Origin of the sequence: Parasaccharibacter sp. TMW2.1882, from assembly GCF_023337635.1 — a bacterium.
In the GTDB taxonomy this organism is placed as follows: Bacteria; Pseudomonadota; Alphaproteobacteria; order Acetobacterales; family Acetobacteraceae; genus Bombella; species Bombella apis.
The window spans coordinates 341,944-398,776 of the sequence record NZ_NWUT01000001.1; the positions used below are offsets into that span (position 1 = coordinate 341,944).

The window sequence follows — 56,833 nt, forward strand, 5'->3', positions numbered from 1 at the left end:
TAAAACCTTATACATTAAGGAGATCATCATGGCCGTAACAAAGCTTGTTCTGGTTCGTCACGGGGAAAGCCAGTGGAACCAGGAAAACCGCTTCACTGGCTGGTATGACGTCGACCTGTCAGAGAAAGGGCGCAGCGAAGCCAAAGCTGCCGGCCAGTTGCTGCACAAGGAAGGCTATTCCTTCGATTACGCTTATACCTCCGTGTTGAAGCGTGCCATCCATACACTCTGGAACATTCTGGACGGTGTGGATCAGGCATGGCTGCCCGTTGAGAAGAACTGGCGTCTGAATGAACGTCATTATGGTGCTCTCCAGGGCCTCAACAAGGCTGAAACAGCCAAGAAATATGGCGATGAGCAGGTCAAGCAGTGGCGCCGTGGTTTTGCTGTCACGCCGCCTGCTCTGGAGCGTTCCGATGAGCGTTTCCCCGGTCATGATCCGCGTTATGCCCATCTGAGTGCTGATGAGCTGCCCGTCACGGAAAGCCTGGCCCTGACCATTGAGCGTGTGATTCCCTACTGGGAGAAGACCATCCTGCCGCGCATCAAGAAGGGCGAGAAGGTCATCATCGCTGCTCACGGCAATTCCCTTCGTGCTCTGGTGAAATATCTGGACAACATGACGGAAGATGAAATCCTGAACCTGAACATTCCTACAGGTGTGCCGCTGGTTTATGAGTTCGATGAGAACTTCAAGCCGGTCAAGCACTACTATCTGGGTGATGCCGAGGAAATTGCTGCCAAGGCAGCAGCTGTCGCCAACCAGGGGAAAGCCAAGTAATCCTCTCTGGCGTATGAAAAGAAGAAGGGCGCCTCTTCATCAGGCGCCCTTTTTTTATAGCGTATCTTTTCAGGAGCTGACGTGATGAAGAATGCTCCGATGGAGCTCGGCAGGTGTTACATCTACAGGCTCAGATGATACGCGACTTCCCTCTGGCCCATTGGGCCGCAGTATGACATAGGGTGTCCCCCTCTCCAGTCCTTCAACAGCAGGCAATGCTTCCAGCGCCGGACGATGGTCCCCAAAGAATACCAGCATGATGTCCCGCCCGCTCCCTTTGATCTCTGCAAGCAGTTCCCGCAACATGGCATCACCATTCTGCACGTGCTGATGCCACGCTTCTGCACCACTCGATTGCTCCAACCGCCCTTTCTTCCAGGGACCATGATTTTCGATTGTCACACAGTAGGCCAGAAAATGATCGTTTTTCTGGAGATATGTCAGCAGCCGTGCTGTTAGCGCAGCATCACCTACATACGGGCCAACCCTGTCCTGCTCGGAAAAACATTCCCGCCCGATGACGTCATTGAACCCCCATAAGGGCAGCAGACGATTCCGACCATAAAAACGCAGATCATAGGGATGCAGGAAAAGAGCCGTTTCATAAAAATGTTTCAGACGATTCGGCAGGGCATGGGACGGAGACTGATCCGCTGTCAGGAATGGATCAAACCGGCGATATGAGAGCATCTCCTCATCATCGCCACACAGAACCCCATATTCACTACGCATCGTATAGGCACCTAATCCGCTAGGCAGGAGCCTTCCCCATTGTACCGCTTCCTGCCGACATCGGACGAGCTCTGGCAGAGGCGACCACTCATTCTTCAGCTCCGCAGGATCGGCAAATGATTCACACTGGATGACGATGACAGACTCTGGTGCGGCAGCCGTCCGCAACAAGGCAGGCCTGACGGGTAGCGGTGCCAGCTCATGGCAGCGCCAGGCATAAAGCAGCAGTGTTGGCAGCAGCCCTCCCTCACGCACATCCCGCCACACGTCCGGCCCTGTTTCATCGGAACGACTTCCCCTTGCCAAGAGCCACCAGAGGCATAGTCCCACGGCGACTGCCTCGATACAGCCCATCAGCCGTAACCCGACAGACAGTGATGAAGCCCATGCAAGCAGGTAGAGCATCCCTGCACCACCAGCTACGACAACACACCGCACAGCAGGCGGAATGCCCTGAAGATAAAAACGTGGATGCTTCATGAACGCATCGATCAGGGCAAAGTCCGTGAAAACCAAAGGTTCATTCAACAGGCGCAGCTTCAGGTTGGATGCCGTTACCAGAAGCCCCATCAGGATGGCACTCAGCAGCAGGGAAAGCCAGATGACACCTGTCAGGCAAAGAAAAATACCGGTTGCCATCATGACTGGAAAACAGCGTAAAAGGACCAGGGAGGGCTTTCTTACAATACGGACAGGGTGAACAAAAAGGTCGATACCTTCTCCAATGACAAGGCTCCCTACAATCATCAAACATAATTCTGTAATGTAATATGACATTGAAGATACTGGAACTCCGAAAGAAATGACAGAATAAACGGATTCATGAAGTTTTCCCTGGACATTTCAGGGATGGATTGATCAATGAAATGGAAATTTTGCCAATAAACTCCACTTATCGGTCGAATTATTATTCAATCGTGGAAATTAAATTATATTCACCACCCCTCTCTTCCCAAAAAAAAGACTTCCTGATAACAAGCTAGTGTTTCTACCACCTGTCCGGTATGGAAAAGGCCCCATTTCACCATGTCATGCCATGTCCCTGCGTCTGGAGCCAGAGCCATCAGGCCTGTCGTAGCCTGCCATGGAATAGCATGGTGGAAACAGCGCCGCATTCGTTCTTTTCTTGAAGGAAGAGACCCCATCCGGTTTTTCTGGTCGCCCCGTCGGGCTCTGGCCTATGCCCGGAAAAAGAATGCTGGACTGGCTGTTTGGGCAAACCGCATCACACCAGCCCTGCAGGCACAGGCTTATGCCATGCGGGTGCCCCTCTTCTTCGTGGAAGATGGCTTCATCCGGTCCATGGGGCTGGGAAGCGGGTTTCTGCCTCCATGCTCCATTATCCTGGACAGGCAGGGCGCTTATGTTGATCCCTCCCACCCCAGTGATCTGGAGGACATGCTGAGGGATACCGAGGTTGCACCAGCCCTCCGTAGAAGAGCCGATACTCTCATGGAGCGCCTCAAAACGCTTCATGTTTCCAAATATGCCGCTACGCCTGATTCATCTCCCGCCAAAATGGAGCATCCTGAGGGCGTGCCGGTCATTCTGGTTCCGGGGCAGGTTGCTGGAGATCTGTCTGTCGTAAGAGGTGGAGGCAAGATTACGGATAATCTCGCCCTGCTGCGTGAGGTTCGCCGCAGGAATCCTGGAGCATGGATCATCTATCGGCCCCACCCTGATGTGGAGGCTGGCCATCGTTCCGGTCATCTTTCCGAAGCAATCATTCTTGCCTACGCCAACAGCATTGACCGCAGTGGCAGCATGAGCCAGCTCCTTACACATGTTGACGAGGTACACACCCTCACATCCCTGACAGGTTTTGAGGCGCTGATACGTGGCAAAAAGGTTACAACATACGGTGCCCCCTTTTACGCTGGCTGGGGACTGACGACACATCTGGGACCATCTCTTCCCCGCCGGGGGCGTCAACTGGATGTAACAGACCTTGCTGCAATCGCCCTTATTCTGTATCCGCTCTATATCAATCCAGAGACAGAACAGCGATGTGACGTGGAGGAGCTGATTGACTGTTTTGGCAAGACTGAGCTCTGGAAGCCAACATACGCCATGAAATTACGGCAGAGGCAGGGCCAGCTACGCCGTTGTTTCACACATTTCATTTCATCATGCCGGGCCCCTCATGCTTGACAATACCCAGACAACATATTCTGGCCACCCTCCCGAAGAGACGGAACACGCCGAATATCCATCCAATTTTTTTGAAGATCCGAGCCTGACAGAGACCAGCACGCTTGTGCCCATGTCGCTCCAGATCCCCCCAAAAACAAAACGCAATTTCCTGCTGCTCCAGGGGCTCATGGGGCCTTTTTTCCAATCCGTTGGCCGTGCCCTGAAAAAACGGGGGCATAATGTGTGGAAGATCAACTTCAATGGAGGGGATGAGCTTTTCTGGCGTCTGGGAGGTGGTATTGCCTTCCGCAGCAATTATGGGACATGGCCCGCCTTTCTGGGGCATATCCTGCAAAAACATCACATCACGGACGTGCTGCTGTTTGGTGACTGCCGGGAACTCCATCGGCAGGCCATCCTCATCTGCCGTGAAATGAATATTGCCGTCCATGTTTTTGAGGAAGGCTATATCCGGCCAGACTGGGTCACCCTGGAACTTGGTGGCGTTAACGGTAATTCCACGCTACCCAAAGACCCTGACTGGTACTATCAGCGTGCCAGCCAGCTGCCTCCTGCCGCCCCACATGAGCCTGTCCCCTCTTCTTTCCCACGTCGTGCACTGGAAGGCGTGGCCTATAATGCGGCCACCATTCTTCTGAAGTGGCGTTTCCCGCATTGGACAGATTATCGTCCCTGGCCGCCCCTGGTGGAAGGCGTTGGGTGGTTGCGACGCCTCTGTCGCCGTAAAAAGGCTCAAAAACGCAGTCACGAACTGACTGATTGGCTGGTTGAAGGGCCCAAGCCTTACATGCTGCTCCCTCTGCAACTGGATGCCGATGCCCAGCTACGCCTGCATTCTTCCTATTCAGGCGTGGCGGAAGTCATCACCGAAGTTCTTGTATCCTTTGCCAAAAATGCCCCACTGGAGATGCGTCTTGTCATCAAAGAGCATCCGCTCGACAATGGTGTGCAGGACTGGAAGAAACTTGTCCAGCGACTTGCTGCTGCGCATGGTGTCAGCAATCGTGTGGATTACATGGAGCTTGGAGATATAGCCAGGCTTGTGCGTCATGCCCGTGGGGTCGTAACCGTTAACAGCACGACTGGTACCCTGGCTCTGGCTCATAATGTCCCTGTCATTACCTTGGGTCACGCCATTTACGACATGCCGGGACTGACTGCGCAATCGACATTGAAAACTTTCTGGCAGGCACCCCAGCGACCTGACCCACTCATCTTTGCGGCTTTTCGTCGTGTACTGATAGATCAATGCCTAATCCCTGGAGGTTTCTTCTCTGAAGAAGGGCTTGAAAAATTAGTTCACCATACCGTAATACGCCTCGAACAATATCAGCCGGCCTCCCTTTGAAACGCATGACATCATCTCAGCTACAGCCTGTTTTTATACTAGATATATCTCGTCTACTTTCCCGTGCTGATTGTTTGGCGCCCACAGGTATTGACCGGGTAGAGCTTGCATATGCACAATATCTTCTCGAGTACCATGAAAAACAACTATATTTTGCCTCATATTCTCTACTGGGGCGGATAAATATTTTACCAAAAAAAATAAGCAAAAAATTTATAATTTCTCTAATCAATGGGTGGAGCTCAGGAAACAAGAAACACATGGCACATGCCTATAAAATGGCTCTGTGCCTTAAATTCTGTTTCTCTTTTATCCCATCTTCAACGAAGATTTTTTATCCATCAATTTATTTGCTCCTGTCGCACCATCACCTAACGCATAAAAACGCAATTCAGCGTTTTCTTGTTCGTACTAAATCATATTTCGTTCCAATGGTGCATGACCTCATACCGCTCGAATATCCTGAATATTCGCGGCAGCGTGAGTTATCTCGTCATAGGGCTCGTATTAAAACTGTTATTGCATTAGCTAAAGCTGTCGTAGTCCCAACAGAAACGGTAGCTACGTCCTTAAAAAGTTTTTCCACGAAAAATGGACAAGACAATACCCCTATCTGGGCCGTACCTCATGGAATAAATATCAGAAATTCTTTCAAGGAAACTTTATCTGACATTTATAATAGACCTTATTTTATATATCTTAGTACAATAGAACCACGAAAGAACCATCTTATGCTGCTCCATCTATGGAGAGCCATGGTCCAAAAGCATGGGGAAGCAGAAGTACCTTATCTTGTCCTTGTTGGGAAACGTGGCTGGGAAAATGAGAATATTTTAGATCTCTTGGACCGTTCACCTGCTTTACAAAATTCCGTCAAGGAAAAAAATAATCTTTCGGATGAAGAAGTTACAGCTCTTTTGAAAAGAGCCAATGGCCTTCTTTTCCCCAGCTTTACAGAAGGATATGGTCTGCCTCTAGTTGAAGCTATGTACTTGCAGGTTCCAAGTATTTGTGCTGACATCCCGGCTCTACGAGAAGTTGGTGGAGACATCCCGTATTATATTGATCCACTTGATACCCCAAATTGGGAAATTATGATCGATGATTTCAGAAAACATGGTCCACTATGGCAAAATCAGATGGAAAAGTTAAAAACGTATGAGCCCTTATCATGGGATGGGAGCATCGCTCAAACTGTAGAAAACTGTATTTCCTTGATAGAAAGAAACAGTATTTAATTTATGAAAAATAGGAACCTAGTTTCATTGCCATCGTCCAACCCGAAAATATGGCTAGATGGAAGAAATATTAGTCGCCATAATGGCACAGGTATTTATTATTATGCCCTTAACCATCAGAAAATTCTAACAGAAAATGGATTCAATGTTAAATGGCTTCTCGAGAATACACAAGATACTCCTCTAAGAAGTGGTATATACCGCTTTGTAAGAGCATTGGCCTCATTAGCTCCTCATATTCATGAAGAGAGCTTTCAATCACCATGGGGAACAGCTCATCTAGCCAGCGATCTTTACCGTGTTGCACATGTGCATTTTCGTTACCATAAAAAAATATTCATATTAAAATCGTCTATCGCCCCAGATATAATGCACTGGACGTATCCTCTTCCAGTTCTTATCGAGGGGTGTAAAAATATAGTAACTATTCATGATATTATCCCTCTAACACATCCACACCTAACAAATATCAACGCTCATAATTTTCATTCTCTTCTTCAGAATCTCATCGACCACGATGTACATTTCATAACCGTATCCGAAACAGTTCGCCAACAGATAATCAATACTTTTACTATAGAGGAAGATAGGATAACAACTTTATATCAACCTGTAGATTTTAATCGAGAAACACTGCAAGACATAAAAAAAGCCCCTCAAATAGCGCCACCAAATTCTTTTATATTTTATGGTCGGATGGAACACCGTAAAAATATAGAACGACTTTTGGAAGCTCATGCACGTACCAAAACTAAAACTCCTCTTGTACTTATTGGCCCCAAAGGGGATGACCAGCCGAATTGTTCTTCACCCTCTCCAGACAGTAGAGTCATCCATCTGCCTTGGAGCCAACGTTCTTCCCTTTTACGCACCTTGGCAGAAGCGAAGGCCTTGCTTTTCCCAAGTTTAGCTGAGGGTTTTGGAGTTCCTATTATAGAAGCCATGGCCTTAGGGATACCCGTGCTTACCAGCCAAGGAGGTGCTACGGAAGAAATAGCCGGCGGGGCAGCTTTATTATGCAATCCGCTCAGTATTGATTCAATTGCTGAAAAAATCACCCAACTTGACAAGGCAAGCCCCTCAGAAATCTACGAGATCCGTACACAGGGCTACCAGGTCAGTAACTCATTTAATTCGCCCTCTTATCAAAAACGCTACATCAAATTCATAGAGGAGATTACAACGTCAAATTGAGCGAAATAATCTCCCACATGAATACTGGTAACTAACTAGCGCTGATATATATCCTCCAATCTTACAATATCATCCTCTCCCAAATAGGGGCCAGATTGTACTTCAATCAACGTAACCGGAATCCGACCAGGATTTTCTAAACGATGAACGGATCCAAGGGGAAGATAGACACTTTCATTCTCCCTTACCGTAAGAATCTCATCATCCCGCGTAACTAAAGCGGTACCCTCTACAACAACCCAATGCTCGGCTCGATGAAAGTGTTTCTGTAAGGAAAGCTTCTCCCCAGGTGTCACACAGATTCGTTTCACCTGGAAGCGATGGCCCTTTATCAAACTTTCGTAAAAACCCCATGGACGATACATCCTGACGTGCTGATCGGCTTCAGAATGTCCCTGCTCTCTCAAAAGCTCAACCACATGTTTGATATCTTGAGCACGATCTCTATGAGAGACCATAACAGCATCCTTGGTGACTATAATGACAAGATCTTCCACCCCCGTCACTGTAGCGACCACATTGTCGGACTTTACGTAACAATTCTTCGTATGATCTAGGAACACATTACCTGAAACAGCGTTCCCATTACGATCCTTTTCGGTCAGAGCCCAGACAGCATCCCAACTTCCTACATCCATCCACTCAAAATAGGATGGGACAACCACACCACGTTGTGTTTTCTCAGCGAGAGCATAATCAACAGATATAGAAGGAGTCTTCATAAAACTCGCTTCATCCAACGTAATGAAGGCAGAGTCACTTTTCGAAAGGTGAACACTCTTCTCAACAGAATCATAAACCTCCGGGGCCCACTTGCGTAACTCTTCTAAAAAAGTACGTGCCCGAGCCATGAACATTCCAGAATTCCAGAAATACTTACCGCTTTCTAAAAAACGTTCAGCATTCAGCTCATCTGGTTTCTCTAAAAACTTTGCAATATGGAAAGCTCCGTCTTTCCCTTCTATCGGACTACCTTGCTCAATGTAGCCATATCCCGTTTCAGGACGAGTGGGTTGAATGCCAAACATGACGATATAATCGTGCGTTGCTACCTCGTACGCTCGAAGCAGAGACTCATTTAAAGATTTATTGTCGGTGATAGCTGAATCCGCTGGCATAAACCAAAGGATGGCGTCTTCATCAGACTTTGCCTGCCAAAAAGCTGCTACAGCCATAGCTGCCGCCGAATTACGTGAAAGCGGCTCAAGTACGATATTACTATCGTCATTCATCTCAATTTGGCGCAACTGCTCCGCCATTATGAATCGGTGCTCTCGATTCCCAACAACAATAGGAGCCGACTTTATACCAAGTCCTACAATCCGTTGTAATGTCTCTTGAAAAGGACTTTTATCGCCCAACAGCGTACAAAACTGCTTTGGATAACTCTTTCGAGACACAGGCCATAAACGAGTGCCAGAACCGCCAGAAAGAATTACAGGAACGATCATACTACATACCCCACTGAAACATTAAAAAAATACAACGAACAGTAGCAGTCTGTAAGCTATAAACTCTGTCTAGGGAAGATTGAAAAACTTTTTCAAGCTTCCCTAGACACAAATCTTGGTTACAGCTCGTTCTTCCAACGTGATAGAAATTGCAATCCATTAGATAATAAGAACTGAACACGTTCCTCTGAATAAGATTCAACATAAAGCCGTAACTCGGGAGCATTCCCCGATGGACGAAGGTGTACTATATCACCACTATCAAATGTGACCCTTATTCCATCTACTTCATTCAATGACTTGACATTGCCACATAAATCTAGAAAACCTAACTCCTTCATTCCAGAAGAAATATCATCCCGTAGCGATGCCAACTTCTTTTTCGAAAAGGCAGTTGGAACATCTTTTATTCTATCACTGGCTGTGTATTTATTAGGCAAATCTCCCACTAACGCACTAAGTGACTTATCGCTATTTTGCGATGCAGCAAGAGCGCACAAAATCGGCAATACACTATCACGCGTTGGAAGCTTCTCTAATTTCTTTCCCTTCCTATAAACAGGCGTTCCCAGCAAAAAGCCACCATTCGCCTCATAGCCAACGGCAGGAGAAACCTCTTGCTCGATTAACGTGTTCATAGCCTCTATCACATAAGGCGAACCAATTTTTGTACGCTCTATAGATATATTAGAATGCTTGTCTTCTAAGGCTGTATTACTACTAATTGGAGTTGCGACCCCTTTGGCTTCGAGGCACTCGACCGCCAATATCCCAAGCAAATCACCCCTTAACCATTTCCCATGTTCATCAGCCATTAAAGGGCGGTCTGAATCGCCATCAGTCGTTATAATGGCATCAACAGCATTCTCTGAAGCCCAATGATGCGCAATGGCGACATCTTCTTCCCTAACGGCTTCCGTATCGACAGAAACAAAACTATCAGAACGCCCAAATGGCAGTGCCTTTCCACCCAGTGACGAAATTATTTTTGTTAAAATATCTCGCCCTACAGCAGAATGTTGATACACTCCAACATTCATACCGCTTAAGGCATTTTCTCCAAAAAAAACCTTATATCTTTTAATATACTCCTCTTCCACACTAAGCGGCTCAGGTAACATCGGAACTTCTAACAGGTTGCCGACCTGGTCAAACAAGTGGGATGGTATTGCAATATCCTGCTCTCCCATCTTGACTTCATCACTCTTCAAGAATTCCCCTTCTGCACGATTAAATTTGATGCCATTCCTATCCGCTGGGATATGGCTACCAGTTACCATTAATGATGGAATCTTCTTTGCGTAAGCATAGTAAGAAAGAGCTGGGGTCGGAATATAGCCACAAAACACAGGCTTCCCCCCAGAAAATTCAATAGCTGCAATACAGGCTTGCAATATTCGTGGTGAACTAGGCCGAAGATCCCCTGCCAAGGCTACTTCTTTCCCTGACTTAAACTCACCAATTGTTCCAAGATATGATAAAAAACCTTGAACATATGCAAAACAGACTTGATCGGTCATGTCCGAAACAAGCCCCCTTGCCCCACTTGTGCCGAAAGAGACGCCAGAGTCCTGCATTAACCTGCTGATTTTCATGAATAATACCTCCCCTTAAGAAGAGGGCGATAATGGCCCCCCTAACAAAAAAAACAATCTGATTCGTATGCTAGATCAAAAGATAGGATAAATTCTCAAAATTACCTTAACAACAAAAGAAAACAGATCCTGCACTTTTATTTCAAAATATCAATACCACAAAAACAAAATATTCCATTATTGTAGGATATTTCCAATACACATAAGCCCAAATTTTATATAAGAATCATCACGTCAAAATAAATAGATATGCAAGTATTTACAAGTGTATATACCCTGGCCTTTTCCAGAAAGGCAAAGTAGGGAGACAGAGGACCGTCAACTTCCAAGTTAAAAATGCGAGAGAAGTATAAAAATTCCAAACCTCAGGATAGTTCTGAACGTCTGGTATCCGTATACTTCTCTCTACAGTCGTAACTTCCTCAAGTTCCTCGCTTCCAACAATAACTCTCTCGCCGCAAATTCACCTTGCTCAAGTTATTGTTCTCGGAAGAACGTCATGGCTGCTTACCACCTGATCTTTACATTGAAGTACTTTTTGAAACTTGCAAAAACCAAAGTGACAAGCTTGAGTTTTACATCCCCTTCCAACAGTGAAAGACTACAACTAGCTCCAAAATTTCAAGTCAATCAAGTCAATCAAGATTGGGAACATAAATCAAACATTGCAATCCTAGATAAAAAATCCGATTCTCCTGAGCATTTCTCAACGGATGAGAGATAATATCTTCTCCCGATATTTCAATACAGATAGAGAAGACGCCTTTTTTATCAGAATAGCCAGTTACGGGTAATGAAATTCTCTCCCCAGCAACAAGATCGATGCCTTTGTCTTTTGTAGGGAACTTACTAGCCAAACCTGCTGAAACACGAACTTTATGCTTCGTCCAAGGCGCAGCTATAAGATCAAGATACGCTGTAATCTTTGTTTGTGGCGGAAGGTTAGTTCTAAACTCGATAATTCCTTCTTTCCCTTTCATCCATGCGCCTAGATTTGGCTCACATGAATACCAACCATCAGCAAGCAAAAGACGAAGCGGCTGGTTGACGTAATCCTGGCAAAATCTCTGACCATGCGTATATCGTGCCGGCTCAAATTTCTTACCCATTTTTAACAATGGTGGCAAATAATCCACATCGGTAACAATAGATTTTTTGGGCAGGGCTGAGATGAGGTCATTCGTCACATCGTCCCAGCTTCTTGGTGTAAAGGTAGTGGCTATAAGTTTAGAACGACGGGCCCGATATTGAGCATCTTCAATCATCTTTCTGATGACCTCAATACCCTCATGCAAATTGAGTGGATCAACGTAATCAACTAAATCACCACCTACTTCCGGTATGGAAGAACTTGAGGAGGCAACACACGGTTTACCAAAGAAAAGACTTTCACCAACAGGCAAGCCCCATCCCTCTGCAAAACTGGGGAATACCGTGAACTGACATTTATTATAGAGCATCTCCAATTCAACATCACCGATATCATGAAGAACATGAATTCTATCGCCTAGAAAGTCCGTATCTTCAAGCATGCTCTTGAGGTCATTTACACGCCAACCAAAACGCCCAACGAAAACAAGATCAGGAACCGAGACCCCTTGCTTAACAAGCTCCTTCCATACCCTATACAGATAAATATGATTCTTTCTAGCTTCAATGGTCGAAACCATTAATACAAATTCTCGTTCATTTAGAAAGGATAAGTCCCCTTCAAATTCTTTAGATCTTAAAGTCGGATTAGTCTCCCCATTCATCCTATGGGCCAAAGTAACCGGGATTACAGGAATTTCTTTAAGATTATGCTCCCTCATAAACCCTTTAACTTCATCTGCAACATACTGAGATATCGTAAAGACAAAATCAAAATTGAAAAAACCATCCGACAACGCATAAGAAAATTCAGCTACCAAATTAACATGACAATATTCAGGATAAGATATTGGAATTATATCATATATATAAACACCAATGGACACCCCACTTTTCTTAAGCAATGAATAACGTGCGGGGCTTGTTTGAGCAGCCCAAAAAGCTCCAAGAATGAGATAAACTTGACCTTTAACAACGGAAATAAGAGAGGCTTCTCTCTCAGCATCCTCAATTAAACGAACTAACTTTTCCTGTTCAACATTATCGGAGCGGATATATTCAAGAATCCGCGAAATATTCTCAAAAGAAATCTGCCAAAATCCAAAGCCGTTCTCACCTGCTCTTACAAAGGCAAAATTTTTCGAATTAGCTTTAGGAAGGTTGATGATGCCCTGCATTATACCAGCCTGGACACGCTGAATTCCTGATAAAGTTTTATGGATTTTTAAAAAAATAAGTATATCATCAATCTCGATCAGATATTTAGCCTTACTTTCCTTCGTTTCAAAAAAGCGTATGTCTCCACCCAAACGAACGAACAAATCAACATAATTCTTGAATGGTTTTATTTTTGCAGCTTCAAACGCATGAGAGCGAGCTTCCTCTTGTTTTCCAAGTCGATATTCGAGATGAGCTAAATGGGAAAATGTCTCATGGTCTCGATTGTCAAGACTCACTGCCTTTTCATAGGCCGCAATAGCTAATTCTGACCGCCCAAGCTCTTTCTGGGCATGAGCATATTGTACCCAAATTGCAGAATCACCTGGGTGTAATTCCAGATGCTTTTTATAGTTTACAACAGCCGACTCCCATTTCTTTTCCTTCATGTTGCGATCACCGACAGCACAGTAATTTGTGTTATCCTTAACACCTGAAGCGAACTTAAAAAATTTCATCATCCCCCCCCGAATACAAAAACAACAAACCCTCAAATTAAGACTAAGAAATACTTGCCGAGCGCTCTTTTTCACGCCAATAGTTTAGAACACTTTGCAAGGTTTCTTCCCACAGAACCTTCGGCTGCCAATGCAATATCTTACATGCTAGTTCATTCGAGCCACGTGCATAGCGAACATCGACAGGCCGTAAAAGCTCTTTTTTAACACGTATCTCGATTTCGACCTTAGAAAAATTAACTAATTTTTCCAAAATGGAACGAATAGAGCGCGTTTGCCCTGAACAAATATTCAAGATTACTCCCGATGGAATATCTTGGGAACGATCAATACAGGCCTTGTAAGCTTCACAAACATCGCGGACATCAAGAAAATCACGCTCGGCGTCTAAATTACCAACCTCGACAACTGGCCTCTGCGTACCAACTTCGATTTTTGCAATCTGTCGAGCAAATGCCGCTACAACAAAATTTTCTACCTGCCCTGCCCCCGTATGATTGAAAGGACGAACACGAATGACCTTAAGCCCTTCTCGCACCATCGCTCCCAAACTCAGGTCAGCTGCCGCTTTAGTAACTGAGTAAGGATTATTAGGTATGAGAAGAGCGTTCTCATCTAAAGCCTCACCCGTAAGAAAACTATCCCCGTAAATTTCACTACTCGACGAAAAGACCAATGTTGCCTGTGGTGCATACGCCAAAAGAGCTTGGGCAACATTTAACGTACCTTGTAGATTAACATTCCACGCCTTGTTGCGATCCTGGCGCGCCTGAGCGATAGAAGTCACGCCAGCCAAGTGCACACAAGCATCCGGCTGCACACGCCGAACAACATCGCTAACTTCCAAAATGTTAGTAACGTCGAACCGCTCATCGAAGATCAAGTCTTTCGAAGGATGAGCCTTAAGGAGAGACGTCAAATGGCGCCCAACAAAACCGCTCGCGCCCGTAATGAGGATTCGACGTGACATATTACTTCCGCGTCAGTTTGTGCGCAGCCGCTGTATGACGCGCAATGTCGGCTTCAACCATTTCCGAGATCATATCTTCCAACGAAGTTGTCGGCTTCCAACCCAATTTATCTTCAGCCTTTTTCGGATTTCCGAGCAGCACATCAACTTCGGCCGGCCGCATAAATGCCTGGTCAACACGAACATACGGCTCATAATCAAGACCAACACACGAAAAGGCAATCCTGCACAAATCACGGATGCTGGTTGTCCGACCCGTCGCAACAACATAATCATCCGGTGTTTCCTGCTGCAGCATCAGCCACATAGCCTCTACATAATCGCGCGCATGCCCCCAATCGCGAGTTGCTTCCAAATTCCCCAAGGAAACATGGTCCGCCAACCCCAAGTGAATACGCGCCACAGCATCCGTCACTTTGCGGGTAACAAACTCAATCCCGCGTAGCGGGCTCTCGTGATTAAAAAGGATGCCTGACGACGCATGCATCCCAAAGCTTTCACGATAATTCACCGTCATCCAATGCGCATAGAGCTTGGCAACAGCGTAAGGAGAGCGTGGATAAAACGGCGTTTGCTCAGACTGATGAGCCTCTTGAATCTTCCCGAACATTTCCGATGAAGACGCTTGATAGAAACGAGCTCCCGGATTAACGATCCTGACAGCCTCAAGAAGATTACCGGCACCCAGACCCGTTACAGTCCCCGTTAAAAGAGGCTGCTGCCACGAAGCACCAACAAAGCTCTGCGCTGCGAGATTATAAACCTCATCTGGCTTTACATCCTGCATGATACGTATAAGGCTTGACAGGTCCGTCATATTCCCGTCGACAAATTCGACTTTATCTTCTATCCCAAGCCACTTTAAACGAGCACAAATCACGTCTGCAGATGCGGTCCGCCGTACAAGCCCCACAACGCGGTAACCCTTCTTCAACAAAAGGTCACTTAAATAAGCTCCATCTTGCCCCGTAATACCAGTGATAAGAGCTGTAGGCATACCAACTACTTCCTTTTTAAAGCACCCAGAAAGGGTCGAACCATAAATACAAACGATCGACAAGCCGAGAGAAAATACCCTACCACTCCATCAAAAATGCCTTACCATTTTCTCGGAAGACACAAGGCAGTCACTCCCAACCCGCAAGTCCCATTCCAGCAAGATACAACCCAAGCCCTTCTTAATAAACATGGCTGCATACATTAAAAACTTTGAGCCAATACGCACTTCTCAGGATAGACAGACCCCTCACCTTCCGAGATTCACACCCCACGCATTGCACAAAAGCCCCACGCACAAAAGCCCCACTGAAATGGGCAAAACAACATGCTCACCGTCTCAGCTATTATGTCCTTACTTACCACAGCTCAAACCGTCCCGCCAGATAAAACCTCCTTCAAAAAAAATATTTTTTTAATCTTCGAGCTTCAGCTTAAACCTGTCCAGATCAGGGAGTCGTTAAGGATACCGTTACATATTATCACAAGCAATAGTTGAATATTTCACATAATTATTTATAATGTTACACTTAGGTGTAACAGAAGCATATGCTTCATCGCATTGATATGGTTGTCTATAATTCCACAACTAGAAATAAATTATTAATTAGTATAAGCAGGTTATATGACATATACAAAAATATGCGTCAAGTATTAAGATAGAGAAATGAATATATTAAGGCAGGTATCCTGCTACAAAACAAGAAAAAATGACTGATTTTCTAACCCAATCTTCCCACTAAAAGTGGCGCTTGAACCGTCCTTGATCTCCGTTTTAATTCGAGATCAACGGCTCACTTTGCCAACCACTGCCGTCAGCACACTCCAAAAGGCAAGTATCCTACATCAACTTTTTCAATATCAGATCAAATAAACAATCCCTTACCTGCGGGCAACCACAGAAGGCTAGAACAAACCATCCCTGCAGATTGCGGAAATAGCCTGCCATCTCGATGAACTTATCCCGCCAGAACGCTAATTTCCAATGGGTCTCAATATAAAGAACAATGTGCCGGAAGTATCGTACGAATCTATTACAATCTTCCATAAAAACATACGATCACGACATGAGCCAAACACTCACATATCTCTTCCAGAACTAAACCCAATTTAGTCAGATCGAACCAAGTAAAATTAGTTCAACTTACTCCAAAATTATCCCACCCTCTCCCTGCATAGCGACGCAGCCAGAACATCTCATTCTTAGCTTCCTAGCCCTTGAATTGTCACCCAATCAGTCAGAATCTTTTCACGATTCAGAGCTAAGGCGAATGCTCATTTTTCAGCTATTCAGCATCAATTACGTTACGACGACGCTACTACAGGAGATTCTTTATAAGCTGACCGACCACACCTCCTACGTTGGCCAAGATCGCCTCGTGGCATTACTAGAGAAGATTAAGAAAACGGGGCAGAGCTTACTGCCCAACTTGTCTTGAATAGATATCCCCATGATTATGTCTCCCCGCCGAAGATTCAATCCATGCCGTCCAGTACCACACCCAGGTCCGAACCCAACGCAGTTAGAAGCGACGAGGTCGACGTCGGTCAAAAGACACTTCCCCCCTCCCCCGTTAACGAACGGGCACCAACTCAGCATGGAGATTCTGATCACACGCCATGAGCTCTAAGAGTCCAAGTCGGGCTAGGGCATTTAAGCCATCCTGATATTATTAATAATCACTAGGGCTTAGGCCAACCTGCCCAAAAGTACATGCCGTCATCATCTTCAATAGCTAGGTAACACAGGATATTCTGATAGAATTAGAGCCGTTATCCGAACGGACACGCGCAACTGCGGAGCACGGTCAACGATAAATTGGAAAATTTGAACTTACGTTCTCTACGTCGGAAGGAAACGAGTAGCACTATTCCAGTCAATATTCACCGTCCCCCATCTTGACGCATTGCCTTACTAGCATTTTCCGATGTCCTGATGAGAGCAACTAACTCTATCGGAACAATTAGTTCGGTAGAATAACAGATACACCAGCTTTTCAGCCTGGACACAGCGTAGTGTTCTCCACCGCACCTCTCCGGACAGGCACTGCGCCAGTTCCGTCCCCTAGGGTGCAGGCTAGATTCTTTTTTCAATCCAAATTGCAAGCCTCTACAAATGAGAAGGCCATTGGCTCATCATGTCATCCCAGCCTTCTCAGCAATATTACATTGGCACCAACCCAATAATTCTCGTCAATGCACATATATGCTCTCATCCAACCACAACCTTCTGGGACAATCGAACCGTTGATCTCATTAATCATGCAAGAATGAGGCTGAAGAGACTGTGATGCTATGATCACTAACCTATTGGATATATTCACCTCACAATAAGGATATACCTCTAGAGGTACTGTCTCAGTTTGCTGCACGTAACGCCTGTAGGCAAAGAAGGATGTATTGCTAGCCGATAAATGGCCATGTTCCGAAGCCTCCCTCCTGATATTCCGCCCCATGCCGGCCAGCCAAATCATAAACCAACCGGGAGATCGGCAGGTTAGAGGCCATGTAAAGGAAAATGGAGCCTCATGATGTACCCTTCCCAGAAAAATCAAGGCACATACACTACTATAAAGAATATAGCAGAAACTTGCCATCATCTCAGAAAAGCTGATTTCACTTTGGCTCGGCCTATTTTGATGGAACCGTCATACTTGCTCACCGAAAAGCAGTCAGGGTCGTAAAAAAGGTAAAGCAGAGAAAAATCAGAATCGCGCAGAGCTTTGGCCCCTCACATGGTGACCCTAGATCAAAAGTCTACGTCACCTCTAATGGCACGAAAAAACTCTAACCTTCACCCGCCTCCTAACCAAGCCCGTAAGCTGCCATAACCCTGTGCTCTTTTTGATCAATTATCTAAGTTCCCAACCTATCTGCTTTGTGGCAGATGATATACTCTGGATAAAATCAAAAAATGCCTCAACAGCGTCAACTCATTCCTGTCACCCCGCTAAAACGACGGCAACTTACTTTCTACCATCCACAATAATCATACAGAATGCCGACATCCAGAGGAAAATCTCTGAGCTAAGCTCAAAGAATAAAGAATAGGAGCACCCGGTAAGAGGTATTATCAATTCATTGCCGGATATCTTAATAGAATCTCCGCAAAATAAATATTTTACATCTTATCTTCTGAATCACTCCTCAATTCTCCCTAGAAATCTATCTTAGACATAGAAAATAGTAAAATATAGTTTTGCACTAAATAAGAACTTTTCTATAAAAATGAGATAAATTTTCCGCATAATGGTTTGGAGAAAATTTTTCTGCTTGTTCTTTTGATTTTTGCCTTAGAAGAAAGCATAACTCATCGTTACTATCCAAAAGTTCAATCCCCTCTTTAATATCATTAATGTCATAAGGGTCGACTAAAACCGCAACATCCCCTGCCACTTCTCTTAAAGGAGCCTCCCTAGAGGTCAATACTGGAGTTTCCAAAACCAAAGATTCTAACACAGGCAATCCAAAACCTTCGGCGATAGACGGAAAAATCAAAGCCCGTGCGTGCTTGATAAGTGAATAAAGAACGTCTCTCTCTACATATTGGATCTGTATAATACGGCCGTCCTCTATACCTTTACCTAAGAACCTAAGCTCATCTTCTTCCTTCCACGAATTTGAACCAACAATCACCAATTTCCTGCGCGTATTTGATAACAAGAAAGACTTTATTATACGGCCTATATTTTTTTTAGGCTCTAACTGACCAAAAAACAAAAAATACTCGTCACTCTTCAGCGAAAAAAGTCGATGCAACTCGTTATTCGTAATCAAAGAATTATCATCAATACAATATGCATCAAGTAAATGGGATTGATATGTATTATAAACACGCCCCTCTGCAGCCGGGAACATATCAACAATAGCTTTCTTCGAAGCCTCTGAGACAGTGCAAATTCCATCAGATTGACGGACTATCTTCGTCAACAGGTCAAAATATAACTTCTTATCATCCAATGTTGTATGTGGCAACTGCAAGGGAACTATATCATGTATGGTATAGATATTTTTAGAACCTCGCACCTTCAGCGGCAAGGGGTACGTCCAATGCATGATATCAGGCGGATTGGGCATGGTTACAGTTAAAAAACGCCCTGTTGTTTTAAAAAAACCCTGGGCAGCTCTAAACAATGAAGGAACATTATAAACTTTGTCATATTCCGGAAGGCGCGTTGCATGCTCTTTCAAAACAACATGTCCACTAATAACTACTTCTTCTGCCTTATGACCATAAAAGTGATTAAATGTCTCTTTCCACCAAGAGGGCTTGGGAAATTTAGGTCGTCTTGGATAAAGATCGGTACCTAACGTATCAAAAAACAAGACTTCCCTTAAATCGGAAGAAAGATTTCTAGGTATTGGCAATCCATATAATAAACTTATATGATGCCCTAATAAACGCAAAGCCCTAGTCAAAGCTACTGAATATGTAGCGACCCCTGTCCCTTTCTGAAGAGCAAGATTAAACCCATCAACTCCAATGCGCAAATTAGGCCTCACCGAACGTCCCTTTCAAATTAGTTAGAGTGCTTCATACCGTTGGATAGCATCTTCGACCGATGAGCAATTTTGAATTTTCCCGTCATTCAGCAATACCGCCCTATTACAGGTCCTTCTTAAAAAGTCCATCTGATGTGATACGACAATCAAAGTTCTATCCGAACGCTTCCCAAACAACTCTTCCTCACAGCGTCTAGAAAAACGTGCATCCCCCACCATAATGACTTCATCTATTAAATAACAATCAAATTCTATTGCCAAAGAAAGGGCAAAAGCAAGCCGCGCTTGCATACCCGAAGAATATGTTTTTACAGGCTCATAAAATTGCCTACCCAATTGAGCAAAATCCTCGACGTAATCCAATGTCTTTTCGTAGGGAAGGTCATAAACGCGACATATAAAACGCAAGTTGTCATGCCCCGTAAGACTTCCCTGGAACGCCCCTGAAAACGCTAACGGCCACGAAATGGTCATCCTTCGCTCTATGATGCCCCCTGTAGGATGCTCGACTCCCCCTATCAATTTTATTAGTGTCGACTTCCCAGCTCCATTCCGCCCAAGAACAGCCAGCTTATCGCCTTTATAGACATCAAGGTCGGCCTCATCTAAAACAACACGCCTTTTACGGCCAACTTTAAAAGTCTTAGTTAGGCCAATACACTTTAGTCCTATCATACATGCCTCACGAAATATTAATGTGCGGCCTTACCCGCAAAGTCAAATACAATCCAATCATAAACAAAAGCGTACAACTAAAAAGAAGAAAGGGCACCGAATAGTGAGGAATAACTTTCATTCCAAAACAACCATACCTTATCATCTCAATACTATTTGCCAGCGGAGAATACTCCAACAACCAACGATAACGAGCAGGAATCCAATCGGTCATAACAAAGGCTCCCGACAATGGAAGCGAGAGATACGAAAAGACAGCCATCGCTTTTTCCAAAATATCAGAGCGCTCTGTTAATGCTGCTAAAATAATTGCAAAGCCAAATGAAAAAAATGTACAAAACCCCATACCTAAGTATACAAAAAACCAGCTCTCTGGAACCTCCATGTAATTCAAATACAAAGCACCAGCTACAACCAAGGCTCCAGCTAATATCGCCCCAGCTGCTTCTAAAATAATTCGAGCCAAAATAATATCTAATGGAGTAACCAACCTGTGAAACAATAAAGATGAATTAACCTCATAAGCCTTGATGGATCGGCTATAAGTATGACGCCACATAGTTAGGGGAACGTATCCTGAGATGACCATTGCCGTCATCTGCAACCCATGCTCATGAGAGGGACGAATAGCAGTCCATACAATTGCAACCCCAGCGCAAAATAAAATAGGTTCACCTATTACCCATAAAAAACCAATATTTTCTCTACCATATCGAGTATGTATCTCCCTCATTAATAGAGCATAGATAACACGTAGTTGTATCATAAAAGCATGAGGCAAACTCGGCCTCGCATGCCTTGCAGCACTATATCTACTGATCTCCTCTATTGAAGAATCTTTACTGGAGCGCATGTTCACGTGCCCCCGCAACTAATAGTTTCCCGGTAGCATAGACCAACAATGCAGATACAAACGTTATAAAAAGAAAGGCCAAATTTTTAGGATACTCCGGATAGTCCGGCAAACTCGGCTGCGCCACAACTGTAACATATAGCATCTGCCTATCAGCTTGAGCTTTAGCCATTTCCAATGCGCTCGTCTCAGCTAAAATCTTTTTTTCAATTATACTCTTTTTAACCGTGAGCTCATCATATCCAAGCAACTTAGGCACTAAAGATCCTTGTCCTTCTCCCTTCCGCCCTGTTATGTGGGCTTGCATACCACTCATTTGAGCTTGAATCGACGCAATCCGCTGAGCATATACTTTTATCAGAGGGCTATTAGGAGCACTCAAAATAAGCTGTTTCTTTTCAGCTTCTAACATAGAAAGTCTTGTTTCCAGAGAAAGTGCCGTACCGACCATCGGAATAGCCTGCTTCATCGGATCAATGATCTCATTACTATACCGATAAATCGCCAATTGCATTTCTGTATCATGCAACTCCTTCAAGCTTGTATCAAGTTCCATTTGAGCAGCATGAAGAGTGTTATATCGCTGCCTATCATTTATCTCATTAACCAACCTTTCACCTGCGTCCAATAATGTTTGCGCAACACGTTGTGAATCGAGCGCCGAAAAAGTACGAACTCTCAAATGAGATATACCCGTTTCTTCGTCAATGCGCGCATCTATATGTCTCCTATAGTAGCTATAAAAACTCTCAAAATCCTTTCTCAGAAAGAAAGAAGGAAATTTAGCTAAAAAATCAGCCGAGGGGTCATTAAATAATGTATTGATACGTACTTTCTCAATCAACATCTTTAAAGCATCACGAGATATCATATAATCTTGTACAGCATAAGTGTCCTGGGATCCGCCGTGGCTAGTTTCCAACAGACTACTTAACCCACCCATAGCAGAGTTATTAATTGATTTCCCACGAACAAGGAAATGTGTTTCAGAAATATACTGAGGACTTGCCAAACACAAAAGATAGACTGCTACAACGGCAGTTGGAAGCAAGACTATCAAAGAAAAATCCCATTGCTTCCCAAGCCATCTTACCGCACCAACCATATTCCGTAGCAGTACATTCCCTAAATAGGTAATAGAAGACATCATGCCAGAGCTAACCGGTGTCCTATTTTTATCATCAAGAAAAGTATCTTTCTGAACATGCTTCAGATGTTCCGGTAGCGGTTCACTCAACTGTCTACTTCCTAAAACTATCTGCCAGGATAGGTTCAAACCCACTCCCTTCGGCCATGTGCGTTCATACCAACCTGAATATTTTTCAGTCAAGCACTTGCAACTTCGGAAAAGCGAAGGCTACCTCTTGAGAAAGCACAATACCGAAACATATCAGGCTTGCCTTACTCCTAAAAAATGGATAATGACAAGTCCGGCTAGCCCTTCTAAGGTCATTACCATCAGGATCGCACCGTGCTTGATTCCCCCTCTTTAAAGAAAACTTCCTTTTGCAACGCTAGTACCTTCACCCGTGCAATGAGGGGGGCCACTGGGCTTGCTATCCTCCTTCTATCTGGCTGTAGCTGGGTTCCTCATTCCAGTCCTACGCAGAAACAGGTCCATAACTATACGAAATCATCGAAGAATACGAAAGCTCTCGATTACAAACTTCTAACCATGACACCAGAGATTGCAGATATTTTGTCATCTGAAATAACCCCCAAGATATCTACACTCGTCACTAGTAATCTCAGGCAATCCCGCAACGATCATATCGGCGCTGGCGATGTGCTAGGCATTACGATATTTGAGCTGGGAAATGGCCTCTTCTCATCTTCTGATAAAACAGCACCCACCAGTGATGGTGCGGCTGTAGGCGGAAGTGCACCTCATATCTCTTCTCAAAATCTTCCTCCTACTCAAGTCGAAGGTGACGGAACCATTATGGTTCCATATGTCGGAAGGATGAATGTTTTAGGGAAAACCCCTAGCCAAGTCGCTGCGGTAATTCAGGAACATCTGAAAGGAAAATCGCAAGATCCTCAAGTTATGGTCCGTATTCAGAATGACATTGGTAACACCGTTATTGTCTCAGGTGAAATCATTCATCCAGGCCGGGTTGTCCTTTCCCTTGCCGACGAACATCTTTCAGATGTGATCGCCATAGCTGGAGGAGCAAAGTACCCACCAACAGACTCACAAGTTGAACTGGTACGTAACGGCAAAATTGGGGCTACGGATCTGGCAACATTAGAAAACCACCCGGAAGAAGATATTCGAGCTGATCCTGGCGATCGGATCCATGTTATATACCAGCCTCGTACTTTCACTGCCTTTGGCGCAGTAGGACAGACACAGGCACGTAATGAGGTGCAGTTCGGAACAGCTAAGTTGACCCTTGCAGGAGCTCTGGCACGTATTGGTGGCCCTGCTGATAGTCGTGCTGATGGGAATGCCGTTTATCTTATCCGCTATGAAAATGAAATGGTCTGTAAGCGCCTTGGTGTTCCGATTAAGCCAGGAATGGATTCTGCTCCAGTTGTATATGAGATTGATATGCTGAATCCGACTCAATACTTCTTGGCACAAAGAATCCCAATGAAGGACCATGATTCTATCCTGATAGCTGACGCTGCGACAGATTCCATTTTCAAGATAAATATGATTGTTGGAGCGTTGTTCGGGCAAGCCGCATCCATGGCTGCCGTTGCTGCTCGCTAGTCCGTCTTATGATTAAGAGGAATCCTTTCAGGATATATCAGCAGGCAACCTTGATGTAATTCTCCCTCCTACCAACGACTTGGGGTTCTGTCTTAATATGTCAAAATCTTCTTCCAGATTGATTAGAGTTTCTGATCCAGCAAATTCTTTAACTCCCAATCATAAAGTTTCTGCCAAGGAACCCCCTGTTCGAATCTTCCAGAAAGATTGGATGGAATCCTTCACTCTAATCTCTTTCAGGAAATTTATTATATATTGCATAACCTTTGAGGGTATTTTGCTTTTCTCCATTTTTTATACACACACACCATTGATAACATTTATTATCCCTCTTTTAATTGGAGTATTTTTGTGGCTTTTATTTGAGTATATTCTTCATAGATTTGCTTTCCATTTTGTTAGTAATAATAAAAAAATACAAAGACTGATTTATATCTTCCACGGAAATCATCATATTCAACCCAATCATCCCTTTCGAACGTTGATGCCGATCATTGTGACTTTACCAATTGGACTATTTATCTGGAGTATTAGTGTCTATAGTATAGGTTTTTCTTTAGGTACCTCTTTTTTCATGGGATTTTTCTCAGGGTACGCCATATACGATACCATACATTATGCTACGCATAATTTTAAAATGAGAAAATTCCCTTTATCTTTATGGAAAAAGCACCATTTACTTCATCACTACCGCACAGAAGAGCATAATTATTCAATAAGCTTACCTTTTCTTGATTCAATATTTAGAACAAAATATAAAAGATAGAGGGATTTTTATTTAAAATTTTTATGTCTGATCTATTAAGATACAACTGATGCCATTTACAATAAATCCTTATGCTGAAAGATAACTTTTGAAGACTCTATATGTATTTCCCTTGCGTGAAACTATATCTTAGAATTCTAAATTAGAATAAATTTGTTTCCCTGATGAAGCTTCCCCTTCATCTATGCCCCTCAATATACCTCAATTCTTACATATGGATGCGAAGAGAACCATTTCCATTAACACTCCAAAAGTAAAGAGCCAACGATAACGCTCTCTCAATGATTTGAACCATTCCCTCACGCCCCACGTCACTCTCTAACCTGTCAACAATCCAGTTCAAAACAGACAGAGTATCTCGTCGCTGAACTAACTAGCCCTGGCGGCTCACATGGATAGTTCGTCAAAAAACGGCCTCACGGATTTATTGCCATCCTCTTTAGGTGTTTCTGAATCTAGAACAGGAAACGATATCTGTTGGCTGCCTTGATAGAAATCAGCCTATCAAAATCCTTGACAACAATACGGACAATCGTTCCGCCCTATCTGGCGGGATGACATACTCATCGTGATGCGAAGTGTATTCCTGCTGAGTTATAATCACACCGACAGTTCCAGATTTTTTCATAGCGTAAGCTCCAGTTCTTCAGTAAGAACCTCCCCAATCTGCTTAGCGTCATCATGGCTGGAAACGATTTCGAAAGTTGCCTGCAGGATCCCACGGTCTGATCCCCGACCATTATTGGCCTCGGCGTTGGTAAAGTCAGATGCCGCTACTTTCATTCTCTCGCTCTGTGATTCTCTTTCCATACTGCTAGTGTACACATCGCAAGCGATTCTTAAATTTCATGAAAATTTATGGGAGGGGAATCGCAATCCCACCTCCCTCCTTTGGGACAATGGGCGGTAGCAATCTATTGAAGCAGGTACTTCTAAGGAATAATTTTTGGGCCTCGCCGGGGGCCAGAAAATAAATGCCATCTTATCTCTGGGGCAACACTGCGATTTTCAGAAGGAACCGTGGCGGAGGGGATGGAATACAAAACAACAGCCAAATTAGCTTGTTTTCTGGTATTTTTTAGGATGGGCAATTTTTTATTACCCACCCTATTACCCACTTCTGTTCTGGCTAGGCCGTCTCCTTTTTGCGAGCACACCAGTCTCTCACAGCCTGCTCAGCCCAGCGTGTAGCACCCCCTGTCTGGATTGACGGCGACGGGAAGTCGCCTCCCCTTACCCACCGCCAGATCGTACGCTCGTTCACACCTACGATCTCAGCGGCCTTTTTCACTGAAATATAAATCTGACCGCTCATCCCTTCTCCCCTGTCTTGTTTTTCCCCAGCCCATTCTCCCGGGCAATCGCAGACCGCCTCTCCGCATACGCCGGGCACGTCATCGGATAGTTGTCTGGCAGCCCCCAACGCTCCCGATATTCCTGCGGTGTCATGTTGTAGGCTGTCTTGAGGTGACGGCGCAGCATCTTCACCTTCTTCCCGTCTTCCAGACAGATGATATAATCGGGGAAGACCGACTTGCGGGGCGGTACGGCCGGTACCGGTTTTTCGGGCTCTGCCTCCACGGCAACACCGGCACCTGCAAGGGCACCGTGCACCGAACGGACAAGGTCCGGCAGAGTTTCGGCAGCAACATCGTGACTGCTCACATACGCCGTTACGATCTGCGCTGTCAGAGTTCTGATTGTGACAGTCATGGTCTTCTTCCCTCTTCTCCACAATTCCGGCAACGAACAACCCATTCGTAAGCGCGCCCTCTGTCGTTAAGGATGCGCTCAGCATTCGGGTCGGGGCAGCCGCAATAAGGACACGGATCAAGTTTAAACCAAGTCATTATAATTCCCCCCTATCAAACTCTCCTTTAATCCCTAAACAAATCGGAACACATATTATTGTTATTGTAGAAAACATGCCGGTAACTACTAATACACGTATCAGCCCCGTCTTTATGTTATCACTATATAAGAAAACAGCCGCAGCGATTGATATAAATGCAACTAACCACAAAAATTTTATAAATCTCACGCCATTCTCTCCTTCACCCATTCATTCAGTTCAGCGGCGCCGATCAGCGGCCAGAGTGTCACGCACACCACGGCGCTGGTCAGACCGGGGCGGTATCCGTTGCTGGTGCGTAACAGGGAGATGCGCCAGAGGATGCCGGGCGTCAGATACCCGGCAGCGAGCAGGAAAATTATCAAACCCATGATGACGCCTCTTCATTGCCGAATGAGCCCAGCTTCTCCGTGATTGCAGCCGAAACTATTTCTTCCAGAGACGGGGCCTCATTTCTGAGCCTGTTTCTGGCCCTGATGACATCCTGCTCCTGGGTGATCCTCTCAAGCGCGTCACCGCTCTTCGCTGCCCGTATTCTCTGGATAAAACCATCAGCCCATTTCTGAGCTTCGGGAGGTATGGCGCCCCCTGTCGGGGCTTCCCCGCCCTGGCTAGCTCCGCCCCTAATCGGCTGGATTGTGATGCGCTTCTTCTTCCCACGTCCGACAGTCATCGAGCAGTTGACTGCGCCAGTAATATGAGATGCCCCCTTGATGCGAATGCCGCCTACAGTCTCCTTGCCAAATGTGACAGTCGGATCACGGTACAGGTGCAGCTGCCTCCCTTTATAAAGGCGGCCATCGGTCCCCCACAGGTGAGCAATAACCCGGCGCATTGTTACGCATGGATAGTATGGGCGTCCGTTGTCGCCTGCGTACCCTATTGCAAGAGGCTGTTCCCTATCATTCGTAAGACGAACATCCGTCACGGTAATGATGCGCCCCTCTTCCGACAGGTCATCTGCATTGAGGCGCTCACTTTTCCCGATCAAGGTTGGAGAAATATCAACCATCAGAAAAACTCCACTTCTGCCGGATCGCCATACTCACGGCGTTCTGTATTGAAAAAGCGGGCTTTCCCGCTGGTCTGTGCAGCCTTGAACGTCTCGAGTATTTCAGAGATTTCTGCTTCCGCAGCCAATGCGGCTTCCAGAAGAAGGGCCTGATAAGCCGGTTCTGCCTTCACACGCAGAACCATCATCATGCCCCCGCCGCATGCGGGGAAACTGATGAAATCGCACCATGGGCGGCCAGAGATCATCATCCCCGCCTGCACCTGTGCTTTATAAGCATCAGGCATTTCAGCCGCTGCCAGTGTCCTCATCTGAAACTTCTGTAGGCGGCTCTTGACCTCAACCAGGCCATCATCACCCACCAGACCATCCGGGGAATATCCGAGCTTCACACCATCGAATTGACGGGTGATAAATCCCACCTCAGTGACGGGAGCGACACGCTCGGAATAGATGTCCCGTGCCTCGGCCTCGTCATCATGGCCCCGCTGCATTGCGAACGTATTCGGCGTTTCATCGATATACCCGGTGATACGCTGGGCGGCTTTCTCTGCAATCAAGCCACGGCTTACTTCGCTATCGGAAATTTTCCCCGCCTTGGTAATGAGCCTGCCAATCTCGGATGCTGTAATGATGCCCCGCCTGGCCTCGTGCCATTCTGGAGTGCCCTGCTTCAGCTCGTGATAGATTTTTACGCTCATCACAGCCCCCCCATCTCGATGAGCCGGCGCATTGCTATGCAAGCGTTGTGCTCTTCGGAAATGGCGTATAGATCACGCCCATCGGCTGCCATCCGACTGCTTTCTGCGAGACTGCTCTTGATCTGGTTTTTTAGGTCGGCAACGTGGGCGTCCATCATCCTCTGATATTCGGCCCTTTCCATGATTCCCGGCGGCAAAATGGACGCACTTCTCCTGTTTGCATTTTTCAGCATCTCAAAAAACTCCCAGTTTTACTTGGTATTATCGGGCGCTACTTGCCCACTGCCTCAGCACGCCGCATGTCATAATAAGCATAGATTCTGTCACGCCACTTATTCTCAGCAGTAATACCCGCCTCATCTTCGTAGAGAATGGTACTCAACTTCCCCCGCAGCTTGTCGAGGGCTTCGAACGCAATCCAAGCCTCATCCTCCACCCTCTCATTGAGGGTGTCATTCTTTTCCAGAATGTCAGCCGCGCGGCTTATCAGGGCCAGCACAGCGAATGACGATGGGTGGCGGTCCCGTTCGATACGCTCCAGCAGGCCGTTGTCAGTCGGGCGGTTCTGGTGGGCGATCTGCTCGGAGAGAATGCTCATTCGAATTTCCCCCCGGACACCTCGCCGTTACCGTGCACCTTGGCAGAACCGTACACCTCGGCACAGTCGTACAACTCGGCAAATCCGTACACCTCGGCAGAGCCGAACACCTCGGCGCTACCGTGCACATCGGCGCTACCGTACACTTGAGCTTTACCGTGAACCTCGGCACAGCCGAACACCTGGGCAGAGCCATACACTTGGGCAGAGCCATATACTTGGGCGTCACCGTGCACCTTGGCAGAGTCGTACACCCGGGCGCCATCAGACACCTCGGCGTCACCGCGCACCTCGGCACAGCCGAACACCCGGGCAGAGCCGCGCACCCGGGCATCGTCATACACCTCGGCGCAGTCGTACACACAGGCATTCTGTCCTACCCACGCATTCCCATCGTGGAACAAATTTTTTTCAGTCTCGATGAATCCGCCCAGCTCGCCTGCTTCTACCCCGATACTGGGGATGTCGATCAAGGCACGGATACGGTGCAGTGTGCGTCCGTCATGCTGGATCGTCTCGTCCGTCAGTTCATATTTTTTGTTTTCCATCATTCTCCGCCTCCCATCATAGAGTGGGCGATCTCGAGATTCTCACACGCATCACCCAGGAGTTCATTGATTGCCCCGGATTTATCGTCAGAGACGGGTATCTCCTCCAGGAGAGAAATGATTTCCTTCAGCACATAAAGGACGTCTTCTTTGCCCCCCTCGTCCAGCAGGTTCCCCATCGCTACGACACCGGCCTCGGCGTGGCTTTTCTGATATTCAAGCCAGTTCTGATCAATGCTCATGGCTCATTCCCCGCACGGACTGAAAGGGCAGCCAGGGCATCGGACAGTGCCGCCGTGTTGAAAGGCCATATTGCCGGGAACGACGCTTCTGTGATCGGCTCGTTGCGCTCATATGGGTAGGTCAGGCTGTCGATCAGGTTGTCGAGTGCTATCATGGCCTGCGTCAGCTCGTTCCGCTCGCTGATCGTCAGGCTGGTCCCCTCTGACACTGTCTCCAGCTCGTCATGCGCCGCTTTGATGCGGGACAGGGCTGCGTTCCTGTTGTTATCCACCTCATCACCTCCGTGTTTGTGTGGTGCCTGAGGTAGACTTTTGCCTATTTGGATAAAACAAGCAAGGCATTTTTTGCCTTTTTGGCAATTTTTATACTTTTGCGTGTTGCCATAGAAAAAGCCGCCCACAAGGAAGGCGGCTTTCATGAGAAAATTATTAACTTCCCTTGTCAGAAGGTGGCTCTCAGCCGTGTCTTTATCATGCCGACTACAAGACTTTTTATCTGAATTTCAGGGATGCCGGCATTATCTGGCGTCTCGAGATCAGGCGCCTTGAGTATGATTGGCTGCTGGAAATTAGGGTCTGTACTCTGCGGCCATAAACATGCCGAACCGTCATCAAGAATCTGCAACGCTTTTATCGTCGCTTCAACCCCTGGCCCATACGGATCACGACGACGGACCACTGCAAAGTCCCCCGTCTCAGGAGGTCGCCCCAGCTCCGAGTAGTCAATAACGCACACGACCGAACCCTCAGGGAAAACACGGTTCATACTCTGCCCCTTCACTTCTAGGGCATATCTGTTCAGAGATGCAGGGTATCCATCATCCGTAGGGTAGCTGACAGAATAACGCTCATCGTCAGGCACCTCTAACGCCTCAGAAAACACCCCGGCCTGCACTGCCCCTATTACTGGGATCAATCGTATTTTTACCCCAGGAATTCGCTTGACGGAGGCACCCTTAGGAAGAGGTCCCTTCCACTCTACATTGTGCAGGGCAAAATATTCGGGGCACGGCTCCTTCACGTAGAGATGCCCAACATCTTCGGCAGGGAACCCGAATGCCTTCCAGAGGCGGATAGCGACCTCAAGCTGTAATTTACGCTCTCCATTCGCCGGGCGCCATATCCCGGTGGGAGGCAATCCGACAGCGGACCCCGCTTCTTCGTATGTCATCCCTAGCGCAACCAGATAGGAACGCAGGTGATTCGGATGAGGTTGCTGGGTATTTCTCGTTTTTGTCATGACTGATTTTCTCCAAAGTGGAAAAAATATCTTTACCCAGACAGACAAAATTTCTTGATTAATTTTGCCATTTAGGCAAAATGCCTCCATGAAACTATCCGAATATATGGAGGCGGAAAGCCTCACCCCAGCCGATGTGGCTCAGAAAATCGGGGTCCAGTCTGTGGCGACGATCTACCGATATACGGCAGGAACGAGGAGGCCATCCTCAAAAATGCTGCGCCGCATCCATGAATTCACCAACGGGGCCGTGACGGCGAACGATTTTTTCCACGCCCCCGCCCAGAGGAGCGCATCATGAACGGAAAATTCAAACGACTGCTCGGCGTCGAGTGGTACGAAGGCCTCACCCCCAGCCAGCAAGAGGCTGGGAATGGGTTTATCAAAATCTCACCAGTTCAGTGGGTGTTTCTCAGGCACGCTCTGATTATTGCTGAACAAGCCACGCACGGACCCACTGCTCCCAATCATCAAATGTCAGCACATTTTCTGGCAGGGCTAGCAGAGGGATTGTCAGCTGGAGAGGGGAATTCTGAGGAGACAAAGCAGACGAAGACTTCCTCTGAATATGCCCAGAAATATGAACCTCAAACCGACGTTCATCGTTCTGAATCCGCAACGCCTTCAAATAAAACACAAGAATCTCCTATCAAAAATCACGACAAGCACCCTGCGGACTCGCACTCCGAAGGGCGCACAGGGAACGTAGCAGCCTCCACTGAGCAGCAGGCAGAGCTGGAAGAGCAGGACAGCCATGACTGGATGGAGACGTCCGTCAGCCCATTCATCAAACGGCTCTCTGATGCTGACCTTGCCGCCATCAATGCCGGTGTGGTCCCGACATCGCTCATGAAGCTGATGGGCCGGGTTGCCTACAACGAAATCGAACGCCGGATGGTCGCAGAACCCGGGGCCGACAACGGGTACGGGTACACGGGCAGCCCGGACCTTGGAGAGGTACGCGCATAATGGCAGGTAGCGTAAACAAGGTCATTCTGGTGGGCAACCTCGGGCACGATCCAGAGGTCCGGAACACCCAGTCCGGCGGCAAGATCGTCAATCTGGCCATCGCCACAAGCGATACATGGAACGACCGCAACACGGGTGAGAAGCGCGACCGCACGGAATGGCACCGTGTGGCCATCTTCAATGAGCGTATCGGTGATGTGGCGGAACGCTACCTGCGCAAGGGCCGCAAAGTCTACATCGAAGGCGAGCTGCGTACCCGCAAGTGGACGGATCAGAAGGGCGTGGAGAAGTACACGACCGAGGTGGTGATCACTCAGTACCGTGGCAATCTCGTGCTGGTTGACAGCCCGGGCCAAGGGCAGTCTCAGCCCACACAATCCAACAGCACCCAGCGCTACCAGAGCGGGAGCTCGATGAGCGACGCCGCCGGGTACGGGTATGGCGGCAGCAGCCAGCCGCTCGATGATGAAATTCCGTTCTGATGGAGAACAAAATGAACGAAACAACCAACAACGTAGGCGGGATCGCCGCTGACCGTCTACGCTCCATCATCGAGCGTGTGGAGCGTCTGGAAGATGAGCGCAAGGCCCTGGGGGCGTACATCCGGGGCGTGTTCACGGATGCAAAATCAGCTGGGTTTGATGTCAAGGCCATCAAGCAGATCATCAAGCTGCGCAAGCAGGAACCTGCTGAGGTGGAGGAACAGGAAACCCTCGTGGAGACCTACCGGAGGGCTCTGGGGCTATGAGTATTCTGGATTTTATCATGCCCCGCCGTGACCGGTTCAGGGCTGAAAATTGCGCCCTGAAACTGGCCCTCAACGGTGTTGAGGAGCGGCTGTTCACCGAGATGGCCTACAGCCGGAAACTGGCAGAGGACAGGGATGCCCTGCTGGCACAGAACTGCCGTCTGCGTGCCCAGCGGGACGATGCCCTCGCACGCCGGAGACGTGATGAGAAAGGGAGGTTCCGGTGAGACAGATAAGTTTCGTCCTACCCGCACCCTACCCGCTTCTGAACCGCTCTCTGCGGGCGCACTGGAGCGTCCGAAAGCGCCAGCAGGCTGCTATCAGGGGCGCCATACTGGAACAGATCGGTGGAGCCGCCGGGCTGCCGCCTGAGCCGTTCCAGAAAGCCCGTGTCGTTATCGAACGGCACAGCGTGGGGACGCCGGACTACGACAATCTGGTAGGCGGTGGGAAGCAGCTCATCGACTGCCTGACAACGCCAGTCATGGGCAAGGGCGGCCGCCAGAGGAACAGGCGCGGGCTGGGCATCATCGTGGATGACAGTCCAGCTCATATGACAGCTGAATACCACGCTGTGAAATGCCGTCTGTGCGAACAGAAAACGGTGGTCACGATCACCGAACTGGAGGTCCTGCCATGAGCATCGAAGCTATCAACTGGGCGAAGAAACAGCGTGTCAGCCCTACGCAAAAACTGGTGCTTCTGGTGCTGGCTGACTGCGCTGATAGCGATGGTCTGGCATTCCCCTCCATGAGCTATCTGGAGGAGGTCACAGGCCTCAGCGACAAGGCCATTCGCAACGCAAAAAGGGCGATGATGAGCGCCGGTTTTCTCGTGAAGGAAGACTGGATGCGGCTGAATGACATTCGCCTGTCCATGACAGACATTTCCGAGAAAACGGAACCTCGTTCCAGCAAACCGGCACGCCGTTCCAGAAACACGGAACCTCGTTCCGCATCATCGAAAACGGAACCTCGTTCCGCCATGACGGAACCTGCGTCCATCGAAACGGAACCTCGTTCCGCAGTACCAGAACCACCAATAACCACCAATAACCATCACTCTATCCCCCCTACCCCCCTTAGCGAAAAATCTCGCTCAAAAAAATCGACCGCCTCGAAACGAGGCCACCGGCTGCCCGATGGCTGGCAGCCATCCCAGGAGCTGCTCGACTACGCCGCTGCTCACGGCCTCGATCCAGAGCGAGAGACCGAGGATTTCCGGGATTATTGGCACTCGAAGCCCGGGGCCGGTGGCGTGAAACTGGATTGGGCCGCCACGTGGCGGACATGGTGCCGTCGCAGCGCAGACCGCCATCAACAGCGGTTTCCGGGTGCCGGGAACGTCACCCCGTTCCCGGCTCGACAGCAGCGCAACACCCGCCCGCCACGTGATCCTTTTGCAGGGTTTGCGGACAGTTTCACGGACGTGGAAATCCCTGAACTGAGCCCAGAAGACAAGGCGCTGATGCGCCGTTACCGGAGCTGAAAATGTCTGAAATTGTTGAATTTTCCCAAGATTTTTCCCACGCCCAGCAGCAGCGGAGAAACCGTCAGATCGGGTCCTGGCTGACCAAATTGTCGTCATACCTCACCCACTCGGTTGAGTTCAGGGAGATGGATGAGCGGGGACGTGCTGTGTTCTGGGCGGAACTGGTTGAGGTGATGGCGGAAGCCGATCTGCCGGACGCCGCATGGACATCGGACTCAATCCGGTTCTGCCGCCGCCAGTTCAAGTTTTTCCCGTGCGCTGCCGAGCTGTGCGCCGCTCTGGAGCGACATGTTGAGCCAGTGCTGGCAGCGCAGAAGCAGCGGTGGGAGCGGGAGAAAATCAGCAGTTCCCGCCCCCGTGGCGATGGCTCGATCCCGCTGGATGAGAGGCTCTGGCTGGACAGGTTCCGGGAGGCCGTGGCTGATGGGTTCCGGTCACTGGGCGATGAGCGAGGCACGAACCCAGACGAAGCCCGACATTCCGCCCTGACGCTGCTCCGGCAGCAGGCCCCCGCTGCTTATGCGTCTCTGGATGAAGTGGAGCGTCGGGACCGCTACGGGAGGACCTACGCATGACCAAGGTTTGCCGGAAATGCGGGATTGAGAAGCCCCTCAGCGATTTTGTGAAGCGCAAGTCGTCACCAGACGGGAGGAGAACATTCTGCAAAGCGTGCCTGAATATGGAGTTGCGGGAACAGAGACAGCCGAAAGTCAATCATCCCCCCAACCTCTCGGCCGTTGTCGCGAACGGCAAAAAGGGATGCAGTCAATGTGAGGAGATGTTGCCAGTCTCTCGCTTTGCGGTCTCTTCAAGCCGGAAATGCGGGCTTCAGTCCCGATGCAGAGACTGCGAGAAGGATTACAGAACCGCCCTCGCTATGAGGCATCAGGCCTCCCCTATCGCAATCCAGAAGAGGCGCCGTTTCCCCCCGTTCAAAGGGTACGGCCTTCCAGAATGCAGGGGATGGTAAGCCATGAGGACAGACAACATGCCCATAACAGCCACACAGATGGTCTCTGAGTGCGGTACATACGTTCGCACGATATATGACGCCAGAGAGGCTCCAGAACGCAATGAGCGGGCGTCTGTTGCGGTGAAGCGTTCTGGTGGGTACGAGCGGGTTCAGAACGACTGGTACGTTGAGCCGGAGAGCGTTACCCGCCGCCTTCTGGCAGTAGAGCGTCCCTTCATCGGGACTGTGCTGGACCCATGCTGCGGGCAAGGGAACGCTGTCCGGGCGATGTGGGGTGCTGGCCTGGAGGGAGCCGATGGCTGCGATATTGCACCACGCCTTCCTGGGGCTTTGGGGGGATGCTTCACCGAGACGCTCCCCGGCAGAATGCCAGACAGCATCATCTCCAACCCGCCCTACAACCGGGCGCAGGAAATGGCGCAGCTTGCTCTCGACTGCACGCAGGACCGGGTCTGCCTGTTCCTGAGGCTGGCATTCCTCGAAGGGAAGAAACGGTCAGTCTGGCTGAGAAACAGCCCCCTCGCCAGGGTCTGGATTGTGCCTGATCGAGTGGCCTGCATCCCGGGGCACCTGCTGGGGGCCCCGCAGAAGAAGTTCAGCGGGGCCATCGCCTACGCATGGTTCGTCTGGGAGCACGGCCATCATGGCAGGCCAGAAATCGGATGGCTGCCAATGGAGAGCAGCGATGGCGCATGAGAACAAGCCGCCAGAACAGCCCGGGCCTGAGAAAGAATGGGATGAAACCGCCCTTCACAGGGCGTTCGGAGGAGATGTGGAATGAGTGATGGGAATGATTTGAGAATGTTTTTAATTGGTTTGGGTGTGATTTTAGCAGTTGCCATTCTGATTTTAATGCCCGCCACCGCAAAGCTGCTGTTGGGGTTGATGGCATTCTTTGCCCTCTGGGCAACTGGGGCCATTAAACTGACCGGCGCAGAAATGGCCGGGTTGGGGGTGTTTCTGGCAGGGTTCGCCACCCTCTATCGGGTGATGATGGGTGGATGAGCCGCAAGGCCAGAGAATAAAAAGCCGCCCGGCGGGTAAATCCGGGCGGCTCTTTGTGCGCAAATCTTATCCCTCACGACAAGATGAGGATTTTTATAGCACCATAGGGCAGGCAGTACAATGGCAGATACGCCGGAGAAGCGGACGAAGCTGGATCGGAACTTGGTCGCATTGCGGGCCACATCCGAGCAGTGCGAGGCGGCGGAATGGTTCTGGACACGGGAGATATGGGCAAGGCATGGCGTTCGTGATCCAATTCTGGATGCCACCCCTTCCAGATACAACAACGCAGGGCAGGAAGAGGCCCAGGGCGATGAGCTGACGTGGCGGCTCTCCCGGGCCGACACATACGCAATCCTTCGTACATTTTACGACCGAAACGGATGGGGGTATTGGTCTCTGGCATATTCGTTTCTGGTCGAGCAGAAATCGTTTCAGGAGATCGGGGCGGCGTACTATTCGAATCTAAAAAAAACCCAGCAATATGAGCACGGACGGCGCATGTGCATGGACCTTCTGGAGCGGTTGGTTATTTGGCTGGCTGATTACCGTAAAAAACGGCGGAAAACAGCCAGCAGGACAACAGACGGGCACCCTTGGCCAAGCTCTCCACGGGCAGTCATTGTGGAAAGCTGTTGACGGGGCCGGAAAAAAAACCTATCAAATAGCTAGCTTTGGAATTGGTGCGTCTTCCTTGTAACCAACGGCTTGACAGTGGCGCACCTTGCCCCGTCTGGATGTGATCCGGCGGGGCTTTTTTGTATCTGGAGACCTCCATGCCCCGCCCCGCCCCGCTCTCCGGCAGACGGATTGAGCGAGGGGATGCTGTATCCGGTCCATGCGGTCTTCTGGCCATCGTCGTGAACGTGCGGGGCACAACCGCTACATTATGTCGCATCCTCCAGAACCCACGATACCGGCACCGATCAGATGTGCAGATAGGGCTCGGGGATGCAGTGGCGCTGGGCATCAATACCGGTAACAAGGTGCGATGCCGGGTGTTCAGAATGAATGTCCGCCATCTTGCCAGACGGAATGCGACAATCAGCGATGACCTTCTGGCCCGCGTCAGGGCGGCAGTCGAGAAAGAAGACGCAATAACCCGCTGGGAACGGGCTGAGATAAGGTCTGGCGGGGTGAGTGGGATTTATGGGTAAGCCGCTTGAAAAAAAATCATGAAAAATCAAGCAAAAAATCACGGCGGTCGAAGAAATGGCGCTGGCCGCCCGAAGGGGTCGATGAATAAGGCCACAGCCGACATCCGGGCGCTCGCACAAGAGTATACGGACGAAGCACTGAGTGTTCTTCTCTCCATTGCCAGAAATGAGGCCGCTAGTGAGGCGGCCCGTGTAGCGGCCGCCAAGGACATTCTGGACCGGGGGCACGGCAAGCCAAGGCAGACTATTGATGCGAATGTGAAGCGGAGCGTAACCGACATGAGCGAGGAAGACCTTGCCTTGTTGGCCGGTATTGATGATGGGGACTCTGAGCAGGACTGAACTGGAGCGCATTGTTGCCAGAAAGGCGTCGGTCGAACTAGGGAAAAGACGGGCAGCCCGCCAATCCCCGATTGCCTTCACGCAATACACAATGCCGTCCTATGAGGCGGGCGATCATTTGCGTTTGCTCTCGGACAAACTTCTGGCCGTGGAGCGTGGAGAGATAGACCGCCTCATGGTGTTCATGCCGCCCCGGCATGGGAAATCGGAGCTCTCCAGCACTCGCTTTCCTGCATGGTACCTAGGGCGCAACCCGACAAGACAGATTATCACCGCCTCATATTCTGCTGACCTTGCTGAAAACACGTTCGGGAGAAACGTGCGTAACCTGTTCCGTTCGCCAGAGTTTGGGAACGTCTTCCCCGGCGTTGCGCTGTCATCCGATAGCAGCGCCAAGGGGCAATGGGCCACGAACAAAGGCGGCGTGTATGTTGCCGCTGGTGTTGATGGAGGGCTGACGGGCAAGGGTGCAAATCTGGCCCTGATTGACGATCCGTTCAAAGACCGGAAAGAGGCAGAATCACAGGTCATCAGGGAAAACGTGTGGGATTGGTATAGGTCCGTCCTTTACACCCGCCTGATGCCCGGCGGGGCCATCGTACTCATCATGACCCGCTGGCATCCTGATGATCTGGCAGGTCGTTTGCTCAAGGCGCAAGCCACGGGCGGTGACAAGTGGGAGGTTGTGGAGCTTCCTGCCCTTGCTGATAGTCCAGACGATGCGCTGGGCCGATCGGAAGGTGAAGCGTTATGGCCCGCCAGATACCCGCTACCCGCTTTGAAGCGGATGCGGGACAACATCGGCCCCCGTGAATGGTCCGCCCTGTACCAGCAGAAGCCAACCGAGGCAGAGGGGAACCTGTTCAAGATAACGGCCATGCCCTGCCTCGATGCCGCCCCTTCTGGCGTGACGGACATCGTGCGGCGGTGGGACTTGGCAGCAACACGGGAAACGGGCGGGAATGATCCTGATTGGACCGTGGGCGTGAAGATGGGCCGGATGGATGGTGGCAGGTACGTCATTCTGGACGTGACCCGCCTTCGTGGCGGCCCGCAGGACGTGCAGCAGGTCATTGTGAACACGGCGCAGGCCGATGGGTATGATGTGCGTGTTGTGCTGCCAGAAGACCCTGGGCAGGCCGGTAAAGCACAGTCGGCGTATCTGGTAGGGCTGCTGCCTGGATACAGGGTGCAGGCTATCAGAGAGACTGGGGATAAATCAACCCGGGCAGCCCCGTTCGCTGCACAGGTGAACGTGGGGAATGTTTCGCTAGTTCGTGGCGTCTGGAATGACGCCTTTAGAGAGGAATTAAGAGCCTTCCCAGCTGCCACACACGACGATCAGGTGGATGCGGCGGCGGGGGCTTTCACGGCAATCTGGCGGCCCAATATGGGGCCAATGCCAACGGATGACCCGGATATGTTCTGGAGTGATAATGGAGGGTTTTTCTGATGGCGAATCCCTACATGGACGGGCTGCCCATCCCTCCCATGCCAGAGTTTGAAAAGCTGGCTCCGGCGGTTCAAAAGCGGCTTTATGCCCTTGCGAACGATCTGGCGGCGGAAATGACACAGGAGCAGGCTGCTGCATCTTCTGTTCCGCTAGAAGAGCGGCTAAAACCCTACGACAACAGCGCCATGATCGGATCATATCGGCGTGGTGCATTGTCTGGTGTAAAGGGAAAGATGGGTGACGCTGCGAATATCCGTGTTACAGGTCCACAGACTGCCCCAGGCATGGGTATTTTCGCTTCTGGTGGTGATTTTCTGCATCAGGGCGTTGGGTTCCCGGGGTTCCCTTATCTAGCGGCCCTTCCCAATGAGGGGGACTTCCAGAACATCCTGACCACCAAAGTTGACGGCGTGCTGCGTTCATGGGGGCGGTGGGTTGCCCATGATGAGGTGGATGAAGCCAGCAAGGAGCGCATTGATGAGCTGAATGCCGCTTTTGATGAGTTTGACGCCAGAAACTGCCTTCGAGAGATGACCCGCCATGACGTTGTTTATGGCATGGGGTTCGCCCTGGCGGTCATGAAGGGCGATGATGAGGACGAAACGGGTGAGACAGAAACGCCGCTCACTCTGACAAAGGGCAAGCTGGGGAAAGGCTGCCTCGCACGCTTCAAGGCGGTTGATCCGACATGGATTTCGCCAGACGACTACAGCACCAGCAATGCCGCCTCTGATTCTTATTACAAGCCCCGCCGCTGGTGGGTGCAAGGTACGTCATGGCATGGCACCCGCTGCATGACGCTCATCAGCCGCCCGGTGTCAGACATTTTCAAACCGTCATATAATTTTGCCGGAATGTCGTTGCTGTTCATGGCAAAAACATATGTCGATAATTGGCGGAAAACTCGGGATAATGTGACCGCCCTACTCTCCACGATGCGAACGACCATTCTGGAGACAGACCTAACGCAGATCATGAGCGCTCAGGGGCGATCAGACCTGAAACGCCGGGCACATGAGTTCATAGCTGCCAGAAACAATATGGGCTTGATGCTCACGGGGAAAGAAGAGCGGGTCAATAGCCTAAACACCCCCCTTTCTGGCCTGGACCGGTTGCAGGCGCAGGCCCTGGAGCAGATATGCAACATCACCCAGACCACGGTTATGGAGTTCACAGGCAATCAGCCAACCGGGCTGAACGCCTCAAGTGAAGGGGCGTTGCGGCTTTCTGACGACAGGAAAAAATCCTTCAGGCAGCTTTACCTAGAGCCGCTTATCCACCGGATGAGCGATATTCTGCAATTCCATCTTTGGGGTGAGACCAGGCTCAGGCCGGGATCGATCCGGTGGGATTGGGACGCCATCAGCGAGCCTAGCCCGTCCGAGAGGGCGGATATGGACTGGAACGATGCCAGAGGGCTGGCCGCACTGGTTGACCAAGGCATCATCTCACCAGAAGACGCCCGGCGGGCCATGATCCGATCAGGAAACCGCCTTGCATTGGGGATCGAGGATGAGGAAATTGAAGACTTTACCTCGGAAGATCCGGCCCCGTAACAGGATGAAGACGCCCCGGCCAAACGCCGGGGTTGCTGCTTCTTATGAGCGGAAAATCAGGTCCATGTCTCATCAGATGGGACAGGATTACCTGCATGAGATCGCACAACTTTATCGAGAGATCAGGCAGGAATATCCAGAGAGGAAAATGGGCGATGCCAGCCCGCAGGTTCAGGCGTCGAAAACCCTGCTTGGCCGCCTTCGGGAGCGATGGATTGATTTCTTTTCTGGCAGAAGCCAGGGCGTTGCTTCCGAGTTCATCAGACAGGCATCAGGTTATCAGGCCCATGCTTTCAGGAGTGCCCTAAGGAGTTATGAGGGGCTTGCGGCAGGCAGGGGCACGGGGGAGCCATACGAATGGCGGCGCAAGATTGCCAGACAAGGCAAGCCGCTTCCCATCCTAGGCCCGTCCCCCACTCCAGAAGAGGAACAGGAGGCCCTTGAGGCCCTGCATGAATATGAAGCGACTACCGCCCTTCGCAATGTGGGCCAGCGGCGTGAAAATGGCTGGATTGGGTGGGAGAATGAACGGCTTGGACCGCTCCCATCCCTGCCCTCTGATCTGACGCCAGAAGGCCAAGAGCGGGTCAAAACCATTGAGGAAGCGGCAGTTGAACAGAATGTCGGACTGATCCAGTCCATCCCTCAACAGTTCCACGACCGTGTTGCGCAAGACGTATTGAAGGCCCTTCAAGATGGCTGGCCGCTTGATGATCTGGTGGAGAAGCTGCGGCACAGTTACGGGATAACCCGCAAGCGTGCCCGCCTCATCGCCAATGACCAGAACAGAGGCATTACCGCCCGCCTGAATGTAGCTCAGGCGTTGGCCGCATGGGGCGATGATGTTGAGGCCATCTGGTGCCACGTTCATGGCGGGGAAAAGCAGCCACGGAAAAGCCATGTTGAGGCTGACGGGAGACGTTTCAAGCTCTCTGAAGGCTGCTGGATTGACGGCGAGTTCATCCTCCCTGGCCAGAAGATTGGCTGTCAGTGCTGGTTCGAGATTTGTCCACCGGGAATTGATTAGATGCTAGGCAAAATTACAGACGCCGCCACGTCAACACGATGGCGGGACGCCATCAATGCGCTCCATGCCGGGAAATCGGTCATCACAAAAACAGGCGTTGATGAGTACCCCGGCGCATCCCTGAACAAGCCGGGACTGGAGCCGAACAAGCTCTACAAGATTTATAGGCCGCCAGAAGTGATTGAGGCGGCCCTGCCTCTGATGAAGCATCTCCGCATCCTTGACGGCCATCATTTCGAGACGGCCAACAACCTCAAGGATGACAAGTTGGTAGGTACGACCGGTGACGCGCCAGAAATGAAGGACGGAGCGGCGTATATCAACGTCACCATCTGGAAGGAAGGGGCCATCAAGGAAATTGAGGCTGGCACCAAAGAGCAATTTTCTCTTGGCTACTCTTTCGATGTCGACATGACGCCCGGAACAACGCCAGACGGACGCCACTATGACGGACGGTTCACAAAGATCATCCCTGAGCATGTGGCCCTGGTTCCTGTGGGGCGGGTCAATCATCCGGGGAATACTGGCCCGCTGGCGAAAATTGCAGACGAGGCAAACATGAACTTTCAGGAGGCGATGACGGCTATCTGCCAGACGTGCCCGGATACCCCGGCTGACGTGGTGAGAGCAGCTGTCATGCGGGCAATCGCTGATCTCAACACCAAGGAAGCTCAGAACGGCCCGGAACCGGCAAAGGCCAAAGATGAGCCAGAGGCGGCCAAGTCAGCAAAGGACGTTGGCCAGACCGGCGATCAGGACGGGCTTGTGAAGAAAATCGTGGATGCCTTGATGGGCGCATTCAGCAAGGAGAAGCCGAAAGTGGCAGATGAAGATGAAAAATTGGTGCGGGCGACAGAAGAACGCCGTGCCCGTGAAATGCTGCACCAGATGCGGGACAAGCCGAAAGAAAAGGTTCTGGAGTGCCTTGATGCCATGGGCCTGACGGATGCCGCCAAACGGACCCTCAAGGAAGGCAGCAAGGGCGAAGGCGAGCGGGCTGAGGCTCACCAGATTCTCCATGAAGGGCTGTTTGGTGATGGCCGTATGGGGGACGCAAAAGCCACCCGCATTACCCGGCTCGGTTCATACAATCCGGCCAGCCGGAGCATCACGTGGAGCCAGGGGCTTGGCCGTGGTGGCTGGAACCACATTGCTATGCCGGGGGGCGGCTCTGGCGGCGGAACGGCGCACGATGAAGAGGGGAACATGAGCAAAGAGCGCATTGAGCGGGAAGACCGCATGGCGAAAGACATTCTTCACCATATGGAAGATGCCCCAAAAGAAAAAGTGCGTGAACACCTTGAATCTTTGGGTCTGACGAACGCCGCGAAGCGTGTGATGAGCCGCGCAGAAAATGATGGGAAAACTGGAGACGCTCGTGGCTTCCGGCACACCCAGAATGATCTGTTCGGTGGGACGTCTACCAACACGATCAGTAGCGGGGGGCATGGCCGTGGCGGGTGGAACCATGATTCCAGCCAGAAAACAGCCGATGAAGACAAGAATAAGGCTGAGGAAGACCGCTACGATGCGAAAGAAGACAGGATGAAGGCGCATCGTAAAGAAGCAAAAGAGCTTCTGGACAAGGGGCTGCATGAGGAGGCGGTGAAGACGCACCTTATGAAGGCCCGCGGCCTGTCTGGTGAAGAAGCAGAAGAGATGGTCGAGCGTGCCCGCCACATCCCTGCATCCGAGCTGCCAAAGGGCAAGACCAAGGATGAGGAAGAATCTGAACGCAAGGCGGCGATTGCCGAGGAGGTGAAGCGCCAGCGTCAGGCCGAAGAAGAGAACCGCCAGAAGGCTGACAAGGCCCGGGACGAAGTGGAGAAAGAAACCGGGCGCCTGCATGGGTGCAAGGTCGGTGACAGCGCAGAAGATGTGTATCGTGCCGGTCTGGCATCCATGGGCTTTATGGGGGCTGACACGCTTCCCGCCGTTGTTCTTGAAAGCACATTCCGCTCGTTCGCAGCCCAGCGCCGTGGGGCGGACTATCGCATGGGCGACAGCGCTTCTTACGCATCTGGCGACATCAACAGCATGGCGGCCGAGCTGCTCGGCTGAGGAGAAAATTATGGCACAGCAGACAGTATCCCTGCTCCAGCCCATCGGCACGCCGGGGCAGCGGGTCAATCTCAATCCCCTAAACGTGGTCGCGTCTCCCAATGATGGCTTCCGGGCCGGGGCCAACGGCCTGGCCGTCGGTGCTTTCGCATGGGCTGATCCTTCCGACGCATCAGGGCGCACCCTTCTCAATAGCGGGTCTGGCAGTCCGCTTGGCTTCCTGCACAAGAACCGTACCGGCGTCATCACCCAGTGGCTTGGCCGTGCTGTAAACGGCATCCTGGCCGGTCAGGAAACCGTCATTTATAACGGCGGCGATTTCTCTGCCATCGTGGGGGGGACCGCCCCGGTAACATCTGGAACTCAGGTATATGCCGACCCGACAACTGGGGCTGTGTGCGCAAGCTCCAGCAAGGGGGCGGTCCCGACCAATTTCACCTTCACTTCTGGCGGCAATGTTGGCGATCTCGTCAGCATTTCGGGCTACGTCACTACAGCCCTTCTTCCCGCCGCCACATCTGCAAGCAAGGGCTCTTAATCAATGGCTATGAGCAATCCGAAACTCCAGAAGGTCTATGACAGCGGGCAGGCCCTTGGCGTTCTGGCTGCCTCCGGGGTGCATTTCAATGCTACCCCAGTGGGAGCGACGCAGGCGGTTCCCGTTCATCTGGTGGGCTCCCGTGCCCGCATTGGTGACGCCGCAACAGTGCAGGCTCCCTCCCTGCCCTCGAATGGCAGCCTGTCCACAACAAACAATGATGGCTGGCTGCTTTCTGTCCTCCAGTACATCATGCCAGATACGGTTGATGTCATTTACGGGGCCGTGAACGCCGGGCGGGCCTTTGGTGAGCGCATCGCCGGGTCTCCGACTGATCGGGTGATCACGTGGGCCAACGCTGAACTTGTCAGCAAGCGCAGTGCCTATGACGATTTCGCCCCGGCGCCGCTGTCTGATGTCAACTATGACTATGACCAGCGCCAGACCCGCCGTGAAATGACCGCCATTGCTTATGGCGATTATGAGACGGCCCTTGCTGGCCGCTCCCGCCTGGATCTCATTCGGGACAAGCGGAAGAGTGCCGCCCTGTCTATGGCCAAGTTCCTGAACGAAACGGCCTTTTATGGCCTTTCTGGCCAGCAGACATACGGATTTTTGACGGACCCCAACCTGCCCCCGGCCATCACGCCATCGGTGTGGAAAGATGCCACGACAAGCGGTTCTGGTGGCAACATCATCTACTGGTCCGACAAGAACGGGTACCAGAAGTTCGAGGATGTTCGCCGGGTATACAATCAGATTCTTCAGCAGGCTGGGAGCAACATTGACATTGCGGCATCTCGCACGCTCAAGAAGAAGATTCTGATTGCTGGCAGCCTCCAGAATGACATCATCGGGGCTACGAACGAATATCAGTTCGACATGGCAAAGCAGTATGACGCCCTGTTCGGTGCTGGAATGTGGGAAATCATCGTTGTTCCTGAGTTCGATGATCCTGTGCTCGGTGCCCGTCTGGCGATCATCATTGATGAATATCAGGGCGTGAAGACCTGCTATTGCGGACATCAGCTGAAATATCAGGAGGGGCGCATTGAATCGTATTCTGCCCATTTCAGCCAGAAGGTCATGGCTCAGACAGCCGGGTTCTTTGGGGTCCGTCCGTTCCTTATCGGCCAGATGATCGGCCTGACAGCGCCAACTCAGACAGCCGCAGGCAAGTAAAGGAAAGCATCATGGCACTTATTGCGAGCAAGGCGTTTTCTGACGTTCGTTTTGATCTTAGCGCGCCTATCAAGTTTGACCGGTATACTACCCAGCCGCCCCGCATTGACCGGGGGCATCCCCGTACCGTGACAATCATGGGCACGTCCATGACCACGAAGAAGGTCATTCTCGGGCCGGATGGGAAGAAGCGCATCGGTGTGCGTGACAATGGCGAAGCGGCTCCGGATGCCGTCATGCTCACAGAAGTGCCAGATTCTGACTGGGAAGCGCTGAAAACCATTCACGCTTCCCACCCCATGATCTTGAGCAAGGTGATCCGCCGGGTTGGCAACAGCGCCGATGCCAAGAGCGTTGGCCGTGATCTGGCAGAGCTTCGCACTCATGACCGGCGGCTTCCCATTGATCGGGGGATGGCAGCTGAGGAAGCGCAGAAACGTGCGCAGGAAAATCGTGCATCGGCTACTGACAGCGATGACCCGATCGCCATTCTGGAGCGGATGGGGCAGTGAGGTGAAGCGTGGCAGATTGTGATAATGGCGGCGCCTCCGATGGAGTGTCATCCCCAGGTGTAGTGCCTCTGAATGTTGAGGAGTTCTATGCATTTTTCCCAAGCCTGCAATCTGCCGCCTCACCAGAACAGGTAAAGGTCAATTTCCGCCGTGCAGAGCGGTTCTTGGATAATTCCCCCTCATCCATCATAACCAATCTTTGCGATCGCCAAGAGGCTTTGTACGACCTGACGGCATTCTACATCGTTCTGGTGCAGGGCGCCGTCACGGTATCGCAGGGCATGGACAATGCGAGTGCCACGCTCCAGCCCGGTCTGGTGGGAAGCGTGACGAACGCTCATGAGGGGTCCGTTGGTGTGGGGGTTCAGTCCCTCCAGGGCGGCAATGCCAGTTCAACGGAAAAGTTTCTGATGCAGAACCAGTTCGGGGCGATGGCGTGGCAGATCATTCAACGCTATCTGCATGGCCCCCGCTATCTGACGGCAGGCCCGGCGTGGGACGATTACGCATGGCCGTGAAAAGTGGTTTTGGTGCGAACCTAGACGGGCTGGAGCGTCTCAGGAAGCAACTCAAGAGCATGGACAATCGCATCGGCCAAGAGCTCACCCTGACAGCTGGATGGGATGAGAATTGCCGCTATCCGAGCGGTGAATATGCTGCTGATGTGGCAGTTATTCAGGAATATGGCGCTATTCTCCCGGCGCCACCAGACATGCAGGGGAAAAGCACGGTCCGCATCCCCCCCCGGCCCTTCATCCGGCCCTGTATCGCCAAAAATGAAGGGAAGTGGGAGCATATCATTGCTCATGGTCTGAAACAGGCGGTAACCGATGAAAGTCTGACGGGAGAAAAAATCCTTCTTCGGGCGTCCCTGACGATGGTTACGGACCTGAAAGCCTCGATCAATGCCGTGGATAGCCCCCCGCTTTCGGATTACACGATCAGGAAGCGTCATGAGAAAAACCGGTATTCACCAGAAGCATTGGCTCTCGGGTATGACCGGAAGCCGCTTCAGGATACGGGGTATTTGCTGGGAAGCATTACCTATTTCGTGAGACCAGGAATACCGGGGAAACACAACTAGCCAGAGTTACATCATGAATATTCGTGCCTTGGCCAATGCGGCAACATCCCGCATCAGCCCTAACATGCCTATCATCTGGCGTCAGAATATGGGCATCGTGCAGGACATGAAGACCGGCAAACGCTCTGCCAACTGGCAGGATACGCCACTGGTTGGGCAGGTACAGGCCCTGACATCCCATGACCTCCGGCATATCGAGGGGCTGAACCAGCAGGCCTATACAAGGGCGGTTTACCTGAACGCCCAGGCCATGGGGGCCAGACGTAGCGAGATGAAGGGCGGCGACCTGTTCCTGTTCAATGGCCAGACATGGAAGGTCATTTCCGTGCCGGAAAACTGGCCCCTGAATGGCTGGAGCAAGGTTATTGTGGCTTTGAGGCAGACAGATGAGCAGCATCCAGACTAGCGGAACACAGGAAGACGCCCAGATGGCAGTTTTCCAGTATGTTCGCTCCCTTATGCCTAATGATGTGCCCGTCATTCTGGCACAGGAAAATGATGTGGACATCCCCAAACCGCCATTTGTCATCATCAATCCGGGGCGCACCATCCGTCTGGCAACCAATAGCCGGGATTATTCAGTGGATGGGCAGGTGACGCTTGAACAGGCCGCACAGGTGGACATGCAGGTAGACACTTATGGACAGGGCGGGGCTGACCGTATGGGTATCCTCACTACCCTGTGGCGGGATGAACACGCTTGCGACTGGTTCCGCCAGAACTTCCCTGACATGGCCCCGCTCTATGCCGAACAGAGGCAGCAGGTCCAATTCATCAACGAAGCACAGGATTATGAAGAACGGTGGACGGCTGATCTGGCCATGCAGGTCAATCAGCGCATCACACTTCCCCTTGAATCCGCCATATACCCCGGCCCCGTCATCATAGAGGACATTAAATGAGTATCCCCTTATCTTACCTTGTCTCTGTCAGCCCGTCCGTCATCCAGACGGGGGCAGGCCAGAATACCCTTTACGGCCTGATGCTCTCTCGGAGCTCATCCGTACCCTTCGGGCGGGTTCTGACATTCACCAATGCTGATGATGTCGGCTCCCTGTTGGGCAAGGACACGCTGGAATATCAGCAGGCAGTTGTCTATTTCAGCGCCTATTCTGGTGCGTCCACACGCCCATCCGCCATGAACATGGCTTACCTGCCAAGCGATGAGAAAACGCCCATACAGGCCGCATTGTGGGGCGGGTCTCTGGCGGGGAAAACCCTCGATGCCCTCAAGGAGGTTCGTGGCGCCCTGACGCTGAACGTCAATGGGAAATCTGGAACCGCACAGATCGACCTAAGCCAAGCAACGAGCTTTTCACAGGCGGCCAGTGAGATACAGGCGGCTTTGTGGCCTTCTGGCAATGGCGGGACGGTGACGTGGAATATCGGCCTTGATGCCTTTGTCATCACGGCCCCTGCCCAGGCCAGCGAGAGCGACGGCACGGCACAGGACAGCACAATCACAACGGCATCGGGGCCGGTTGCGGATGCTCTGGCGCTGTCGGGCAGCAAGGGCGGGATCACAACACCTTCCTGCCTGTCCCCCACTGCCGGGAATGTCATGGACATTCTTCGGGCGGCCAATCCGACGTGGGCAAGTTTTTTCTGTGCCTTCGACCCACAGGCGCAGTATCTGGAACTAGCCAAGTGGGCAAACGGCCAGAACAGCACCGTAATGGCTGCGCTTCATGACACCGCCCTAACCGGCATGACCGCCAATGCGCTGTCTCAGGCGAACACGTTGTATGATCAGGCCGTAAACGCCGGTTATAATGGTGTTTTCGGGCTGAATGGTGACCCTCTGGCGGCCGCCTTCGCATCCTGCATTTATGCAGCCGTTGATTTCACGCAGGCAAACGGGTTCCTGCCCTTCGCAGGGCGCACGTCATCCAGCTTGGCTGCCACGGTGTCAGACCGGGCAACAGCCGCCGCCCTTGATGCGAAAGGCATTAGCTACATTGGCAATTTCGCTGGCCCGGTCGATACGGACCTGACGCAGCTCCAGTCTGGCGGCGTATCAGGCCCCTTTGCATGGGCGGACGCTTATATGGGGCAGATTTGGTTCAACCGCCGGATGCAGCATCTGCTTGCGCTCATGCTCCGGCTGCCCAGGGCCATCCCTTACACCAGAAAGGGCGATACCATCATCGCCGCCACGCTCCAGCCAGCGGTGAATGACGCCCTGTCTTTCGGCCTGATCTCTCAGGGGGTGAACCTCTCCGAGGATGAGGCACTGACGATCAGTACGGTTTATGGCCAGAACACCCTGACGGCCCTCCAGAACAACGGATATGCCATCTCTGTGGCGATGGAAAACGCCGATCCTGCCACCCGTGGCAAAAGGCAGGCTGTGACGGCCACCGTCATCTACACGCAGGGCGGCTCTGTCCAGCGTATCAATCTCAACAGCATTGAGGTTCAGTGAACATGGCTCACTCTGTAACGTCAGCTAACAGCACGCTCACCATCACGATCGGGGACTGGCGGGCCGCCACAGGTCTGGCCAGTCTCAACACGGCCCTGGGGGCCCTTTCCAGCCTTGTCAGCGTGCCTATTGAAGTCGAGCGCTATTCGGCCGACCTGATGTTCGATGCCTCTGAGCAGGAAATGGCAGAGGTGTTCAAGCCGATCGATGGCGGGGAACTGGCGGTCGGATGGATCGCATCTGGCGAAACGACCGTTCTTAACCTTCAGCTCATGGCAGATTCCCCGACTGTCAAGATTTTGCAGGACTTGGCCGCCGCCCAGAACCGAGGTCGTGAGACGTTCCGCATTGATGCTACGCTGGACAATATTGCCCAAGGGATGAGGTATGTCCTTTCTGGTGGAGTGTTCATGCGGACGCAGCCCCTCCCCTCGCACGGGAAGAGCCAGAACCCTCTTCGCTTCGGTTTCACCTTTGGGAGCTGCACCCCGCAGCCGATCGCATGAGACGTATTGAGCACTGGAGCCCGGCATCTGGCCGGGACACCGCAATCCGTTTCCGCATTACGGAAATGGATGCTTTCACCTGTGAGCAATGGGCCAGACGTGCGCTTGGGGTTGTAGCCCGCTCCCTATCCGGGCCGGATGACGCCCTGCTTTCCATGATGACAAGTTCCATCCGTGATGTGTTTGTGGCAGAGGAGCCAGAACCGGTAGCAGTCCCCAAGGATAGCGCATCACCTCGCACGGCTGAGGTGGTAGCCAATGAGATCGCCCGCCGGAAGGAGGAGGCTAACCAGAAGACGGAAGACAAGCGGGAAGATGCTCCCATGAATCTGGCTGCCCTCATTGGCTTGAGGGTTTTCCTGCAGCTTGGTCCAGATGAGCAGGACACGGTAATGACCCCGCTGCTTTCATGCTGTGATGTCCAGTGCGACGGCGATACATGGATGCCGGTGATTGAGGATGGAGCGATCCCCCGTCATGTTCGCAATCTCATCTCGGATGCATCGACCGTTGCCCGGCTCAAAGCCAAAGCGTTCGGCCTCCATGCCGATTTTTTTACACCCGCCGCCCGGTCGATTGCGGAGCGGATGATTCTGGCGGCGGAGATGAAGGCGATGGCTGGGCAGTCGCCCGGAACATCCCCCGCACCATCGCAGCCTGCATAAGCGCCAGGCTGGCCAGCCTGTATGAGCTCCAGACTGTATACGGGGTGAAAGACCTGTACGATCTGCTGGAAATTGCCAGCGTGCAGGCGGGGAATGAACGAAGAGCCCATCAGGCGGCGCAGAGGCAGGCGCAGCAATAAGGAGAGTCCCTGATGCCAGAAACTGACCATATAGCAGGCGTCAGCCTTGGCCTTGACCCGTCTGATTTTCTGGGTGGCTCTGCCAAGGCACAGGACGAGTTAGAGCGGCTGATCGCTTCCTTCATCCATGCCGCCCGTGAAGGCGACAAGACGGTCGAATCTCTGGCAAAAGCCTTGTCTGCTTCGCCCAAGGAAGTCTCAAACGCCTTGCGGGAGATGGACAAGCAGGACGCTGAAATGGAGCGAGTGGCGGCCCGGCGCAAGCGTTCCGCTGAACAGACCGCCAGACAGCAGCACCGCATCGAGATGGAGCGGCTGAAAGAGCGCGGGCAGGCCGTATTGAACCTCCGGGACAGCCTGCTTTCCCTGGCAGCCATATCCATCGGTGGCGGTGTGGGGATGGCCGGTGCTTATACCGCCATCAAAGGCGTTGCTCAGGAGGGTGCATCCGCCATATCTTTTGCCAGACGTACCGGGACAGACGCCCGGACGAACATAGGGGAAGAAAAGGGCGCAGAGCTTTCCGGGCTGTCAAACGCTGGTGAGGCCCGGTCTTCGATAGCGAACTGGAAAAGGGCGCAGACCCTCTTTGAGACAAAAGGCCAGATTACGGGGCCATATGAGCTTGTCCGTGATGCCGGGCTGGATTACAGCCAGCTGAAAGACATGCGGCATGATGAGTTTGTGCAGGCCGTCATCAAAGGCTATCGCCGCTTGCGATGGAATGATCGTCAGATTGCGTCCCGTCTTGAAGAGAGCGGGCTGACATCGGGCGGGTACACAGCCTTTGCTTTGGATAGCGATTCCTACCGCCGCTTCAATCGGGAGGGCGCAGAGCAGGCCGTCAATATCGACCCGCAGAAAGAGCTGCGAGAGGCACAGGCATTTGCCAGACTTGAAAACAGCGTGAGCACATTCCGCCGTCTGGTTGCTGATGACATGGAGCCTGTCATAGACAGCATGGGCAAAATGGTGGACAAGCTGGATGACATGGCCCAGAAGCACCCCGATGCCGTCAAAAATGCCGCCATCATTGCGGCTGGCCTGACGGGCATCGGGGCTATAATTGCCCTTCTGGCTCCAATCGGAGCCGTCGTGGGCAGCCTTAAAATGGCGGCCACGATCACATCCCTGAGAGCTGAACTGGCGGCCCTTGAAGCTGGCGCCGCTGGAGTGGCGGCAGGAGGATCAGGGGCAGCTGGCGCCGGGGCTGGAGTAGCGGCCGCCAGCAGGCTCTTGCCCCTACTCTCATTCCTGTCCCTCTCAGGTGACACGGAAGGAGGCGATGATCCGGCCAGAACGGAACGTGAAAAGCTGGTCCGGCACTATTGGGCTCGCAAACGGCCCGGCTCATGGAATACGTCTGATTTCAATGAGGATGAAGAGCGCCGCCTGATGCAGCGTGAAGGCTCCGGGCTGCCTGATAGGCAGCATATCGACATGGAGCGACTGCTGGATGCCGTTGCCCTGACCGAGAGTGGCGGCCAGAATGGGCTTGTCTCCAGGGCCGGCGCAAGAGGTGTATACCAGCTGATGCCGGATACGGCTGCATGGCTTGGGGTAAACCCTGATGACCCTGTGCAGGCCCGGGAGGGTGCGAGACGGCTTCTGGAGAAGCTGGAGCGGCATTATCACGGTGACACTGACAAGGCCCTGGCGGCTTATAACGGAGGCCAGGGGCACATTGACCAGATCGTGTCTCAGTTCGGGAACGATTGGCGTGCGCATCTCACAAGCATGGAAAACGCCCAGTATGCCAGAAAGGTAGCGGGTTTCTATGAGGATCAGCCCATCCCCCATAGGGAGCAAGCGGCCCCAAATAGCAGGGAAGAGCCTGTCGTACGGCAAGTGCAGCCAGAAGAGCGTGAAAGACGTCCACAACTTGCTCAAGAGTCTTGGCGTACCTTGGGGCCAGAAACCCCGAATGGGCAGCCCGTCTCATGGCAAATCAGCCAGAAACATCTCGATACGATCACCAATAACAACCGGGAGCTCTTCGAGAGCCTTTCTGCCGATTCCATAGGGGCAAGGGAGCGGCGGGATCATGGGACGCAGGGCAATCATCCTGCTCCTGTTGCCAGATATGAGGCCCCAATCGTAACCGCCTCCACGGCAAACCCACCCCCTCTTATAGTTCAGGTGCAGTCCAATGGGGAGCACAAGAAACATGAGACAAACATCAACATGAACATTACGGGTGTCACCGTCAGAACAGACAACGCCGATGACTTCCTTCGTTCAATGGCCAGAAAAGCGCAAAACGCCAGCAACAGGTCATTGCAATGGAACACGGGTCAAGGATAACACCATGAGCATCATTACAGCATTAGAGGGCAATGCCTTCGCTTCTGCCATCAGTGTCGGGCGGTCCTTTCTGGACGAGGCCGTGGGGTATCAGTGGGGTGTTTATACCAAAGAAGGGCAGAACCTGTTCCCTCTGGCAAAAATAACGGGAATGAGCCTGAACGCTACAGCGTCAGTTGCACAGGCCCCGCTGGAGGATGGGGGAATTGCATCTTATAATAAGGTTCTTTCCCCTCAGAAATGGCGAGTAAGCGCCGTTTTTATGCGGGATCCTCTTGGTGCGGCGGGCGATCAAAACAAGGTTTTTCAGAAAATAGAGGGGCTACGAAGTGAAGCCGATCTGCTAATCCTCAGGATGCCTGGCTATAAATCAACCTATGTCACACTAGAAGGGTATGAATTTGACCGCACATCTCAATCAGGATGTGACCTATTGATCGTTAAATTATCATTCCAAGAAGTGAGGATTACTGGCAAGAAACGCATTGTTACAAAAAGCGGGACGCCAATGGAACCTGATGATATGGGACATAAAATACCCCAGAGAATAGGGTGATTACTTGCCGCCGAGAGAGAAATCTATTGTGCGAACACCAGTGCCATTATGATCCAGAGACACAGGGAAATTTTCAGAAGACCAGCAGGCAGATGTCATGTATCTTTTTGCTTCGTTTAAAAAACTGTCATCGGTTCCTTTGCGATATGAAAAATTACATGAATCAGCGTGCCAATAATTATCCTTATCTTTCTGGAAATGGCATGTAGCCATCACGCTACCTTCATTTCCCAATTCTTGCGCCTCCTCCGGGTATTCCACATAATCGAATTGACATTTATGGGTAACGACTTGTGTATTAGCTATTGTCTCTTTGTGGCGCTCATCTTCTTCTCGCCTTGCCTTATCAATATCCCTCTGAGCAATCTTCCATCGACGGCGTTCATTTTCTCCCTCGATGGCTGAAAATGGTGGGATCGTGAGAGCGTCATGCTTCAACGCTTCTGGCTCGCAGATATGGTCGACCACCATACCTTCCCCATCGCCAGGAAAGAGACTCATTCCACCCTCCACGGCGTGGAAAACAGGGCGTGCAGACATGGCGCACCGTGATGATGGCTGATACTTCATCGCCCATGCCGCCCATCGTGCCGTTTCTGGATCAGCGCCGAACTGTTGAAAGATAAATCGTGTGTGCGATTCTTCGTAGGCGGTCCATTCAGCATCTGTCATTGGCGGTGCGGCATGGGCATATTGAACAGAGACGGCCAGAAAGATAGCGACAATGGCGATCTTTCTGTTTCTTTTCTTGGACATGTTCCCTCCACCATACGCTTCTCATATCGGAGCAATCATGACCCAATATGTCATCCCTGTCACGCCATCAGCACGCCAGACATTCGGGGTTACTCTTTCCGGGCAATCATGCACGGTCAATCTTGAATGGAGAGACGGATATGGAATGTTCCTGTCTCTGGATGTAGGGGGCAATCCGATTTGTGCCGGACGCATCTGTCTGGACAGGGTGCCGATCATCCGCCGGGTTGGCGCTGGCCTGCCCGGCGACCTTTTCTTTCAGGATACGCAAGGTAATGCCGATCCTCAGCCAGATGGATTGGGCAGTAGGTGGGAGCTAATTTATGACGACTCAGAATAGCGCTCCCGGAAAACTTCGGGCTCGGCTTCATGACGGACATTGGGCCTACCGCCAACTTGCCGTGGAGGTATACGTCCCGGCTGATACGCAGAAGTTTAACCCTCATGTGAAAGATGGGGCAAGCCCGTCCGCTCTGGCGGGCAAGACCATTCGCATGACGGGCTTTCGCTGTGAGGTGGACATTGAATGTTATGGCCAGCTTGATGGCGTGGCGGCTCAAATCAACATCACCAACGTGCCTCCAGACATCATGAACGCTGTGGCGGGATATTATGGACAGGATGGGCTTGTTTTCCAGCGGGTTAATGGCAATGACTTCCCGGAAGTCAGGCTATATGATGTAACTCAATATGGGCAGAAGCCTCTCGCCCGGAAAGCTACGAACGGCAAGAGTTCGGAAGATGGGCAAGGAAAACTCATTTATCGTGGTTATCTGACTAATGCGATAGCCAACATGGGTTCTATGCCAGACCCATTCTTGAGCATCCAGTCCAACAGCCTCTTGCCTATCCAGCTGCTCAAGGCGGAGGTCATTTCATACCGAGGGAGCGTCCCCACAATCACGGTTATAAAACAGATTGCCGATGCCATCGGGTACACTCTGGAAGACAGCGGGGTTAATACTGTCATGGTCAACCCTTATCTGACCGGCAATTATATCGACCAGCTCGACAAGATGGCCCGATATGGCGGTGATTTCAGTTATCTTCTTGAGGGGAAGACATTGGCTGTCTGGCCCAATGGGGGGTATCGAAAACGCTCTGAAGAAAGCTACGCAAAAATAAACAAGGGGAATGGCATGATCTATTCTCCTAGTTTTAATCGTTCTGGAGTTACTGTTAAAACGATATTTAGGTCAGACCTCCATTTTGGCGATAAAATCGAAATAGAAAGCGAGAGCCTGCCCAATGCAACGGGGCTTTACGCAATCCGGGCCATCTCTCACCATCTATCGTCAGAACTGCCAGAAGGGCTATGGGAGAGCCATATCGCTGCAACCTTCATGGTCGATAAAAATACACCGGTTGCCATTGCGAGGCACTCATGACGGAGTTAGCGCCAGGAAGTGCAACAAGAGGCGATCTTTACGGCGACAAAAATGGGCTAAGCTATGCTGTGCGACGGATAATTCATGGCGAATTGAACGCCATTTTCCCCGTTGTGGTCGTGTCTGTGGATGCGGGCGCGAAGCGTCTGGTGGTTTCTCCTCTTATCAATCAGGTGACGCCAGACAATCAGGATATTGGACATACCAATCTCCATGACATTCCATACGGCTACGAACAGGCCGGCGAGTGCGTCATCCAGATTGATCCGCAGGCAGGAGATGTCGGCATTGTGGTCTGTTCCTACCGTGATATTTCACGCCTGAAAGCGGCCCGCAAGGCTGGAACGCCTGCAACCATGCGTTGTTATGCATGGGAAGATGCCATCTACATCCGCACGCTCTGGACTGAGAAACCACCAGAAAATGTCATCTCGATCTCTCCAGAAGGGGGGATCACCCTAACAAGCCCTCACCCTGTTACCGTCAATGCTGATCTGCATGTGAATGGGGCGATCATGGCAAGCGGGGATGTGACCGGCGGGGGCATCAGTCTGGACAAGCATGTGCATGGCGGCGTGCAAACAGGCGGGAGCAACACTGGGGGACCGCAATAATGGAGCCAGACAATGGCAGACCTTCTTCTTAATACTGATTGGGACGTCTCGGCTGACAGATCAGGGAATATCGCCCTGGCCGGAGATGACTATTCCGTGGCTCAAGCCGTGGGGAATGAAATCAAGCTGATCCTTGGTGAGGGCTGGTACGATCCGAGCCAAGGTCTGCCCATATCCCGCATCCTGTCCAGTCCCGGTACGCCAGATTTTTCTCTTATCCGCAGCCTCATCAACGGGGCGGCTCAAGGAGTTCCGGGTGTCACCGACGCTGAAACCCTACTTTCTTATGACAGGGCGTCCCGTACCATAGGGGGGGATGTTCTGGTGACAACTGTTACGGGAGCGACGCTCAATGTCACAATCTGATACGAATGTGCCGCCCCCGGCCCTGACAGATTCCGGGTTCAAGGCACCAGCCCTCTCCGACATTCTCACCGGCACCATTGCC

At 51.0% G+C, this 56,833-nt stretch carries 63 protein-coding genes (1 of these 63 cut by a window edge); 41 read left to right on the plus strand and 22 right to left on the minus strand.

Annotation, left to right across the window (positions count from 1 at the left end; translation table 11 throughout):
• Positions 1-28 precede the first annotated feature (28 nt).
• Positions 29-781, plus strand: a complete 753-nt coding sequence (gene gpmA, locus CO583_RS01600) for a 2,3-diphosphoglycerate-dependent phosphoglycerate mutase (protein WP_081563131.1) — start codon at positions 29-31, stop codon at positions 779-781.
• Positions 782-850: 69 nt separating this feature from the next.
• On the opposite strand, the gene CO583_RS01605 is transcribed toward gpmA, so the two are convergent.
• The gene (locus CO583_RS01605) at positions 851-2,155 is read right to left on the minus strand and encodes an LTA synthase family protein (RefSeq protein ID WP_248630465.1); all 1,305 of its coding nucleotides are present in this window, start codon (positions 2,153-2,155) and stop codon (positions 851-853) included.
• A 384-nt stretch (positions 2,156-2,539) separates the two neighbouring features.
• Between CO583_RS01605 and CO583_RS01610 the strand changes: the two genes are divergently transcribed.
• From CO583_RS01610 to CO583_RS01625, 4 genes are all read left to right on the plus strand, one after another.
• On the plus strand, positions 2,540-3,664 hold the full coding sequence (locus CO583_RS01610; RefSeq protein ID WP_248630464.1) for a hypothetical protein: 1,125 nt from the start codon (positions 2,540-2,542) through the stop codon (positions 3,662-3,664).
• On the plus strand, positions 3,657-5,015 hold the full coding sequence (locus CO583_RS01615) for a capsule biosynthesis protein (protein ID WP_408902053.1): 1,359 nt from the start codon (positions 3,657-3,659) through the stop codon (positions 5,013-5,015). Before CO583_RS01610 ends, CO583_RS01615 begins: the two co-directional genes overlap by 8 nt.
• Positions 5,016-5,275: 260 nt before the next feature.
• A complete protein-coding gene (locus CO583_RS01620) occupies positions 5,276-6,253 on the plus strand; it encodes a glycosyltransferase family 1 protein (protein WP_248630463.1) in 978 nt (325 codons plus the stop codon).
• 3 nt (positions 6,254-6,256) lie between these two features.
• The gene (locus CO583_RS01625) at positions 6,257-7,447 is read left to right on the plus strand and encodes a glycosyltransferase family 1 protein (protein ID WP_248630462.1); all 1,191 of its coding nucleotides are present in this window, start codon (positions 6,257-6,259) and stop codon (positions 7,445-7,447) included.
• 35 nt (positions 7,448-7,482) lie between these two features.
• Here the strand turns inward: CO583_RS01625 and CO583_RS01630 are convergent, their stop codons facing one another.
• The 9 genes from CO583_RS01630 to CO583_RS01670 form a co-directional block, all read right to left on the minus strand.
• Entirely contained in the window at positions 7,483-8,898 is a 1,416-nt protein-coding gene (locus CO583_RS01630; protein ID WP_248630461.1) for a mannose-1-phosphate guanylyltransferase/mannose-6-phosphate isomerase, read from the minus strand.
• 119 nt (positions 8,899-9,017) lie between these two features.
• Positions 9,018-10,493, minus strand: a complete 1,476-nt coding sequence (locus tag CO583_RS01635) for a phosphomannomutase (protein WP_248630460.1) — start codon at positions 10,491-10,493, stop codon at positions 9,018-9,020.
• Between the two features lie 635 nt (positions 10,494-11,128).
• Positions 11,129-13,261 (minus strand): glycosyltransferase, encoded by a 2,133-nt coding sequence (locus tag CO583_RS01640; protein WP_081563125.1) that lies wholly within the window; start codon positions 13,259-13,261, stop codon positions 11,129-11,131.
• Positions 13,262-13,301: 40 nt separating this feature from the next.
• Positions 13,302-14,228 carry an NAD-dependent epimerase/dehydratase family protein gene (locus tag CO583_RS01645; protein ID WP_081563124.1) on the minus strand — a complete coding sequence of 309 codons (927 nt, stop codon included), beginning with the start codon at positions 14,226-14,228 and terminating at the stop codon, positions 13,302-13,304.
• Between the two features lies 1 nt (position 14,229).
• Entirely contained in the window at positions 14,230-15,225 is a 996-nt protein-coding gene (gene gmd, locus CO583_RS01650) for a GDP-mannose 4,6-dehydratase (protein WP_103765522.1), read from the minus strand.
• 3,203 nt (positions 15,226-18,428) lie between these two features.
• The gene (locus tag CO583_RS01655) at positions 18,429-19,715 is read right to left on the minus strand and encodes a glycosyltransferase family 1 protein (protein ID WP_248630459.1); all 1,287 of its coding nucleotides are present in this window, start codon (positions 19,713-19,715) and stop codon (positions 18,429-18,431) included.
• Positions 19,716-19,748: 33 nt separating this feature from the next.
• Entirely contained in the window at positions 19,749-20,402 is a 654-nt protein-coding gene (locus tag CO583_RS01660; RefSeq protein ID WP_081563120.1) for an ABC transporter ATP-binding protein, read from the minus strand.
• A gap of 7 nt (positions 20,403-20,409) precedes the next feature.
• Positions 20,410-21,255, minus strand: coding sequence for an ABC transporter permease (locus CO583_RS01665; RefSeq protein ID WP_081563119.1), 846 nt, complete (start codon positions 21,253-21,255; stop codon positions 20,410-20,412).
• Positions 21,242-22,492, minus strand: coding sequence for a capsule biosynthesis protein (locus tag CO583_RS01670; protein ID WP_248630458.1), 1,251 nt, complete (start codon positions 22,490-22,492; stop codon positions 21,242-21,244). The genes CO583_RS01665 and CO583_RS01670 overlap by 14 nt, the downstream gene beginning before the upstream one ends.
• Before the next feature lie 234 nt (positions 22,493-22,726).
• On the opposite strand from CO583_RS01670, the gene CO583_RS01675 reads away from it, so the two are divergent.
• The gene (locus tag CO583_RS01675) at positions 22,727-23,974 is read left to right on the plus strand and encodes a polysaccharide biosynthesis/export family protein (RefSeq protein WP_248630457.1); all 1,248 of its coding nucleotides are present in this window, start codon (positions 22,727-22,729) and stop codon (positions 23,972-23,974) included.
• 211 nt (positions 23,975-24,185) lie between these two features.
• A complete protein-coding gene (locus tag CO583_RS09250) occupies positions 24,186-24,740 on the plus strand; it encodes a sterol desaturase family protein (protein WP_227449788.1) in 555 nt (184 codons plus the stop codon).
• Positions 24,741-25,869: 1,129 nt separating this feature from the next.
• Here CO583_RS09250 and CO583_RS09255 read toward each other — a convergent pair.
• The 11 genes from CO583_RS09255 to CO583_RS01725 form a co-directional block, all read right to left on the minus strand.
• Positions 25,870-26,055, minus strand: coding sequence for a helix-turn-helix transcriptional regulator (locus tag CO583_RS09255; RefSeq protein WP_408902077.1), 186 nt, complete (start codon positions 26,053-26,055; stop codon positions 25,870-25,872).
• Complete coding sequence (locus CO583_RS01680; protein ID WP_249102980.1) at positions 26,052-26,453, minus strand: MucR family transcriptional regulator; 402 nt, start codon at positions 26,451-26,453, stop codon at positions 26,052-26,054. The genes CO583_RS09255 and CO583_RS01680 overlap by 4 nt, the downstream gene beginning before the upstream one ends.
• A 324-nt stretch (positions 26,454-26,777) precedes the next feature.
• Positions 26,778-26,963 carry a hypothetical protein gene (locus CO583_RS01685; RefSeq protein WP_154981235.1) on the minus strand — a complete coding sequence of 62 codons (186 nt, stop codon included), beginning with the start codon at positions 26,961-26,963 and terminating at the stop codon, positions 26,778-26,780.
• Positions 26,954-27,604: a hypothetical protein gene (locus CO583_RS01690; RefSeq protein WP_249102981.1), complete on the minus strand. Its 651-nt coding sequence runs from the start codon at positions 27,602-27,604 to the stop codon at positions 26,954-26,956. The genes CO583_RS01685 and CO583_RS01690 overlap by 10 nt, the downstream gene beginning before the upstream one ends.
• Complete coding sequence (locus tag CO583_RS01695) at positions 27,604-28,305, minus strand: lambda exonuclease family protein (RefSeq protein ID WP_249102983.1); 702 nt, start codon at positions 28,303-28,305, stop codon at positions 27,604-27,606. Before CO583_RS01695 ends, CO583_RS01690 begins: the two co-directional genes overlap by 1 nt.
• Positions 28,305-28,538, minus strand: a complete 234-nt coding sequence (locus CO583_RS01700) for a hypothetical protein (RefSeq protein WP_249102985.1) — start codon at positions 28,536-28,538, stop codon at positions 28,305-28,307. Before CO583_RS01700 ends, CO583_RS01695 begins: the two co-directional genes overlap by 1 nt.
• A gap of 38 nt (positions 28,539-28,576) precedes the next feature.
• Positions 28,577-28,903 carry a hypothetical protein gene (locus tag CO583_RS01705; protein ID WP_249102987.1) on the minus strand — a complete coding sequence of 109 codons (327 nt, stop codon included), beginning with the start codon at positions 28,901-28,903 and terminating at the stop codon, positions 28,577-28,579.
• Positions 28,900-29,454: a hypothetical protein gene (locus tag CO583_RS01710; protein ID WP_249102989.1), complete on the minus strand. Its 555-nt coding sequence runs from the start codon at positions 29,452-29,454 to the stop codon at positions 28,900-28,902. Before CO583_RS01710 ends, CO583_RS01705 begins: the two co-directional genes overlap by 4 nt.
• Positions 29,451-29,693 (minus strand): hypothetical protein, encoded by a 243-nt coding sequence (locus CO583_RS01715; RefSeq protein ID WP_249102993.1) that lies wholly within the window; start codon positions 29,691-29,693, stop codon positions 29,451-29,453. The genes CO583_RS01710 and CO583_RS01715 overlap by 4 nt, the downstream gene beginning before the upstream one ends.
• Complete coding sequence (locus CO583_RS01720) at positions 29,690-29,965, minus strand: hypothetical protein (protein ID WP_249102995.1); 276 nt, start codon at positions 29,963-29,965, stop codon at positions 29,690-29,692. Before CO583_RS01720 ends, CO583_RS01715 begins: the two co-directional genes overlap by 4 nt.
• 170 nt (positions 29,966-30,135) lie before the next feature.
• Positions 30,136-31,023, minus strand: coding sequence for a S24 family peptidase (locus tag CO583_RS01725; protein WP_249102997.1), 888 nt, complete (start codon positions 31,021-31,023; stop codon positions 30,136-30,138).
• Between CO583_RS01725 and CO583_RS01730 the strand changes: the two genes are divergently transcribed.
• The 29 genes from CO583_RS01730 (at position 31,022) to CO583_RS01870 (ending at position 53,627) form a co-directional block, all read left to right on the plus strand.
• The gene (locus CO583_RS01730) at positions 31,022-31,234 is read left to right on the plus strand and encodes a helix-turn-helix transcriptional regulator (protein ID WP_249102999.1); all 213 of its coding nucleotides are present in this window, start codon (positions 31,022-31,024) and stop codon (positions 31,232-31,234) included. The genes CO583_RS01725 and CO583_RS01730 overlap by 2 nt on opposite strands.
• Positions 31,231-31,902, plus strand: a complete 672-nt coding sequence (locus CO583_RS01735; protein ID WP_249103001.1) for a hypothetical protein — start codon at positions 31,231-31,233, stop codon at positions 31,900-31,902. Before CO583_RS01730 ends, CO583_RS01735 begins: the two co-directional genes overlap by 4 nt.
• Positions 31,902-32,384, plus strand: coding sequence for a single-stranded DNA-binding protein (gene ssb, locus CO583_RS01740; RefSeq protein WP_283163440.1), 483 nt, complete (start codon positions 31,902-31,904; stop codon positions 32,382-32,384). Before CO583_RS01735 ends, ssb begins: the two co-directional genes overlap by 1 nt.
• Before the next feature lie 11 nt (positions 32,385-32,395).
• Complete coding sequence (locus CO583_RS01745) at positions 32,396-32,650, plus strand: DUF2312 domain-containing protein (protein WP_249103003.1); 255 nt, start codon at positions 32,396-32,398, stop codon at positions 32,648-32,650.
• A complete protein-coding gene (locus tag CO583_RS01750; protein WP_249103005.1) occupies positions 32,647-32,877 on the plus strand; it encodes a hypothetical protein in 231 nt (76 codons plus the stop codon). Before CO583_RS01745 ends, CO583_RS01750 begins: the two co-directional genes overlap by 4 nt.
• On the plus strand, positions 32,874-33,290 hold the full coding sequence (locus tag CO583_RS01755) for a hypothetical protein (protein WP_249103007.1): 417 nt from the start codon (positions 32,874-32,876) through the stop codon (positions 33,288-33,290). Before CO583_RS01750 ends, CO583_RS01755 begins: the two co-directional genes overlap by 4 nt.
• Positions 33,287-34,138, plus strand: coding sequence for a helix-turn-helix domain-containing protein (locus CO583_RS01760; RefSeq protein WP_249103010.1), 852 nt, complete (start codon positions 33,287-33,289; stop codon positions 34,136-34,138). Before CO583_RS01755 ends, CO583_RS01760 begins: the two co-directional genes overlap by 4 nt.
• 2 nt (positions 34,139-34,140) lie before the next feature.
• Positions 34,141-34,716: a hypothetical protein gene (locus tag CO583_RS01765; protein ID WP_249103013.1), complete on the plus strand. Its 576-nt coding sequence runs from the start codon at positions 34,141-34,143 to the stop codon at positions 34,714-34,716.
• A 413-nt stretch (positions 34,717-35,129) separates the two neighbouring features.
• Positions 35,130-35,810, plus strand: coding sequence for a hypothetical protein (locus tag CO583_RS01770; protein WP_249103015.1), 681 nt, complete (start codon positions 35,130-35,132; stop codon positions 35,808-35,810).
• An 81-nt stretch (positions 35,811-35,891) separates the two neighbouring features.
• Positions 35,892-36,119 carry a hypothetical protein gene (locus tag CO583_RS01775; protein ID WP_249103017.1) on the plus strand — a complete coding sequence of 76 codons (228 nt, stop codon included), beginning with the start codon at positions 35,892-35,894 and terminating at the stop codon, positions 36,117-36,119.
• A 120-nt stretch (positions 36,120-36,239) separates the two neighbouring features.
• Positions 36,240-36,758 carry a hypothetical protein gene (locus CO583_RS01780; protein WP_249103019.1) on the plus strand — a complete coding sequence of 173 codons (519 nt, stop codon included), beginning with the start codon at positions 36,240-36,242 and terminating at the stop codon, positions 36,756-36,758.
• A gap of 137 nt (positions 36,759-36,895) precedes the next feature.
• The gene (locus CO583_RS01785) at positions 36,896-37,276 is read left to right on the plus strand and encodes a hypothetical protein (protein WP_249103021.1); all 381 of its coding nucleotides are present in this window, start codon (positions 36,896-36,898) and stop codon (positions 37,274-37,276) included.
• An 81-nt stretch (positions 37,277-37,357) separates the two neighbouring features.
• Entirely contained in the window at positions 37,358-37,618 is a 261-nt protein-coding gene (locus tag CO583_RS01790; RefSeq protein ID WP_249103023.1) for a hypothetical protein, read from the plus strand.
• Positions 37,596-39,071 carry a phage terminase large subunit gene (gene terL, locus CO583_RS01795; protein ID WP_408902079.1) on the plus strand — a complete coding sequence of 492 codons (1,476 nt, stop codon included), beginning with the start codon at positions 37,596-37,598 and terminating at the stop codon, positions 39,069-39,071. Before CO583_RS01790 ends, terL begins: the two co-directional genes overlap by 23 nt.
• Positions 39,071-40,627 carry a DUF1073 domain-containing protein gene (locus CO583_RS01800; RefSeq protein ID WP_249103026.1) on the plus strand — a complete coding sequence of 519 codons (1,557 nt, stop codon included), beginning with the start codon at positions 39,071-39,073 and terminating at the stop codon, positions 40,625-40,627. The genes terL and CO583_RS01800 overlap by 1 nt, the downstream gene beginning before the upstream one ends.
• 64 nt (positions 40,628-40,691) lie before the next feature.
• On the plus strand, positions 40,692-41,654 hold the full coding sequence (locus CO583_RS01805) for a phage minor head protein (RefSeq protein ID WP_249103028.1): 963 nt from the start codon (positions 40,692-40,694) through the stop codon (positions 41,652-41,654).
• The gene (locus CO583_RS01810; RefSeq protein WP_249103030.1) at positions 41,655-43,715 is read left to right on the plus strand and encodes a DUF2213 domain-containing protein; all 2,061 of its coding nucleotides are present in this window, start codon (positions 41,655-41,657) and stop codon (positions 43,713-43,715) included.
• Positions 43,716-43,725: 10 nt separating this feature from the next.
• The gene (locus CO583_RS01815; RefSeq protein ID WP_249103032.1) at positions 43,726-44,253 is read left to right on the plus strand and encodes a hypothetical protein; all 528 of its coding nucleotides are present in this window, start codon (positions 43,726-43,728) and stop codon (positions 44,251-44,253) included.
• 3 nt (positions 44,254-44,256) lie between these two features.
• Positions 44,257-45,435, plus strand: coding sequence for a DUF2184 domain-containing protein (locus CO583_RS01820; protein ID WP_249103034.1), 1,179 nt, complete (start codon positions 44,257-44,259; stop codon positions 45,433-45,435).
• Between the two features lie 11 nt (positions 45,436-45,446).
• On the plus strand, positions 45,447-45,947 hold the full coding sequence (locus CO583_RS01825; RefSeq protein ID WP_249103036.1) for a hypothetical protein: 501 nt from the start codon (positions 45,447-45,449) through the stop codon (positions 45,945-45,947).
• Positions 45,948-45,955: 8 nt separating this feature from the next.
• The gene (locus CO583_RS01830; protein ID WP_249103038.1) at positions 45,956-46,465 is read left to right on the plus strand and encodes a DUF4054 domain-containing protein; all 510 of its coding nucleotides are present in this window, start codon (positions 45,956-45,958) and stop codon (positions 46,463-46,465) included.
• A complete protein-coding gene (locus CO583_RS01835; RefSeq protein WP_249103040.1) occupies positions 46,456-47,031 on the plus strand; it encodes a hypothetical protein in 576 nt (191 codons plus the stop codon). Before CO583_RS01830 ends, CO583_RS01835 begins: the two co-directional genes overlap by 10 nt.
• Before the next feature lie 13 nt (positions 47,032-47,044).
• Positions 47,045-47,437, plus strand: coding sequence for a hypothetical protein (locus tag CO583_RS01840; protein ID WP_249103042.1), 393 nt, complete (start codon positions 47,045-47,047; stop codon positions 47,435-47,437).
• A complete protein-coding gene (locus tag CO583_RS01845; RefSeq protein ID WP_249103044.1) occupies positions 47,418-47,933 on the plus strand; it encodes an LIC_12616 family protein in 516 nt (171 codons plus the stop codon). The genes CO583_RS01840 and CO583_RS01845 overlap by 20 nt, the downstream gene beginning before the upstream one ends.
• Positions 47,930-49,456: a DUF3383 family protein gene (locus CO583_RS01850; RefSeq protein WP_249103046.1), complete on the plus strand. Its 1,527-nt coding sequence runs from the start codon at positions 47,930-47,932 to the stop codon at positions 49,454-49,456. The genes CO583_RS01845 and CO583_RS01850 overlap by 4 nt, the downstream gene beginning before the upstream one ends.
• A 2-nt stretch (positions 49,457-49,458) precedes the next feature.
• The gene (locus CO583_RS01855; protein ID WP_249103048.1) at positions 49,459-49,962 is read left to right on the plus strand and encodes a phage tail fiber protein; all 504 of its coding nucleotides are present in this window, start codon (positions 49,459-49,461) and stop codon (positions 49,960-49,962) included.
• Positions 49,959-50,627: a hypothetical protein gene (locus CO583_RS01860; RefSeq protein ID WP_249103050.1), complete on the plus strand. Its 669-nt coding sequence runs from the start codon at positions 49,959-49,961 to the stop codon at positions 50,625-50,627. Before CO583_RS01855 ends, CO583_RS01860 begins: the two co-directional genes overlap by 4 nt.
• Positions 50,628-50,779: 152 nt before the next feature.
• The gene (locus tag CO583_RS01865) at positions 50,780-53,071 is read left to right on the plus strand and encodes a lytic transglycosylase domain-containing protein (RefSeq protein ID WP_249103052.1); all 2,292 of its coding nucleotides are present in this window, start codon (positions 50,780-50,782) and stop codon (positions 53,069-53,071) included.
• Between the two features lie 4 nt (positions 53,072-53,075).
• Positions 53,076-53,627 carry a phage baseplate protein gene (locus tag CO583_RS01870; protein ID WP_249103054.1) on the plus strand — a complete coding sequence of 184 codons (552 nt, stop codon included), beginning with the start codon at positions 53,076-53,078 and terminating at the stop codon, positions 53,625-53,627.
• Here CO583_RS01870 and CO583_RS01875 read toward each other — a convergent pair whose 3' ends face one another.
• Positions 53,628-54,383: a hypothetical protein gene (locus CO583_RS01875; protein WP_249103056.1), complete on the minus strand. Its 756-nt coding sequence runs from the start codon at positions 54,381-54,383 to the stop codon at positions 53,628-53,630.
• A 37-nt stretch (positions 54,384-54,420) separates the two neighbouring features.
• On the opposite strand from CO583_RS01875, the gene CO583_RS09260 reads away from it, so the two are divergent.
• The 5 genes in view from CO583_RS09260 to CO583_RS01900 are tightly spaced (at most 12 nt apart) and all read left to right on the plus strand, a layout consistent with a single transcriptional unit that may run on beyond the window.
• Entirely contained in the window at positions 54,421-54,723 is a 303-nt protein-coding gene (locus CO583_RS09260; RefSeq protein ID WP_408902080.1) for a phage baseplate plug protein, read from the plus strand.
• Positions 54,707-55,771 (plus strand): baseplate hub protein, encoded by a 1,065-nt coding sequence (locus CO583_RS01885; protein WP_249103062.1) that lies wholly within the window; start codon positions 54,707-54,709, stop codon positions 55,769-55,771. The genes CO583_RS09260 and CO583_RS01885 overlap by 17 nt, the downstream gene beginning before the upstream one ends.
• Positions 55,768-56,385, plus strand: a complete 618-nt coding sequence (locus tag CO583_RS01890; protein WP_249103064.1) for a Gp138 family membrane-puncturing spike protein — start codon at positions 55,768-55,770, stop codon at positions 56,383-56,385. Before CO583_RS01885 ends, CO583_RS01890 begins: the two co-directional genes overlap by 4 nt.
• Positions 56,386-56,397: 12 nt before the next feature.
• Positions 56,398-56,751 carry a hypothetical protein gene (locus CO583_RS01895; protein WP_249103066.1) on the plus strand — a complete coding sequence of 118 codons (354 nt, stop codon included), beginning with the start codon at positions 56,398-56,400 and terminating at the stop codon, positions 56,749-56,751.
• Positions 56,738-56,833: the 5' portion of a baseplate J/gp47 family protein gene (locus CO583_RS01900; RefSeq protein ID WP_249103069.1), read on the plus strand. The gene runs 1,143 nt beyond the window's last position; only the first 96 of its 1,239 coding nucleotides appear in the window; it begins with the start codon at positions 56,738-56,740; the stop codon falls past the right edge of the window. Before CO583_RS01895 ends, CO583_RS01900 begins: the two co-directional genes overlap by 14 nt.

Excerpts from the sequence above, each read along its gene's own strand:
- CO583_RS01840 (WP_249103042.1), top strand. The coding sequence starts at position 47,045 with ATGAATATTCGTGCCTTGGCCAATGCGGCAACATCCCGCATCAGCCCT.
- CO583_RS01850 (WP_249103046.1), top strand. The coding sequence starts at position 47,930 with ATGAGTATCCCCTTATCTTACCTTGTCTCTGTCAGCCCGTCCGTCATC.
- CO583_RS01735 (WP_249103001.1), top strand. The coding sequence starts at position 31,231 with ATGAACGGAAAATTCAAACGACTGCTCGGCGTCGAGTGGTACGAAGGC.
- CO583_RS01660 (WP_081563120.1), bottom strand. The coding sequence starts at position 20,402 with ATGATAGGACTAAAGTGTATTGGCCTAACTAAGACTTTTAAAGTTGGC.
- CO583_RS01775 (WP_249103017.1), top strand. The coding sequence starts at position 35,892 with ATGAGTGATGGGAATGATTTGAGAATGTTTTTAATTGGTTTGGGTGTG.
- ssb (WP_283163440.1), top strand. The coding sequence starts at position 31,902 with ATGGCAGGTAGCGTAAACAAGGTCATTCTGGTGGGCAACCTCGGGCAC.
- CO583_RS01890 (WP_249103064.1), top strand. The coding sequence starts at position 55,768 with ATGACGGAGTTAGCGCCAGGAAGTGCAACAAGAGGCGATCTTTACGGC.
- CO583_RS09260 (WP_408902080.1), top strand. The coding sequence starts at position 54,421 with ATGACCCAATATGTCATCCCTGTCACGCCATCAGCACGCCAGACATTC.
- CO583_RS01710 (WP_249102989.1), bottom strand. The coding sequence starts at position 29,454 with ATGATGGAAAACAAAAAATATGAACTGACGGACGAGACGATCCAGCAT.
- CO583_RS01680 (WP_249102980.1), bottom strand. The coding sequence starts at position 26,453 with ATGACTGTCACAATCAGAACTCTGACAGCGCAGATCGTAACGGCGTAT.
- CO583_RS01865 (WP_249103052.1), top strand. The coding sequence starts at position 50,780 with ATGCCAGAAACTGACCATATAGCAGGCGTCAGCCTTGGCCTTGACCCG.
- CO583_RS01640 (WP_081563125.1), bottom strand. The coding sequence starts at position 13,261 with ATGATGAAATTTTTTAAGTTCGCTTCAGGTGTTAAGGATAACACAAAT.
- CO583_RS01725 (WP_249102997.1), bottom strand. The coding sequence starts at position 31,023 with ATGGAGGCATTTTGCCTAAATGGCAAAATTAATCAAGAAATTTTGTCT.
- CO583_RS01760 (WP_249103010.1), top strand. The coding sequence starts at position 33,287 with ATGAGCATCGAAGCTATCAACTGGGCGAAGAAACAGCGTGTCAGCCCT.
- CO583_RS01805 (WP_249103028.1), top strand. The coding sequence starts at position 40,692 with ATGTCTCATCAGATGGGACAGGATTACCTGCATGAGATCGCACAACTT.
- CO583_RS01605 (WP_248630465.1), bottom strand. The coding sequence starts at position 2,155 with ATGATGGCAACCGGTATTTTTCTTTGCCTGACAGGTGTCATCTGGCTT.
- CO583_RS01770 (WP_249103015.1), top strand. The coding sequence starts at position 35,130 with ATGCCCATAACAGCCACACAGATGGTCTCTGAGTGCGGTACATACGTT.
- gpmA (WP_081563131.1), top strand. The coding sequence starts at position 29 with ATGGCCGTAACAAAGCTTGTTCTGGTTCGTCACGGGGAAAGCCAGTGG.
- terL (WP_408902079.1), top strand. The coding sequence starts at position 37,596 with ATGGGGACTCTGAGCAGGACTGAACTGGAGCGCATTGTTGCCAGAAAG.
- gmd (WP_103765522.1), bottom strand. The coding sequence starts at position 15,225 with ATGCCTACAGCTCTTATCACTGGTATTACGGGGCAAGATGGAGCTTAT.
- CO583_RS01715 (WP_249102993.1), bottom strand. The coding sequence starts at position 29,693 with ATGAGCATTGATCAGAACTGGCTTGAATATCAGAAAAGCCACGCCGAG.
- CO583_RS01750 (WP_249103005.1), top strand. The coding sequence starts at position 32,647 with ATGAGTATTCTGGATTTTATCATGCCCCGCCGTGACCGGTTCAGGGCT.
- CO583_RS01875 (WP_249103056.1), bottom strand. The coding sequence starts at position 54,383 with ATGTCCAAGAAAAGAAACAGAAAGATCGCCATTGTCGCTATCTTTCTG.
- CO583_RS01635 (WP_248630460.1), bottom strand. The coding sequence starts at position 10,493 with ATGAAAATCAGCAGGTTAATGCAGGACTCTGGCGTCTCTTTCGGCACA.
- CO583_RS01700 (WP_249102985.1), bottom strand. The coding sequence starts at position 28,538 with ATGCTGAAAAATGCAAACAGGAGAAGTGCGTCCATTTTGCCGCCGGGA.
- CO583_RS01620 (WP_248630463.1), top strand. The coding sequence starts at position 5,276 with ATGGCACATGCCTATAAAATGGCTCTGTGCCTTAAATTCTGTTTCTCT.
- CO583_RS01615 (WP_408902053.1), top strand. The coding sequence starts at position 3,657 with ATGCTTGACAATACCCAGACAACATATTCTGGCCACCCTCCCGAAGAG.
- CO583_RS01630 (WP_248630461.1), bottom strand. The coding sequence starts at position 8,898 with ATGATCGTTCCTGTAATTCTTTCTGGCGGTTCTGGCACTCGTTTATGG.
- CO583_RS01845 (WP_249103044.1), top strand. The coding sequence starts at position 47,418 with ATGAGCAGCATCCAGACTAGCGGAACACAGGAAGACGCCCAGATGGCA.
- CO583_RS01690 (WP_249102981.1), bottom strand. The coding sequence starts at position 27,604 with ATGGTTGATATTTCTCCAACCTTGATCGGGAAAAGTGAGCGCCTCAAT.
- CO583_RS01810 (WP_249103030.1), top strand. The coding sequence starts at position 41,655 with ATGCTAGGCAAAATTACAGACGCCGCCACGTCAACACGATGGCGGGAC.
- CO583_RS01780 (WP_249103019.1), top strand. The coding sequence starts at position 36,240 with ATGGCAGATACGCCGGAGAAGCGGACGAAGCTGGATCGGAACTTGGTC.
- CO583_RS01820 (WP_249103034.1), top strand. The coding sequence starts at position 44,257 with ATGGCTATGAGCAATCCGAAACTCCAGAAGGTCTATGACAGCGGGCAG.
- CO583_RS09255 (WP_408902077.1), bottom strand. The coding sequence starts at position 26,055 with ATGAGCGGTCAGATTTATATTTCAGTGAAAAAGGCCGCTGAGATCGTA.
- CO583_RS01825 (WP_249103036.1), top strand. The coding sequence starts at position 45,447 with ATGGCACTTATTGCGAGCAAGGCGTTTTCTGACGTTCGTTTTGATCTT.
- CO583_RS01685 (WP_154981235.1), bottom strand. The coding sequence starts at position 26,963 with ATGGGTTTGATAATTTTCCTGCTCGCTGCCGGGTATCTGACGCCCGGC.
- CO583_RS01665 (WP_081563119.1), bottom strand. The coding sequence starts at position 21,255 with ATGCGCTCCAGTAAAGATTCTTCAATAGAGGAGATCAGTAGATATAGT.
- CO583_RS01815 (WP_249103032.1), top strand. The coding sequence starts at position 43,726 with ATGGCACAGCAGACAGTATCCCTGCTCCAGCCCATCGGCACGCCGGGG.
- CO583_RS01855 (WP_249103048.1), top strand. The coding sequence starts at position 49,459 with ATGGCTCACTCTGTAACGTCAGCTAACAGCACGCTCACCATCACGATC.
- CO583_RS01610 (WP_248630464.1), top strand. The coding sequence starts at position 2,540 with ATGTCATGCCATGTCCCTGCGTCTGGAGCCAGAGCCATCAGGCCTGTC.
- CO583_RS01790 (WP_249103023.1), top strand. The coding sequence starts at position 37,358 with ATGAATAAGGCCACAGCCGACATCCGGGCGCTCGCACAAGAGTATACG.
- CO583_RS01835 (WP_249103040.1), top strand. The coding sequence starts at position 46,456 with ATGGCCGTGAAAAGTGGTTTTGGTGCGAACCTAGACGGGCTGGAGCGT.
- CO583_RS01860 (WP_249103050.1), top strand. The coding sequence starts at position 49,959 with ATGAGACGTATTGAGCACTGGAGCCCGGCATCTGGCCGGGACACCGCA.
- CO583_RS09250 (WP_227449788.1), top strand. The coding sequence starts at position 24,186 with ATGGAATCCTTCACTCTAATCTCTTTCAGGAAATTTATTATATATTGC.
- CO583_RS01785 (WP_249103021.1), top strand. The coding sequence starts at position 36,896 with ATGCCCCGCCCCGCCCCGCTCTCCGGCAGACGGATTGAGCGAGGGGAT.
- CO583_RS01705 (WP_249102987.1), bottom strand. The coding sequence starts at position 28,903 with ATGAGCATTCTCTCCGAGCAGATCGCCCACCAGAACCGCCCGACTGAC.
- CO583_RS01645 (WP_081563124.1), bottom strand. The coding sequence starts at position 14,228 with ATGTCACGTCGAATCCTCATTACGGGCGCGAGCGGTTTTGTTGGGCGC.
- CO583_RS01625 (WP_248630462.1), top strand. The coding sequence starts at position 6,257 with ATGAAAAATAGGAACCTAGTTTCATTGCCATCGTCCAACCCGAAAATA.
- CO583_RS01895 (WP_249103066.1), top strand. The coding sequence starts at position 56,398 with ATGGCAGACCTTCTTCTTAATACTGATTGGGACGTCTCGGCTGACAGA.
- CO583_RS01765 (WP_249103013.1), top strand. The coding sequence starts at position 34,141 with ATGTCTGAAATTGTTGAATTTTCCCAAGATTTTTCCCACGCCCAGCAG.
- CO583_RS01695 (WP_249102983.1), bottom strand. The coding sequence starts at position 28,305 with ATGAGCGTAAAAATCTATCACGAGCTGAAGCAGGGCACTCCAGAATGG.
- CO583_RS01730 (WP_249102999.1), top strand. The coding sequence starts at position 31,022 with ATGAAACTATCCGAATATATGGAGGCGGAAAGCCTCACCCCAGCCGAT.
- CO583_RS01745 (WP_249103003.1), top strand. The coding sequence starts at position 32,396 with ATGAACGAAACAACCAACAACGTAGGCGGGATCGCCGCTGACCGTCTA.
- CO583_RS01870 (WP_249103054.1), top strand. The coding sequence starts at position 53,076 with ATGAGCATCATTACAGCATTAGAGGGCAATGCCTTCGCTTCTGCCATC.
- CO583_RS01885 (WP_249103062.1), top strand. The coding sequence starts at position 54,707 with ATGACGACTCAGAATAGCGCTCCCGGAAAACTTCGGGCTCGGCTTCAT.
- CO583_RS01800 (WP_249103026.1), top strand. The coding sequence starts at position 39,071 with ATGGCGAATCCCTACATGGACGGGCTGCCCATCCCTCCCATGCCAGAG.